This is a genomic window from Streptomyces sp. NPDC058195 (assembly GCF_042883525.1).
In the GTDB taxonomy this organism is placed as follows: domain Bacteria; phylum Actinomycetota; class Actinomycetes; order Streptomycetales; family Streptomycetaceae; genus Streptomyces.
The window spans coordinates 113,388-161,322 of sequence record NZ_JBHVVM010000019.1 but is presented as its reverse complement, the minus strand read 5'-3'; the positions used below and the strand labels follow the sequence as shown (position 1 = coordinate 161,322).

Sequence of the window (47,935 nt, the reverse complement as noted above, 5' to 3'; positions counted from 1 at the left end):
GTGGGAACCTGCCCCGGCCTTGCTGGGACCGCGTTCCGCCGCATAGTTGCAGGCCAGACAACGAGAGTCGTTCATAGCCAGGCTCAGCAGATTGGCCAGGCTTTCGTTGCTCACGACATCTCCCATTCCCAGGGTGTCCGTTGTGTCCCGGGCATAGCTCATCAGGCCAAAGGCCAGGTGACAAGGGTCTGCCCGGAAATGGTTTAGACCTGTGTCCCGTGAGGTGCGTGCATCCGGTGCGTCTCATGTGCCGGGACATGGCCCTGCCGTCCGCGCCGCGTACGACGCGATGCCGTGCGGCATGGGGCGGCGCGACCTGTGTGGTGCGATGCGGGGGCAGGACCACAAGCTCTCACGGACCGGGGACGGCGGTGGTTCAGACGCCGGTGCGTTCGCGTTCGTCCGAACCGGTGGGTCCGCCCGGATCCGCCGGATCCACACGGTCGAAGACCTGGTCGGGATCCAGCCCGCTGCTCGCGCCCTCGGCCAGCAGATACGCCTGCGCCTCGCCGACGTGGAAGTACATCCCGTGCAGCCGGAGCGTTCCCTCGGCGAGCCGTCGCGCCACCGATTCGTGTGCCCGCAAATGGTCCAGCTGCTGGACCACATTGGTGAGGCAGAGCTGCTCCAGCGCATCGGCCGGAAGCCGCCCGGAGATCCGGGCCCAGGCGTGGTGCCGGGACGCCATCCGTTTCAGGCTCGGCAGCCCGTGTCTCAACCACCGCCACAGGGACGTGGGGGGATTGTCCGCGTCGGGTCCTGCACCGAGCAGTGCCTGCATCGCTCCGCAGCCGGAGTGCCCGCAGACGGTGATCGATTCCACCTTCAGCACGTCCACCGCGTACTCGATCGCCGCGCCCACCGAATGGTCGCCCGACTCGGCGTTCGGCAGCGGCACCAGATTGCCGATGTTGCGCACGGTGAACAGATCACCGGGCCCGCTCGCCGTGATCATGCTGGTGACCAGGCGGGAGTCGGCGCAGGTGATGAACAGCTGGGACGGACGCTGGCCCTCGACGGCCAGCCTGGCCAGCTCGGCTCGCACCAGGGGGGCGGTGTTGCGCTGGAACGAACTGAGGCCGCTGATCAGCCGATGGCCATCCGGGCGGCGCGGGGCCCCGGGAGCGGCTCCGGCGTCGGCCCCGGGGCGGAGGCCGGCGGGAAGGCCGACGTCGTCAGGGGCGCTGTCGCGGGAACCGGCGTGGGGGTGGGCATGAGGCGGGGCGTGGGGTGCGGGTGCCGGGCCGGTGTGGTGCTGGAAGCTGGCGAGGGGTGCGCTCTCGGCCGCGGCCGGGTCCGGGGCCGCGCACTGGGCAGGGCCCGGACCCGCGCACGGGTTTGTGCCTGTGCCCGGTGCGGTGCCTGGCGTGGGGGCCGGGGCACGTACGGGGACACCGGGCCCGTCGTGGCAGTGGTGGTTGCGCCACGGTGTCCAGGGGCGGCAGCAGGAGTGCGCCGCGGAGGTGCGCCCCGAGATCCGGCCACCGGACCGGCCGGTGAACACGGCCTTGCCGCCATGGGCGGTCTGGGCGGTGCTCCAGTCATGGATCGCCTCGTACGCCGCGTGGTCCATGAAGAAGCCGTCCAGCTCGACGACGACATCCCCGTCCTGAGGCAGTTGGCCGAGCGTACGGCTGAGCCGGGGCACGGCGAGGAACGTGAGCTGTCCTCGTACGACGACCAGATGCCGGTTGCCCTGATCGGTCACCGTGATCCCGGTCCTGGCCAGCCGGTGCAGCGCGACCGCCACCGCCACCGCGATGCCGATCGTCACCCCCTTGAGTACACCGAAGAGGATCACGCCCGTGATCGTCGCCGCGTACACCAGGAACTCACGGTGCTTATGGACGTTGCGGATGTGGGCGAGGCTCACCATCTGGATGCCGACCATCATCACCAGCGCGGCGAGCGCGGCCAACGGGATCCACTCCAGCACGGTGACCATCAGCCCGGTGGCGAGCAGGACCCAGACGCCGTGCAGCACGGTGGCGGCCCGCGTCTTGGCCCCGGCGCGTACGTTCGCCGAGCTGCGCACCGCGCCACCGGACACGGCCAGCCCGCCCACCAGCCCGGACAGGACGTTGGCGATGCCCTGGGCGCGCAGCTCACGATCGAGATCGGACCGCCGGGCGGGCAGCACGGGCGCGGTGGACTCGGTGGACGTGGCGGGCGAGGACGACGATGAGGACGCGGCCGACAGCTTGTCCACCGCCACGGCCGCGAGCAGCGACTCCAGACTGGCCACCAGCATCATCGTGAACATGGCGGTGGCCAGGGCGAGGACCGGGCCCTGAGGCATCTCCGGCAGGGCGTGCGAGCGCCAGGACGGCAGGTCGACCCGGGCGATGCCGGGGGCGGCGACCGCGGCTACGGCCGTAGCTGTCACCACTGCGGCGAGGGCGGTCGGAGCACGGCGTACGCCCCTGCCGATCCGGCCAGGAATCCGGGGCCACAGCACCAGGACGGCTATGGTCAGCAAACCGATGAGCGGGGCGGCCGGGCCCACCCGGGCCAACTGATCGGGAAGAGCCAGGGTGTTGGCGACGGCCGAGCTCTGCGGGGAGCCGCCGAGCACGATGTGCAACTGGGCCAGGGCGATGGCCACGCCGATGCCGGCGAGGGTGCCGTGGACGATGGCGGGGCTGACGGCGAGGGCGCTGCGCGCCGCCCGTAGCGACCCAAGCAGGACCTGCAGAAGTCCGGCACCGATAGTGATCGCGCAGGTGGTGCGCCAGCCGTAGATCTGGATGAGCTCGGCGGTGACGACTGTCAGGCCGGCGGACGGGCCGCTGACCTGCAGAGGGGTGCCGCCGAGCAGTCCGGCGACGATGCCGCCGATCGCGGCGGAGATGAGACCGGCCTCCAGCGGTGCGCCCATGGCGACGGCGAGGCCGAGCGACATGGGGACGGCGAGCAGGAAGACCGTGATCGATGCGGACAGATCGGAGCCCGCGATACGGAAGCGTCCGCCGCGCGATGGCGGCGGGCTGTGCGGTTGCTTGGCTCCCGAGTCGCGCGGGGGGCGCGAGCAGCGGGACGTGCGGTTACGGCGAGTGGGGACGCAAGCAGACATGTTCCCGTCTCCTCCGGGGCAGCGCGGTCGCGGAATGTGGGACGCGGCCGTGGGTCACGGCATGCAGCGGCGGGATTTCTCAACTCTCGGTAAATAGACCGTAATGGAGAGTAAAGATCTGTGTCCATGCTTGAGTTCAAATATCCGATTCAGCCACCCAATCGGGTGAATAAGCATCTTTTCATTCGGACTGTCGTGCCGATCCTGCGGAACTGTGTGCGAACGTGACCGCGCCGCGTCGGCATTTCGGCGCAAAGTACCTGCAGGGAAGAGGTGGGCTGATGGCAGCCACCATGACGGGAGCCGCCGCGAGGAGAGTCGCTGCGAAGAGGAGTCCCGCGAGGAGCGTTTGCGCGAGGAAGGGGACTGCGAGGAAGGGGACCGCGAAGAAAGGGCCTGCGAGGCGGGCCGTCACCGGGCGCTTCGCGCTGGGCGCCGCGGCCGTCGCGCTGACCGCGGGCGTGGCCGGGTGCTCCTCCGGTGTGGATGCCGGAGCCGGGGCGGGCGGGCCCGGGGCGGCGAAGCTGGCCCCCGGCCCGAAGCAGCCGCTCGCGGGTGCGGAGAAGCAGGCCCCGGACTTCGCGCCCAGCACCGTGCTCCGGCTCATCGGCGACGGTTCCACCGCCTTCACCGGCCGCCAGCCGAGGCAGCCCGTGGCCGTCCGCATGGCGTCCGGTCAGAAACCCCCGCAGTTCGTGGTGTTCTCCTGGGACGGCGCGGGTGAGGACAGCCAGAAGCTCTTCTCGCACTTCCGTGAGGTCGGCAAGAAGTACCACGCGACCATGACGTACTTCCTCAGCGGCGTGTACGTGCTGCCGAAGGACAAGCGGGAGCTGTACGACCCGCCGAAACACAACGCGGGCAGCTCCGACATCGGTTTCAACGACACCGGAGGAATCCGCGACACCCTCACCCAGGTGCGCGGGGCGTGGCAGGACGGAAATGAGATCGGCACGCACTTCAACGGCCACTTCTGCGGCCCCGGAGGTGGCGGCACCTGGTCCGTCGGCCAGTGGAAGAGCGAGATCAGCCAGGCCAAGGCCTTCGTGAAGAACTGGAAGTCCAACGATCCCGGTCTCGCGCGGGAGAAGCCGCTCCCCTTCGACTACGACAAGGAACTCATCGGCGGCCGCACTCCCTGTCTCGAAGGGCGGGAGAACATGGTGGCCGCAGCGCGGACGATGGGCTTCCGCTACGACTCCAGCGGGGTCAACAACCAGGTCTGGCCGCAGAAGAAGGACGGCGTCTGGGACCTCTCGATGCAGCTCGTACCCGTGCCGGGCCGCGCGTTCGAGACCCTGTCGATGGACTACAACTTCATGTTCAATCAGTCAGGCGTGACGCAGGGCGACCCGGGCATGCACGCGTACTGGGGCAACCAGATGCGCGACGGCCTGCTCCGGGCCTTCGACCGCTCGTACGACGGGAACCGCGCCCCGCTGATCATCGGCAACCACTTCGAGTCCTGGAACGGCGGTACCTATATGCGCGCCGTCGAGCAGACCATCGCGACGGTCTGCACCAGGAAAGATGTGCGCTGTGTGTCCTTCCGGCAACTGGCCGACTGGCTGGACGCGCAAGACCCGGCGACGCTGGCGAAGCTCGGCACGCTCGACGTCGGCCAGGCTCCCGAGCGCGGGTGGACCGCGTTCCTCGGCGGTACGGGCGAGGCCGGTCGCTAGAGCGGGGGCCAGGAGCCGGGTCCGCCAGAAGGCACCTCGGGCGGACACCGGCTCCCCGGCGGGACTCAGACAGGCTGAGCGGCGCCGTCCTGCGCGTAGCGCTCGTCGAGGACGAAGGCGGGGTCGACCTGGGCGGCCAGGTCGGCGCCCGTCTTCTCGTTGCCCCAGCTCTCCGCGTTCTTCAGGTGGAAGTGCACCATCTGCCGTGTGTAGCGCCCCCAGTCCCGCTGCTCGTACGAGTCCTCCGCGGCGTTCTGCAGGGCCTGGAGCGCCATCCGGTTCTCCGCCTCCAGCAGTTCGAAGCGGGAAGGGCGGCCCTTCTCCATCGCCCGTACCCAGTCGGAGTGCCCGACGGTGACCAGCAGGTCGTCACCCACCTCGGAGCGCAGGAACTCCAGGTCGTCCTCGCCCTGAACCTTGTTGCCGATGACCTTCAGCGCGACCCCGAAGTCCCGCGCGTACTCCTTGTACTGGCGGTAGACGGAGACGCCCTTGCGGGTCGGTTCGGCGACCAGGAACGTCATGTCGAAGCGGGTGAACATCCCCGAGGCGAAGGAGTCCGAACCGGCGGTCATGTCGACGACCATGTAGTCGTCGGGACCGTCGACGAGATGGTTGAGGCAGAGCTCGACCGCGCCGACCTTGGAGTGGTAGCACGCCACGCCCAGATCCGACTCGGTGAACGGGCCGGTGGCCATCAGCCGGATCTCCCCGTCGTCCAGCCTGACCGTACGCGCGCAGGCGTCGTAGACCGGGTTGTCCTCGCGGACCCGCAGCAGCCGGGAGCCCTCGCCGGGTGGTGTCGTCTTGATCATCGTCTCACTGGAGGCGATACGCGGATTGGCGCCGCGCAGATAGTCCTTGATCAGCGGCAGGTGCGCACCCATAGCGGGCAGCGCGGCGGCCTCCTGGTCGTCGAGGCCGAGCGCGGCCCCGAGGTGCTGGTTGATGTCGGCGTCGACGGCGACGACATGGGCTTCATTGGCGGCGAGATGGCGGATGAAGAGCGAGGACAGCGTCGTCTTGCCGCTGCCGCCCTTCCCTACGAAAGCGATCTTCATGTTCACCTAGGGTAGCCGGGTGATCGCGATCCGCTGTCGCACTTCGTGAAGAAGGCCACTCCCGGGCGGTATCGGCACGGGGGGCGCGTAGCCTCCCTACTTATGAGTACGACTGCCTCTGATCCGCTCGCCGCCCTCGGCGCCCTGCCGGGTGTCGCCGATGCGGTGGACTCCGTACGCAAGGCCGTCGACCGGGTCTACGGTCACCGCGTCATGCGGCGCCGCAGCAATGAGGTCACCGCGGAGGCCGCGTTGCGCGGCGCTCGCGGATCGGCGGCACTCTCGGGCGCCGACTGGAATCTGGAGGAGGTGCGTCGGCGCGCCGACTTCAGCGGTGACGGCGAGGCGCAGGTGATCGGGGCGGCCCTGCGACTGACGGCCGAAGCGGGGCAACTGCTCTCCATCTGGCGGCAGTCGCCGTTGCGGGTGCTCGCGAGGCTGCACCTGGTCGCCGCCGGTGGAGCGGCCCCCGACGACGCGGTCGGCCGCCCGAGGCTGGCGGGCGAGCCCGTGGACGAGCCGCTGATCGAGGCACCGCTGCCGTCGGCCGAGGAAGTGGCCGGTCGGCTGGAGGGGGTGTCCGGGCTGATGCTCGCGGGGACGTCCGCGCCCGCGCTGGTGGTGGCGGCGGTCGTCCACGGTGAGCTGCTGGCCCTGCGCCCCTTCGGCTCGTACAACGGTCTCGTCGCGCGGACCGCTGAGCGGATCGTGCTGATCGGGAGCGGTCTCGATCCCAAGTCGATCTGCCCCGCCGAGGTGGGTCACGCCGAGCAGGGGCGGGCGGCGTACGTCGCGGCGTTCGAGGGCTATCTGTCCGGGACGCCGGACGGGATGGCGGCCTGGATCGCGCACTGCGGACGCTCAGTGGAGCTGGGTGTCAGGGAGTCGACGGCGGTGTGTGAGGCCCTGCAGCGCGGAGCCGCCTGACCGCACGCCGTCTGACCGCACGGCGGCCGGTGGATCGCACGGCCGTTTGACTGCACGGCGGCCGGTGGATCGCTGGGGCGCTGGGCGCGGCCTGGTAAATCCACTGGAGTAACTTCACCGAGGTGTTTCGAAGAATTCTCCAGACACCGATGTGAGACGGTGACGCGGAGCATTGAGCCGAGGGGTCGACGTGACTCCGCGACCGGGTGGAAAAGGTTGCGGCGGTACCGTCCTCGGTACCGCCGCTGGCATGTCTACCCAGTTACCATGCGTCCTCGATATGTGCCCATCAGGTCGGGATGCTTTGCCCGTTCCCTGGTGCGGCTGGCCCGTAATCGACGGGTCGACGTCGCGTGGGTGCTCGGTTTTCATGCTCGGTCCGTGGGGCCGTCTCTGCGTTACAGGTAATCCTCTCGGATGTCCTTGGTCTCGCGGGCCGTTGAGTCATTTGTACTCCAGAGCCGGGATGAGCGGTAGTGGAGGCCCCACTTCTTTACTTTTAGGTTCAATTACGGGCGGGTTGGGTAATTCGGCACCCCGCGTCCCGCCGCCCTGGTGAGTGGCGGGGCGGCGGATCGCGAGGAGGGACGGACACGCGGGCCGACGTGGGCCGGAGCCACGTCCCCCTGTGCGCCGGGGGCGTACGTCAGGCGGAGCCCGCGGCGGCGCGTCGGCGGGAGGTGTACCAGACGAGTCCGGCCGTGACGGCCGCCGCTCCCACCGCTGCCGCCGCGACCAGCGTCGGGCGTGGCGGCAGGGAGAAAGTGGGTAGCCGCTGCTTGAGCCGGACCGGCCTGTTGAACACGAGAATCGGCCACTCGCGCAGAGTCGCCTCGCGCCGCAGCGCGCGATCCGGGTTGACCGCGTGCGGATGGCCCACCGACTCCAGCATCGGTACGTCGGTCGCGGAGTCGCTGTAGGCGTAGCAGCGCGAGAGGTCGTATCCCTCCGACACCGCGAGGGACTTGATCGCCTCGGCCTTGGTGGGGCCGTACGCGTAGTACTCGACTTCGCCGGTGAAGCAGCCGTCGTCTCCGACGACCATGCGGGTCGCGACGACCCGGTCGGCGCCGAGCAGTTCGCCGATCGGCTCGACGACCTCGGCGCCCGAGGTCGACACGATCACCACATCGCGTCCGGCGGTGTGATGTTCTTCGATGAGCGTCGCGGCTTCGTCGTAGATGATGGGGTCGATCAGATCGTGGAGGGTCTCGGCAACGATTTCCTTCACTTGCTGGACGTTCCAGCCCTTGCAGAGCGCGGAGAGATATTCCCGCATCCGCTCCATCTGGTCGTGATCTGCACCCCCGGCAAGGAACACGAACTGTGCGTACGCAGTGCGCAGTACTGCGCGGCGGTTGATCAGCCCGCCTTGGTAGAAGGACTTGCTGAAGGTCAGCGTCGAAGACTTCGCAATGACCGTCTTGTCCAGGTCGAAGAAGGCAGCTGTGCGCGGCAAGAAGCGGTTTTCCACAAGGCAGAGCATAGGGGGACGCCATTCGGCGTAAACCCCGGCGCGTGGGTTTGCTTGAGAAGGCTCTCGGGTACACCATGGAAGTCACGGATCGTTCGCGACCGTGCTAACCCGGTCCGGCTCCTCCCCCCCCGAGTCGGCCGTGGGGACGACCCCCGCTCTCCCCCCCGGCGGGGGTCGTCGCATGTCCGGACGCGTTTCTTCCGTTCGGGATCAAGCATTCCGCCTCCATTTCGACTGCGACGGCCCGCTGGTCGATCCGCCCGTAACCACCCTGCCTCGCTACCGTGCGTAGTGGAAGGGCTGCGCTCCGAGAGTCGCCGGTTTGAGCGACTGAGTTATTCACAACGGCGGAGTTATCCACAGTTTTCAAGCAAGATCCACACGATTTTCCGCATCGCTGCACGGTGATTCCAGCCGCGAAGTCCGCGGGTCGTGGAATCGCCGGACCCGGAACGACCCGGGGCACCGCGAACCACGACGGAGGTGCAGTGGGAAGGGGTGGAGATCGTGGCCGAGACCCTTGCGCGGGATCTTTCGCCTGCCGCCGGAGCGCGGCGGTGCGGACCGTTGATCGTGACCGAGGATGTGGACCTGCTCGACGACCTGCTGCGGCTGTGCGCTGCGGCCGGGGCGGAGCCGGACGTGCTGCCCTCGCCGCCCGAGGACAGGGGCGGCTGGGAGCGGGCCCCGATGGTTCTCGTGGGCGACGACGCCGCCCGGCGATGCCGCGGGGCGGTGCGCAGGCGGGGCGTGATGCTCGTCGGCCGGGGACAGGACGTCCCGGAGGTCTGGCGCCGCGCCGTGGAGATCGGGGCCGAATATGTTCTGCGGCTGCCCGAATCGGAGAGCTGGCTCGTCGACCAGATCGCCAATGCGGCGGAGGGCGTGGGCCGACCGGCACTCACCGTGGGCGTGATCGGTGGCCGGGGCGGCTCGGGCGCCTCCACGCTGGCCTGCGCCCTCGCGGTGACCTCGGCCGGAGCCGGGCGGCGGACCATGCTGATCGACGGCGACCCGCTCGGTGGCGGCATCGACGTGCTGCTCGGCGGCGAACGGGCCGAAGGGATGCGATGGCCGGACTTCGCCCGTTCCAAGGGGCGGGTCGGCGGGGGTGCCCTGGAGGAGTCGCTGCCCGAGCTGCACGGGCTGCGGGTGCTCAGCTGGGGCCGTGACGACGGGGTGGTCATCCCGCCACAGGCGATACAGGCCGTGCTGGCCGCCGCGCGCCGACTCGGCGGGGTCGTGGTGGTCGACCTGCCGCGCCGGTTCGACGAAGCGGTGACCGAGGCGCTCGCGCAACTGGACCTCGGGCTGCTGGTGGTGCCGGGCGAGCTCCGCGCGGTAGCCGCGGCGAGGCGGGTCGCGTCGGCGGCCGGGGCGATCCTCGGTGACCTGCGGGTGGTGTCCCGCGGACCGTACGCGGCGGGCCTCGACGCGCCGTGGACGGCGCGGGCGCTGGGGCTGCCCCTTGCCGGTGAACTGCCGCTCGACACCGGGCTGTTGGCCGCCCAGAACGGCGGCGCGCCGCCCGGCGGCAGCGCGCGCGGTCCGATGGCCAGGTTCTGCGCGGCGTTCTGGGAACGGGCCCTCGCGCCGGAGAGCGTGGCGGGAAGCACCAGCGGCGGCGCGTCATGACCGAGAAACTGCTCGACGCCGTACGGCAGCGGCTCGCACAGAGTGGCGTGGCGCCGACACCCGCTGGGGTCGCGGCCGCGCTGCGCGCCCAGGGGAGGCTGCTCGGTGACGCCGAAGTGCTCGGGGTGGCCGATGAGTTGCGTGGTGAGCTGATCGGGACGGGGGTGCTGGAGCCGCTGCTCGCCGATCCGGCGGTGACGGATGTGCTGGTGTCCGCGCCGGACCGGGTGTGGGTGGACCGGGGCGGTGGTCTCGAACTCACCGGGGTGACCTTTACGGACGCCGCCGCGGTGCGCAGGCTGGCGCAGCGGCTGGCCGCCGTGGCGGGGCGGCGGCTGGACGATGCCCGCCCCTGGGTGGACGCACGGCTGCCGGACGGTACCCGCATGCACGCCGTGCTGCCGCCCGTGTCCGTCGGCTCGACATGTCTGTCGCTGCGGGTCGTACGGCCCAGGGCCTTCTCGCTGGCGGAGCTCATGGCGGCGGGGACGGTTCCGCCAGGCGGTGACCGGGTGCTGCGGGCCCTGGTGGAGGCCAGGGTCTCGTACCTGATCAGCGGTGGTACGGGGGCCGGGAAGACGACCTTGCTGTCCAGTCTGCTGGGGGTGGTCGGGGAGCGGGAGCGGATCGTGCTCGCCGAGGACTCGGCGGAGCTGCGGCCGGACCATCCTCATGTGGTGCGGCTGGAGTCGCGCCCCGCCAACCAGGAAGGGGCGGGCCGGGTGACGCTCCGGGACCTGGTGCGGCAGGCGCTGCGGATGCGGCCCGACCGGCTGGTGGTGGGGGAGGTGCGCGGTGCCGAGGTGACCGAACTCCTGGCCGCGCTCAACACCGGTCACGAGGGCGGCTGCGGAACGGTTCACGCCAACGCCGCCGAGCACGTACCGGCCCGGCTGGAGGCGCTGGGGACGGCGGCGGGGCTGGACCGTACGGCGCTCCACAGCCAGTTGGCCGCGGCGCTGTCGGTGGTGATCCATCTCGCGCGGGACCGGGCGGGGCGGCGCAGGATCGCCGAGGTGCAGGTTCTGGAGCGTGATCAGGCGGGGCTGGTCGTGACCGTGCCCGCGCTGCGCTGGGGCGCCGATGGGTTTGTGCGGGAGCGGGGCTGGGAGCGGCTGCGGTCGCTGATCGGGGGTGCCTGGTGACCGGGGGAGCGCCGATGGGGCTGTCGGTGGGCGTGAGTGGTGTGGTGGCCCTGTGTGCCGGGGTGGCTGCCTGGCTGGTCCTGGCGCGGGACCACGGGCGGCGGGCCGGCGCGCTGTTCGGCCAGGAGACGGCTCGGCCGGTGCGACAGGTGCGCTGGGCGCGGGCCGGGGCGCGGGTGTGGCAGCGGCTGGCGGGGCGGTGGGAATGGCTCTGTCCCGTGGCGGCTTCGGTGGTCGCGGTGCTGGGGCAGTCGGTACTGCCGTTGCCAGCCGGTGTGGCGGCGGTGCCCTTGGTACGGAGATGGCTGCGACGGCGGGCCCGGGGCAGGGAACGGGAGCGCCGGGCGGCCGGGGTGGTGGCGCTGTGCGGTGCCGTTGTGGGCGAGCTGCGGGCCGGGCACGAACCGGGGCAGGCGCTGCTTGTGGCCGTTCGCGACACCGGGGCGCTCGGGGCGGCGGAGGCCGGTGTGTCCGCCGCGGCGCGATTTGGCGGGGATGTGCCTGCGGCGCTCCGGCAAGCGGCGCGCGAGCCGGGGCTGGAAGGGCTCGCAGGGGTGGCGGCCTGCTGGCGGGTGGCGGTGGACGGTGGGGCAGGGCTCGCGGCGGGGCTGGACCGCCTGGAGGGCGCGTTACGGGCCGAGCTGCGCAGTCGGGCGGAGCTGCGGGCCCAGCTGGCGGGGGCCTGGTCGACGGTGGCCGTCCTGGCCCTGCTGCCGGTGCTGGGGCTTGGGCTCGGGGCGGCGCTCGGGGCTGATCCGCTGCGGGTGCTGCTGCACACCCCGGCCGGGCTGGCCTGCCTGGTGACGGGCGGGCTGATGGAGGGCGCCGGGCTCTGCTGGGCCGCCCGGATCGTACGGGCGGGGGAGGCGGCATGAACGTGGCAACCAGCGGCTCGGTTCAGCAACTGACGGCGATGTGCGCGGTGCTGGTGACGGTCACGATGACGGCCCTTGCTCTGGCCGGGCTGCGACGGCAGCGGGTGGTGCGCCGCAGGGGCGAGGCACTGATGGCCGTCGACGGGCGTAAGAAGCCCTGGATTCGGCTCGGCCACGGCCGAACGGTGCCCGGTGCTCGGATTGGGGAGTGGACCGCGCCGCCGGGGGTCGTGGCAGCGGGCTGGGTCCTGGCGGGCGGACTGCTGGGGTATCTGACGGGACTGGCCGGGGCGTACGGAGCCCGGCGGTGGCAACGGACCCGGCGAGGACGCGCATCGGAGTCCGGGCGCGCGGAGTCTTCTGAGACCCGGCGTCAGCTGCCGCTGGTGGCCGACCTGCTGGCGGCCTGCCTGTCTGCCGGGGCCGGGCCCCGGGAGGCGGCCGAGGCGGTGGGCGAGTCGCTGGGCGGTCCGGTCGGTGCCCGCCTGGTGCGGGCGGCCGCGGAGATCCGCCTGGGCGGTGACCCTTCGGAGGCCTGGGGGCGGTTCGGGGCGATACCGGGAGCCGGTCCGCTGGCCCGTTGCCTGGACCGTGCGGGATCGACCGGGGCACCGGCGGCGGAGCCGGTCGCCCGGCTGGCCGAGGCGATGCGGGCGGAACGGGCGAGTGCGGCTGTGGCGCGGGCCCAGCGCGCAGGTGTGGCGGTCACCGCTCCGGTCGGGCTCTGCTTCCTTCCCGCGTTCCTGCTGATCGGGGTGGCGCCGGTGGTGATCGGCCTGGCGACCGGACTACTGCATGCCGGATGACCGAAAAGTATGCGTACAAAAACTTTCAATATGAATCAAGAGTTTCACGGGGGTTTGAAATGGTGCGGCGAATCAAGAGCTGGGTACGGGGCATGGCGCGCCGAGTCCGGTCGGACGACGGAATGACGACATCCGAATACGCGGTGGGGACCATCGCGGCCTGTGCTTTCGCAGCGGTGCTCTACAAGGTGGTCACCAGCCAGCCGGTCATGGCCGCGTTGCAGTCGCTGCTGAAGGACGCGCTCGATGCGAAGTTCTGAGAACGACCGGGGCGCGGTGACGGCGGAGGCGGCCATGGCGGTTCCGGTGCTGGTGGTGTTCTCCCTGACGCTGGTCTGGGCGCTGATGGCCGCCTCCGCCCAGATCCGCTGCGTCGACGCGGCACGGGCCGGGGCGCGGGCGGCGGCTCGTTCCGAGCCGGAGCCACAGGCGCTGGCGGCCGCCCGCTCGGCGGCGCCCGACGGGGCTGACGTCGCGCTGGAGCGGACCGGGGAGCTGTGGCGGGTACGGGTGGCGGCGCCGATGCCGGGGCCGGGCCCGCTGGCCCTGACACTGCACGCGGAGGCGGCCGCGCTGGCCGAGGACACGGTGGGGGCGTCGCCATGACCCTGATGGGCGAACGGGTACGGGCCGCTGTGTGCGAACGGTCGCGTGCCGTCGGTCCGGCCCGGCTCCGTGGGGTCCTGGTCCGGCTCGGTGCAGTGGCCCTGGTCCGTGGGGGCGGGGACGGGAGCGGGGGTGGGGACCGGGGCCTGGCCACGGTGTGGGTGGCGATGACGACGGCCACGTTGTGCGCGGTGTTCGCGGTGGTGCTGGCCCTCGGACAGGTGGTGGTCGTCCGGCACCGGGCGGGTGGTGCGGCGGATCTGGCGGCCCTGGCCGCGGCCGACCGCGCTCTGCGAGGGCCCGAGGAGGCGTGTGCGGCCGCCGGGAAGGTAGCCGCGGCGCAGGGAGCGGCGGTGGTCCGGTGCGTGGTGAGCGGGGAGCTCGCCGATGTGACGGCCCGGGTCGCCTTCGGGCCGTACACACCGGAGGTCAGGTCCCGGGCCGGTCCTCCAGCGGCCGCTCCAGGTGCTCCCGGTCCGGTCTCCTCCGGTCCGGTCTCCTCCGGTCCGGCCTTCCCCGGTCCGGCCTTCCCTGGTTCGGTCTCCTCCGGTCCGGTCCCCCCGGTTCGGCCTTCCCCGGTCAGGTCTCCCCCGGTTCGGCCTTTCCCGGTCTGGTCGGCTCCGGCTCTCCGGGGGTCGCAGGGGCGGACCGCAGCAGCTCGGTGAGGAGGCGTACGGCTCCGCGCTTGTGCAGCGGTTCGTTGCCATTGCCGCACTTGGGGGACTGGACACAGGACGGGCAGCCCGCCTCGCACTCGCAGGAGGCGATCGCCTGACGAGTCGCGGTCAGCCAGTCATGGGCGGTGCGGAAGGCCCGCTCGGCGAATCCGGCACCGCCCGGGTGGCCGTCGTACACGAAGACCGTGGGCAGCAGGGTGTCGGGATGCAGCGGTACGGAGACGCCGCCGATGTCCCACCGGTCGCAGGTGGCGAAGAGCGGCAGCATCCCGATCGACGCGTGCTCCGCGGCGTGCAGGGCACCGCCGAGGATCTCCGGGTTGACGCGGGCGGCGTCGAGCTGGTCCTCGGTGACCGTCCACCAGACGGCGCGGGTACGCAGGGTGCGGGGTGGCAGCTCCAGCTTGGTCTCGCCGAGGACCTCTCCGGTGATCAGCCTGCGCCGGAGGAAGGAGACGACCTGGCTGGTGACCTCCACGGAGCCGTAGCAGAGGCGCCCGTCGCCCCACGGGATCTCGCTGTCGGTCTCCAGGACCGCGATGGAGGTGGTGTCGCGTGCGGTGGTCGAGTACGGCGGGACGGCCTCCTCGACCAGGGCCACCGCGTCCTCCAGGTCGAGCTTGCGGACCAGGTAGGTGCGGCCCTGGTGAAGGTGGACGGCGCCTTCGTGGACGGAGGTGTGCGCGGCCGATTCGTCGACGGTGCCCAGCAGCCGGCCGGTGCCCTCCTCGACGATCTGGACGGGACGGCCGCCCCCGCCGCGGATGTCGGTGAGGTCGGCGGCGCGCTCCCGGCGGGTCCAGTGCCAGCCCGACACCCGCTTCCGCAGCAGCTTCGCGGCCTCCAGCTGCGGCAGCAGCCCGGCCGCGGCCGGGCCGAAGAGCTCCAGGTCGGGTGCGGTGAGCGGAAGCTCCGAGGCGGCGGCGCACAGATGGGGGGCGAGGACGTACGGGTTGTCGGGATCGAGGACGGTCGACTCCACGGGCTGCTGGAACAGCGCCTCGGGGTGGTGCACGAGAAAGGTGTCCAGCGGGTCGTCGCGGGCCACCAGAACGGCCAGAGCGCCCTCGCCAGCTCTCCCTGCGCGGCCCGCCTGCTGCCACAGCGACGCCCTGGTCCCGGGGTAGCCCGCGATGAGGACGGCGTCGAGGCCGGAGACGTCGATCCCGAGTTCGAGGGCGGTGGTGGCGGCCAGGCCGAGCAGCTGCCCGGAGTGCAGGGCGCGCTCCAGGGCCCGGCGCTCCTCGGGGAGGTAACCCCCGCGGTAGGCGGCGACCCGGTCGGGCAGGGAGCGGTCCACCTCGGCGAGGCGCTCCTTCGCGATGACGGAGATCAGCTCGGCGCCGCGCCGGGAGCGTACGAAGGCGACCGAACGGACGCCCTGGACGGTGAGGTCGGTCAGGAGGTCCGCGGTCTCGGCGGTGGCGGTACGCCGGACGGGGGCGCCCTTCTCGCCGTTCAGCTCGGTCAGGGGCGGCTCCCACAGGGCGAAGACCAGCTCACCGCGGGGCGAGGAGTCGTCGGCGACCTCCTGGACCGGCAGCCCGGTGAGACGGCCCGCGGCCACGGAGGGTTCCGCCGAGGTGGCGGAGGCGAGGAGGAAGACGGGATCGGCGCCGTAGCGGGCGCACAGGCGGCGGAGCCTGCGGATCACCTGGGCGACGTGGGAGCCGAAGACACCGCGGTAGGTGTGGCACTCGTCGATGACGACGAAGCGCAGCGCGCGCAGGAAGGACGACCAGCGGGGATGGGAAGGGAGTATGCCGCGGTGCAGCATGTCGGGATTGGTCAGGACGTAATTGGCGTACTGCCGCACCCACTCGCGTTCCTCGACCGGGGTGTCACCGTCGTAGACCGCGGGTCGGACGGCGTTGCCGAGCGGCGCCGCGAGCCGCTTCACGGCCCGCCGCTGATCGGCGGCCAGGGCCTTGGTGGGGGCCAGGTACAGGGCGGTGGCGCCACGGCCGTTCGGGGCCTCGGAGCCGTCGAGCAGGGCGCTGAGGACCGGGGCGAGGTAGGCGAGCGACTTGCCGGAGGCCGTTCCTGTGGCGATCACCACGGATTCGCCGTCCAGCGCGTGCTCGGCGGCAGCCGACTGGTGGGCCCACGGGTGATCGATTCCGGCCTTCGTGATCGCGGCGACGACTTCCGGCCGGATGCGATCGGGCCATGTGGCATGGGTTCCCGTACGCGGGGGCAAGTGCTCCGTATGAGTGATGCGCGCGGCCCGGCCCGCCACGGCGGCGAGCCGGTCGAGGACCATGGCGGGAGAGGGTCTGGGGTCGCTGTTCCCGGGTGGTCGACCGGGGCGGTGATTCTTGGCCATCGACACCGAGTGTGTCACCGGCATGACGGACAATGGTCCCAAGGCGTCGTGCATGGCTGCTGGTAAGTGATTGAATGCCATGGCGGCTGGCGATCCGTTCCCCGGCTCCGCCGGGGAGACCGAGGGGCGACCGCTCGATAGCAAGGTGCTGGAGGATCCGTGGACCTGTCCTTGTCGACTCGCAATGTGTCCGGCCCTGGTGGCGACCGTACGGTCGTCGAGGTCGGTGGCGAGATTGATGTGTATACCGCGCCCAAGCTGCGCGAGCAGTTGGTCGAGTTGGTGAATGACGGCAGCTACCACCTGGTTGTCGACATGGAAGGCGTCGACTTCCTCGACTCCACCGGCCTCGGCGTGCTTGTGGGTGGCCTGAAGCGTGTCCGGGCCCATGAGGGCTCGCTGCGCCTGGTCTGCAACCAGGAGCGCATTCTCAAGATCTTCCGGATCACCGGTCTGACCAAGGTGTTCCCGATTCACACCACGGTCGACGACGCCGTGGCGGCCACCGACTGACCGTCGGGTCCGCAGTGGTGTCACCGGTCGGATGGCGGAGCGTTCGGAGGAACGTCGGCCAGTCGGCCGGTGAGGCGTTCTCCGGTGGCCCGGCCGCCCGGTCTTCGGCCGTGCGCCCTTCAGGCGTCCGGTGTCTGGCGTCCGGTGTCTGGCGTCCGGTGTCTGGCGTCCGGCTTCTGGTTTCCGGTGGCCGTCGTCCGATTCGCTCGTCACTGGATCGTCCGTCGTCGGGACAGTCGCCCCGTCGAGGCGCGGCTGGCGGCCGTGCCGGTGGTGGCTGACCGCCCGCACCGCTCGGTGTGGCCGGTCACCCGTACCGATCGGCGGGCGATGACGCGACCGGCACACCGCCGGTGCCGGAAGATGGAACGCGGAAGAAGGAACGGGGACGCCGGGCCGTGCGCCCGGGGCCCTGGATGCACGCCCGTACGTCTGAGGGGGATCGCATGACCACCGTTGAACTCCGCTTCAGTGCCCAGCCCGAACACGTCAGGACGGCCCGCCTCGTGGCAGCCGCCGTGGCACGCCGGGCCGGGGTCGACGAAGCCGTGCTCGACGAGGTCAGGCTCGCCGTCGGCGAGGCCTGCAGCCGCGCGGTCGGCCTGCACCGCAACCATGGCATCACCGCTCCCGTGTCCGTCGCCCTGATCGAGGAGGAGAAGTCCTTCTCCGTCGAGGTCAGCGACGAGGTGCCGGGGCCGGGCGCGGATTCCGTTTCCGGCGGGCCCGGCAGCGCGAGCGGCACCACGACGGGCCCGGCGGGACTCGACGAGCCGGATCGCGAGAGCGAAGCGGACGGCGAGGACGAGATGGGACTCGCGGTCATCAGCGGTCTCGTCGATGACGTGGAGGTGTGGTCGGGGGCCAAGGGCGGAGTGATCCGTATGAGCTGGCCGAAGACGCCCGAGCCCGTGCTGCCGTAGTCCACCGCGCTCTTCTGGCCCGGTACCGACCTGTGAACCGGTCGTCGGCATGCCGAGCCGGTGCCAACCGGTTGCCGACATGCCGCCCCGGTTGGCAGAGCGCCTCGGCGCTGATGGGGTGCTGATCCGGTTTTTGAGGCCCTGCCGAGCAGGGCCTCTTTCGTTTATGCGTGATCAGTAATCCGCGGAGAACGCTCCTGCCCCATTACTGCATTCAGGTAGATCCCGGGGTGCGATCATTTATCAGCCGGCCGGTGAAGGGTAATGAAATGTACCCGCACGCTGTTTTGACCGGCTCCCGCTCCCTACAATTCGTCCACGTCTTGAGCGCTGAGCTTCAAGGAGGACGTATGGCGGAGTTCTTCAACACCCCACTGGCCGTACTGGCGCAAGAATCCGCATTCTCAGCACCCTCCGGCCGATCCGCATCCATGGCGGCCGTGGTCCTCACCGACAGCAATCGGGCCATCGTGGTCGGCGTCGCGGCCGTCGCCCTTGCCGCGCTGGTGGTCGCCGGGCTGCTGGTGCGCCAGGTGCTGGCGGCCGGCGAGGGGACCGAGCGTATGAAGTCGATCGCGGCCGCCGTCCAGGAGGGCGCGAACGCCTATCTGGCCCGGCAGCTGCGGACGGTCGGCGTCTTCGCCGCGGTGGTTTTCTTCCTGCTTCTGCTGCTTCCGGCAGACAACTGGTCGCAGCGTGCGGGGCGTTCGTTGTTCTTCCTGGTGGGTGCGACTTTCTCGGCGGCCACCGGATACATCGGTATGAGGCTCGCCGTGCGCAGCAATGTCCGTGTGGCGGCTGCTGCGCGTGAGGCGACTCCTGGGGAAGGCGAGCCGGAAAAGGACCTCACCGCTGTTTCGCACCGGGCGATGAAGATCGCATTTCGTACCGGTGGTGTGGTCGGCATGATCACCGTGGGCCTCGGGCTGTTCGGTGCGTCGTGCGTCGTGTTCGTCTACGCCGCCGAGGCTCCGAAGGTGCTGGAGGGCTTCGGCCTCGGCGCCGCGCTGATCGCCATGTTCATGCGAGTCGGTGGCGGCATCTTCACCAAGGCGGCGGATGTCGGCGCCGACCTCGTCGGCAAGGTCGAACAGGGCATCCCGGAGGACGATCCGCGCAACGCGGCCACCATCGCCGACAACGTGGGCGACAACGTCGGCGACTGCGCGGGCATGGCGGCCGACCTCTTCGAGTCGTACGCCGTGACGCTCGTCGCCGCGCTCATCCTCGGCACGGCCGCCTTCGGCGACTCGGGGCTGGCCTTCCCGCTGATCGTTCCGGCGGTCGGGGTGGTCACCGCCATGATCGGGATCTTCGCGGTCGCCCCGCGGCGCGCCGACCGCAGCGGAATGACGGCGATCAACCGCGGCTTCTTCGTCTCCGCGGTGGTCTCGCTGGCACTGGTCGCGGTGAGTGCCTTCCTCTACCTGCCGTCCTCGTACGCGGATCTGGACGGTGTCACCGACCCTGCGATCACCTCGCACGGCGGTGACCCGCGGATCTTCGCCCTGGTCGCCGTCGCCATCGGCATCGTGCTGGCCGCCCTGATCCAGCAGCTGACCGGCTACTTCACCGAGACCGACCGGCGGCCGGTCAGGGACATCGGCAAGTCCTCGCTGACCGGCCCGGCCACCGTGGTCCTCGCCGGTGTCTCCGTCGGGCTGGAGTCCGCCGTCTACACGGCGCTGCTGATCGGCCTGGGGGTGTACGGGGCGTTCCTGCTCGGCGGCACGTCGATCATGCTGGCGCTCTTCGCCGTGGCCCTGGCGGGGACCGGGCTGCTCACCACCGTCGGTGTCATCGTCGCCATGGACACCTTCGGCCCGGTCTCGGACAACGCGCAGGGCATCGCCGAGATGTCCGGCGACGTGACGGGGGCCGGTGCGCAGGTGCTCACCGACCTGGACGCCGTCGGCAACACGACCAAGGCCATCACCAAGGGCATCGCCATCGCCACCGCCGTGCTGGCGGCGTCGGCGCTCTTCGGCTCGTACCGCGACGCGATCGCCACTGCGGTCGACGACGTGGGGGCCAGGGCCGGGGAGATGACGCTCAGCCTGGACATCTCGCAGCCCAACAACCTGGTGGGCCTGATCCTCGGAGCGGCGGTCGTCTTCCTCTTCTCCGGCCTCGCGATCAGCGCGGTGTCGCGGTCGGCGGGGGCCGTGGTCTACGAGGTGCGACGGCAGTTCCGCGAGCACCCCGGGATCATGGACCACACGGAGAAACCGGAGTACGGGCGCGTGGTCGACATCTGCACCAAGGACGCCCTGCGCGAGCTCGCCACGCCCGGGTTGCTGGCTGTCATGGCGCCCATCGCCGTCGGCTTCACACTCGGGGTCGGGGCACTGGGTTCCTATCTCGCGGGTGCCATCGGGACCGGCACGCTGATGGCGGTCTTCCTCGCCAACTCCGGCGGCGCGTGGGACAACGCGAAGAAGCTCGTCGAGGACGGCCACCACGGCGGGAAGGGCAGCGAGGCCCATGCCGCGACCGTCATCGGCGACACGGTGGGCGACCCGTTCAAGGACACGGCGGGCCCGGCGATCAACCCGCTGCTCAAGGTGATGAACCTGGTCGCCCTGCTCATCGCCCCGGCGGTGGTGCAGTTCAGCTACGGGCAGGACGCGAGCGCCGGTGTGCGGGCGGTGGCGGCGGCGGTCGCCGTGGCGGTCATCGTCGGCGCGGTCTACGTCTCCAAGCGGCGCGGGATCGCGGTGGGAGCCGAGGACGCGTAGCAGGGCCGCGGCCACCGGCACCAGGTGATAGGGGCCGGTGGCCGCTCTTCCGCGGCCGCTCTCGCGTGGTCGCCGACCTGCGGCCGGTGTCCGGTCAACGGCCGGGTGGGGCAGGTCTGCTGGGGTTCCGCCCGGATGCCCGGATGCCCGGATGCCCGGACGGCTGGCCGCCCGGATGACTGGACGGGCGGTAGGGCCCGTGGTCCCTCGCTCCGGAGGCCATCGATTCCCCGCCCCGTTCAGGTGGCGGTTCGCACAGGCGTTCCCGCCCTTCGGGGGCTGTGCGGGTGAGGTGTATCTCCTTCGTTTCCCTTGGTGCAAATGGCTGCAAAAGCACATTCATCGGATGTCCGGCATCCGAGGAGAGGGTGCTCGCCGTGTAAGTTCCGGGGCCGAGAGTCTTGGAAGGGACCGATCCGGTGAACAAGAAGCTTGCGGCCGCGCTTTCCTGCGGTGCGGTACTGGTACTGACGCTGTCGGGGTGCAGCGACGACGACAACAGCGCCAAGGTGAACGACTGGTCCAAGAAGGTCTGCGACAAGGTCCAGCCGCAGCTCCAGAAGATCGCGAACGCCAACGCCGCCATCCAGCAGCAGACCGCGGACAACAGCAAGCCCGTCGATGTCCAGAAGACCGACTCGGCCGCCTTCCAGCAGATTTCGCAGGCGTACAAGGCGCTGGGCTCGGCGGTCGACGCCGCCGGTCCGCCGCCGGTCGACGGCGGCGAGACCACGCAGAAGGAGGCCGTGAAGGAGCTCAATGCCTCCTCCGTGGCATACGCGAACCTGCAGAAGAAGGTCGACGCGCTGGACACGAAGGACCAGGCCAAGTTCGCCGACGGTCTCAAGGGCATCGCGAACGAACTCACCAAGATCAGCAGCAGTGGTGACGAGTCGTTGAAGAAGCTCCAGTCCGGCGAGGTAGGTGCCGCGATGGCCAAGCAGGAGGGCTGCCAGAAGCCGAAGGCCTCGGTGCCGTCGAAGGAGACCGGTGCGTCCGAGGGCGCCACCAAGCCGTCGGAGCCCGCCTCGGCCGCGCCCGGCAAGAAGGGGTGACGGACCGGCGGAGGCGCCCGGTGTGACGCGGCGCGCGAGTGGTCCGCAGGGCCCCGCGGGCGGCGGGCCGCTGCCGTTGTCGGCGGGAGCGGACACAATGGGTGGGTGAGTACGACCAGCCTCCCCGCGCCCGACCGTTCGCCCCGGCTCCGCGAAGCCCTGCTCGCCGCCGCCTTCACCGCCGACGGCCTCCTCGACCTGCTGGGCGCGCCCGCCTACGCCGCGCTCGCCCGCAGCGAGACGGTCCCGGCGCTCCGCGCGACCCGGGGCGGCTCCCCGCTCGAGACGCTGGTGCGGCTCTTCCTGCTCCAGCAGCCCGTGCCGTACGAGCGGGCCCGCGCCGCGCTGCCGCTGGCGGAGTGCGCCGAGGACGGCTGGGTGACCCGCGACGGCGACGAGGTGCGGGCCACCGTCGACGTACGGCCCTACGGCGGCCCCGAGGGGCAGGACTGGTACATCGTCTCCGACCTGGGCTGCGCGGTCGGCGGCGCGGGCGGCATCGGTTCGCGTGAGGAGGGCGTGGTCCTGGGCGTCGGCGGGGCGTCCACCACGCTCGCCGGGATCACCGTCCGCAGACCTGTCGCCTCCGCGCTCGACATCGGTACGGGCTCCGGCATCCAGGCGCTGCACGCCGCGCAGCACGCCACCCACGTCACGGCCACCGATCTCAATCCGCGGGCGCTGGAGTTCACCCGGCTGACCCTCGCCCTGTCCGGCGCCGCCCCGGCCGAGCTGCACCAGGGATCGCTGTACGAGCCGGTCGGCGCCGCGACGTACGACCTGATCGTCTCCAACCCGCCGTTCGTCATCTCGCCCGGCGCCCGCCTCACCTACCGTGACGGCGGGATGGGCGGCGACGACCTGTGCCGGACGCTGGTGCAGCAGACGGGTGAGCGGCTGAACGAAGGGGGCTACGCCCACTTCCTCGCCAACTGGCAGCACGTCGAGGGCGAGGAGTGGCAGCACCGGCTGAGCTCCTGGGTGCCGCACGGCTGCGACGCCTGGATCGTGCAGCGCGAGGTGCAGGACGTCACGCAGTACGCGGAGCTGTGGCTGCGCGACAGCGGCGACCACCGCACGGACCCCGCGGAGTACGCCGCGCGGTACGACGCCTGGCTGGACGAGTTCGAGGCCCGCAAGACCAAGGGCGTCGGCTTCGGCTGGATCACACTGCGCAAGTCCGCCGCGGCCGCCGCCGGCCGGCCGTCCGTCGTGATCGAGGAGTGGCCGCACGCGGTGGAACAGCCGCTCGGCCCGGCCGTCGAGGCCCACTTCGCCCGTCAGGACTACCTCCGCGAGCAGGACGACGCGGCGCTCCTGGCCGGGCACTTCGTCCTGGCCGCCGAGGTCGTGCAGGAACAGGTCGGGCTGCCCGGCGCGGAAGACCCGGAGCATGTGGTGCTCCGTCAGAACCGCGGTATGCGGCGCGCGACGAAGGTCGACGCGGTGGGCGCAGGGTTCGCCGGGGTCTGCGACGGGACGCTGCCCGCGGGCCGGATCCTGGACGCGATCGCCCAGCTGATGAACGAGGACCCGGTGCTGTTGCGCGACCGGACGCCGCAGGCGATCCGGCTGCTGGTCGAGGAGGGCTTCCTGGAGCCGGTTCCCGCGGCGGGCTGACCGCCCGGGTGCGCTTCCGGGGCAACGCCCGGGGGGCGCCCGGGGTGGCCTGGGACCGGCCGGGACGCGGCGGAGCGTCGGCCCGGGTGCTTCGAGGGCGTGCCGGGGGAGAACCGGGCGCTTCGGGAGAGTGCCGGGGAAGGACTGTTGAGCGTCGGGGCTCTGCCGGAGCGTGCGCCGGTGCGTGTGGTGCAGGCGCTCCGCTCCCGGCCCGGCGTGCGCCCTCGTACGTGAGGAGGGCCCCCGCGACCAGCGCCTTCGGGTGTCCCGCCGACGACGGACCCCGGCGTCCACGGATTCCGTATAGGACGCACCACACGGAGGCGGTGAAGCCGGGGCGAGACGGGTGGATCCGGCCATTCACCCGGGGTTCGCATCAACGACGCCCGGGGGTGGCAGCCTCCTTCTGGCCGGGACGGGCACCTGCCCCGGCCGGGCCGGGACCGGGAGGCGTACGGACATGGAGAGCGGACCTGCGGTCCTCGCCGGAGCGGCGTTCGCGCTGTTCGGCGCCGCGCTGCTGCTGTGGACGGGAACGCGTGTACTGCACCGCGCGCCGGTGGCGCACGGCGTGAGTCCCGCCGCCTCCGCACTCCTCGCCACCGTGTTCGGCGTACTTTTTCTCGTCCTCGGCGTGTGGTGCTTCACCCGGGTCTGAGCGCGCGGCCGAGGGGGCGTACCAGGCCGGGCCGGACCGGGCCGTGCGGCCGGTGCGGTGGCGGGGAAGCGGCGGAAGGCGGCGGGGAACACGCCCGGCCCGCACCCGGCCCGTCGTCCGTGCCCGCACCGCCGCGACCACCCTCGTAAACCCGCAGGCAGCGACCGTGTACCGGGCGTATAGGGCGGTCCGGGCGGCAGGAATGCCGGAAGTCGGGTTACCGTTCGAGTGGCCGTTGCGGGCTTTTGCCGTTTGACACGGGGGCGGGTTGTACCGTCACACTCCGCAGCGACAGCACCATCGGCAGCGCCGCCGCGCTGCCCGGATGCCCACCGAGCGTCGACCGGAGAGAAGAGCGAAGTTGTCCCCGACCAGCGAGACCGCACAGGGCGGCCGCCGACTCGTCATCGTCGAGTCGCCTGCCAAGGCGAAGACGATCAAGGGCTACCTCGGCCCCGGATACGTCGTCGAGGCGAGCGTCGGGCACATCCGCGACCTCCCGAACGGCGCCGCCGAGGTCCCGGACGAGTACACCGGCGAGGTCCGTCGGCTCGGCGTCGACGTCGAGCACGACTTCCAGCCCGTCTATGTCGTCAACGCGGACAAGAAGGCACAGGTCAGGAAGCTCAAGCAGCTGCTGGCCGAGTCCGACGAACTCTTCCTCGCCACCGATGAGGACCGCGAGGGCGAGGCCATCGCGTGGCACCTCCAGGAAGTTCTGAAGCCCAAGGTCCCGGTGCACCGGATGGTCTTCCACGAGATCACCAAGGACGCGATCCGGGCCGCCGTCGCCAACCCGCGCGAGCTCAACCAGCGCATGGTCGACGCCCAGGAGACCCGCCGCATCCTCGACCGGCTGTACGGCTACGAGGTCTCGCCGGTCCTGTGGAAGAAGGTCATGCCGCGCCTGTCGGCCGGCCGCGTCCAGTCCGTGGCGACGCGGCTCGTCGTCGAGCGGGAGCGCGAGCGCATCGCCTTCCGCTCCGCCGAGTACTGGGACCTCACCGGCACCTTCGCCACCGGCCGCGCCGGTGACGCGTCGGACCCGTCGACGCTCACCGCCCGCCTGAGCACGGTCGACGGCCGCCGCATCGCGCAGGGCCGCGACTTCGGTCCGGACGGACGGCTGAAGTCCGGCTCCGGCCAGGTGCTGCACCTGGACGAGACGAGCGCCCGCGCCCTGGCCGCCGCGCTCGCCGGGTCCTCCTTCGCCGTACGGTCCGTCGAGTCGAAGCCGTACCGCCGCTCCCCGTACGCGCCGTTCCGGACGACGACCCTCCAGCAGGAGGCGAGCCGGAAGCTGGGCTTCGGGGCCAAGGCCACCATGCAGGTCGCGCAGAAGCTGTACGAGAACGGCTTCATCACCTATATGCGTACCGACTCCACGACCCTCTCGGACACCGCGGTCACCGCCGCCCGTGCCCAGGTCACCCAGCTCTACGGCGCCGACTACCTGCCGGAGAAGCCGCGCACGTACGCCGGGAAGGTCAAGAACGCGCAGGAGGCGCACGAGGCGATCCGCCCCTCCGGTGACCGCTTCCGCACCCCCGCCGAGACCGGCCTGAGCGGCGACCAGTTCCGGCTGTACGAGCTGATCTGGAAGCGGACCGTCGCCTCCCAGATGAAGGACGCGGTCGGCAACTCCGTCACCGTCAAGATCGGTGGCCGGGCGAGCGACGGCCGGGACGCCGAGTTCTCCGCGTCCGGCAAGACGATCACCTTCCACGGCTTCATGAAGGCGTACGTCGAGGGCGCCGACGACCCGAACGCCGAGCTGGACGACCGCGAGCGCCGCCTGCCGCAGGTCGCCGAGGGCGACGCGCTGTCCGCCGGGGAGATCACGGCCGACGGCCACGCCACCAAGCCGCCCGCCCGCTACACCGAGGCCTCGCTGGTCAAGGAGCTGGAGGAGCGCGAGATCGGCCGCCCGTCGACGTACGCGTCGATCATCGGCACGATCCTGGACCGCGGCTACGTCTTCAAGAAGGGCACCGCGCTCGTCCCGTCGTTCCTGTCGTTCGCCGTGGTGAACCTGCTGGAGAAGCACTTCGGCCGGCTCGTCGACTACGACTTCACCGCGAAGATGGAGGACGACCTCGACCGGATCGCGCGCGGCGAGGCCCAGTCCGTGCCGTGGCTCAAGCGCTTCTACTTCGGCGCGGGCGACGACCAGGCGGGCGCGGGAGCGGCCTCCGACGCGGGCAACGGCGACGGCGACCACCTCGGCGGTCTGAAGGAGCTGGTCACCGACCTCGGCGCGATCGACGCCCGGGAGATCTCCTCCTTCCCCGTCGGCAACGACATCAAGCTGCGGGTCGGCCGCTACGGGCCGTACATCGAGCGCGGCGAGAAGGACGCGGAGGGCCACCAGCGCGCGGACGTGCCGGAGGACCTGGCACCCGACGAGCTGTCCGTGGAGTACGCGGAGGAGCTGCTGGCCAAGCCCAGCGGCGATTTCGAACTCGGCGCGGACCCGGTCACCGGCCACCAGATCATCGCCAAGGACGGGCGCTACGGCCCGTACGTCACCGAGGTGCTGCCCGAGGGCACGCCGAAGACCGGCAAGAACGCGGTGAAGCCGCGGACCGCCTCGCTCTTCAAGTCCATGTCGCTGGACACGGTGACGCTGGCCGACGCGCTCCGGCTGATGTCGCTGCCGCGGGTCGTCGGCGAGGACGCCGAGGGCGTCGAGATCACCGCGCAGAACGGCCGCTACGGCCCGTACCTGAAGAAGGGCACGGACTCGCGCTCGCTCACCTCCGAGGAGCAGCTCTTCGACATCACCCTCGAAGAGGCGCTCGCGATCTACGCCCAGCCCAAGCAGCGCGGCCGGGCCGCCGCCAAGCCGCCGCTGAAGGAACTGGGCACGGACCCGGTCAGCGGAGCCCCCGTCGTGGTCAAGGACGGCCGCTTCGGCGCGTACGTCACCGATGGCGAGACGAACGCGACGCTGCGCACCGGCGACAGCGTCGAGGAGATCACGCCGGAGCGCGGCTACGAGCTGCTCGCCGAGAAGCGGGCCAAGGGCCCCGCCAAGAAGAAGACGGCGAAGAAGGCCCCGGCCAAGAAGACCGCGGCGACGGCCAAGAAGACGACCGCGAAGAAGACGGCGGCCAAGAAGACCACCGCGGCCGCCAAGAAGACCACGGCGAAGAAGGCCCCGGCCAAGAAGACCGCGGCGAAGAAGACGGCCTCGGCGTCCGTGGAGGACTGACCGGCCGGCCGCGCGGGATCGCGTACCGGAGGGGGCCGGGGTTTCCCGGCCCCCTCCGGCGCGTGTGCGCCCGGCCACGGCGGCGCGCAACGGGCGGCGCGGGCACGCGTGGGTCACGGAACGGGCGGCGCGAGCGGGCGTATGTTCGGACGGGGCCCCCGGGGACCTCACCGCTCCGGATAGGCTGGGCGGATGACGCGAGCCGAGCAGCCAACGGTCGTGAGCCCCACCTCCGACACACTTGCCGCAGACTCACGGGAGCGCGCCGTACGAGCGCTGTTGCGTGTTCCCCCGCTGAAGCGGTTGTGGAGCGCGCAGCTCATCGGCAGTACCGGCGATGCCCTCGCCCTTCTCGTACTGGTGCTGATGTCGCTGCAGGCGGCGGTCCTGGAGGGCTCCTTCGGAACCGGTTACCGGGGTGCGGCGTTCGCCGTCGCCGCGGTCTTCGGTGCCCGGATTCTGGCCACCTTGATCTTCGGAGCCGTACTCCTCGGCCCCCTGACGACCCTCACCACGCCCGGCGGGCCGCTGGACCGGCGGTGGCTGATGATCGGGACGGACGGGCTGCGGCTCGCGCTGCTGGTCGTCGCGCCGCTGTGGATCGACTGGATGCCCGGCAAGGCGCTGATGATGATCCTCATCACCGTCTTCGTCACGGGCGCCGCCGAACGCCTGTGGACGGTCGCCAAGGACGGCGCCGCCCCCGCGCTGCTGCCCGCCCCGCCCATCGAGGGTGCCGTGGTGCGTCCCCTGCCCGACCGTCTGGACGCGCTGCGCCGGCTCTCCATCCGTACCGACTTCGCCGCGATCCCCGCCGCGGCGGTCGTCCTGCTGATCACCACGCTCGTCGGCGAGCTGCTGGGATCGGGCCTGGAGTGGTTCTCGTTCCACCAGGCGGCCCTCGGCTCGTACGTCGCGGCCGGGCTCTTCTCGGCGTCGGTCTCCACCCTGTACTTCCTGGAGCTGCCCGGTACGCAGACCCCGCGCCCGCGCTCCCCGCTGGAGGGCCTGCGCCGCCCGTCGGCCGGAGGCGGACCCGACCGGGGCCGCACCGGGGCCATCCCGCTGATCGTCGGCGCTTCGGCCGCGGTCGCCGGGGCGATCGCCGCGGCCGCCGCCGTCTCCGTGCTGCACGCCGCGGACCTGGGCGGCGGGCCCGCCACCTTCGCCCTGCTGGTCCTGGCCCTGACCGGGGCCACCGGCGTCGGCGTCCGGACCGCGCAGAAGGTGCTGCCCACGCTGTCGCGGCGCCGCCTGTTCGCCCTGGCCACCGCCGTCACCGGGATCGCGCTGCTGGTCATGGGCCTGGTGCCGGACACCGCGACCGTGCTGATGATCGCGGTGCTCGCCGGTTACGCCGCCGGGGTCGCCGCCCACACCGGGCACGCCCTGGCCGACCAGGAGACCGAGGAGTCCCGGCGGGCCCGGACCACCGAGCACCTCCAGGCCGTCGTGCGGGTCCTGATCGCGCTCGGCGCGCTGGCCGGTCCGCTGCTGGCCGCCGCGATCGGCACCCACCGGCTGGGCTCCGGCGACTTCGTCTTCGAGCACGGCGGCGCGGCCTTCGCGCTGATGCTGATCGGCGCGCTGCTGCTGCCGGTCGCCGCGATCGTCCTCGCGAAGACCGACGACCGCTCCGGCGTACCGCTCCGCCGCGACCTGCGTGAGGCGGTGCGCGGCGGCGACCCGGCCGTGGCCCCCGCCGCGACCGGCTTCTTCATCGCGCTGGAGGGCGGTGACGGGGCGGGCAAGTCCACCCAGGCCGAGGCGCTCGCCGACTGGATCCGGGCCAAGGGCCACGAGGTCGTCGTCACCCGCGAGCCGGGCGCCACCCCGGTCGGCAAGCGGCTGCGCTCGATCCTGCTGGACGTCTCGTCGGCCGGGCTGTCCAACCGGGCCGAGGCCCTGCTGTACGCCGCCGACCGCGCCGAGCACATCGACTCGGTCGTCCGTCCGGCGCTGGAGCGCGGCGCGATCGTCATCTCCGACCGCTACATCGACTCGTCCGTCGCCTACCAGGGCGCGGGCCGCGACCTCGCGCCGACCGAGATCGCCCGGATCTCCCGCTGGGCGACCGGCGGGCTGGTACCGCATCTGACGGTGCTGCTGGACGTCGCCCCGGAGACCGCGAGGGAACGGTTCACCGAGGCTCCCGACCGGCTGGAGTCCGAGCCGCCCGAGTTCCACGCCCGGGTGCGGTCCGGCTTCCTGACCCTGGCCGCGGCCGACCCGAACCGCTATCTGGTCGTGGACGCGGGCCAGGAGCCCGAGGCCATCACCACCGTCGTACGCCATCGGCTCGACCAGCTCCTGCCGCTCTCCGAGGCCGAGATCAAGGCCCAGGAGGAGGCGCGCCGGGCTGCCGAGGAGGAGGCCAGGCGCAAGGCCGAGGAAGAGGCGGCCCGCAAGGCCGAGGAGGAGCGGCTGGAGCGCGAGCGGGAGGCCCAGCTCGCCAAGCTCCGCGCCGAGGAGGAGGAGCGCAAGGCCCGCGAGCTGGAGGAGGCCCGCCGCCGCGAGGCCGAACGCCAGGCGGAGGAGGCCCGGCAGCGCGCCGAGGAGGCCCGCCGGGTCGCCGAGGAGGAGCGGGCCAGGCGGGAGGCCGAGGAGGCGGCCCGCGAGGCCGAGCAGGCCCGGCTGCGCCGGAAGGCCGAGGAGGACGCCCGGCTGCGCAAGGAGGCCGAGGCGCTGCGGCTGGAGAAGCAGCGGAAGGCCGAGGAGGCGCTGCTGCGGGCCGAGCAGGCGCGCAGGCAGGCGGAGGCCGAGGCCGCCGAGGCGGCGGAGCGGGCCCGCGCGGAGGCTGCCGCGGCGGCGTCCGTGCCGGAGAACGAGATCACGGTGCCGACGCCGATCATCGACCCGAACGACGTGACGCAGCAGGTACCCGCGCCGGACGGCCCGGACGCGCGCGCCGACGAGGCCGAGACGACGATGATCCCGAAGATCCACGACGGGGCCGGCCGCTCCGGGTGGTCCGACGGGTCGGAAGAGACGACGGTCCTCCCGCCGGTACGGGATGTCCCGGAGGTCCGGGACGCCGATCCGGCGGACCGGGTTCCGCGTGGCATCTTCCGCGACGAGCGCCCGGGGGGATCCGCGGCGGAGAGCGAGAACGAGCGGACCCGGGAGCTGCCGCAGGTCGGCGACGCGCAGCCGGTCCGGGACCAGGGCGGCCGGGGCCGCCGCCCGCGCCCCGACTGGGCCGAGGAGACTCCGCTGGACGATCTGCCGTCGCTGGCGGACGAACTGCTGGGCGAGCGCCGCGACGAGCCGCACGACGACGAGGGGCCGGGCCGCTCGGGCCGGGGCCGTCGTCCGCGCCGCTGACCGGCGAGTGGTGACGGCCGCCGGGCGGGGAGTCTCCTGCCCGGCGGCTGTGCTGCTGGGAGCCTCCTCCCCGGTTGCCGTGTCGCTGGGAACCCCTCTGCCCGGCGGCCGTGCTGCCGGGATTGTCAGACCCGTCCCCCACAATGGGAGCCGGACCGGGCCAACCGGACCGGCACACCGAGACCGCACAGCGCCGAAAGGGCGGTGACCCATGTCCGTCTGGGACGACCTGGTCGGCCAGGACCAGGTGGAGGAGCAGCTCGGCGCCGCCGCTCGGGACGCCGACGCGCTGGTCACCGCCGGGGCCGCGGGGGAGCCGGTCCCGTCCACGTCGAAGATGACCCATGCCTGGCTGTTCACCGGACCGCCCGGCTCCGGCCGGGCCACCGCCGCCCGTGCCTTCGCCGCCGCTCTCCAGTGCACCAGCCCTGACCGCGCCCTGGGCGGCGCCCCCGGCTGCGGCTTCTGCGACGGCTGCCACACCAGCCTCATCGGCACGCACGCCGACGTCGAAGTGGTCCGTACGGACCTGCTCTCCATCGGTGTGAAGGAGACCCGGGAGCTGGTCCGCCGCGCCCAGCTCTCCCCGGCGGTGGGCCGCTGGCAGGTCATCGTCCTGGAGGACGCCGACCGCCTCACCGAGGGCGCGGGGAATGTCCTGCTGAAGGCGGTCGAGGAGCCCGCGCCCCGCACGGTGTGGCTGCTCTGCGCGCCCTCCCTGGAAGACGTGCTGCCCACCATCCGCTCCCGCTGCCGCCACCTCACGCTGCGCACGCCCCCCGTGGACGCGGTCGCCGATGTCCTGGTCCGGCGGGACGGCGTCGAGCCGGAGCGGGCCGCGTTCGCCGCCCGTGCCACGCAGGGCCACATCGACCGGGCCCGTCGCCTCGCGACCGACGAGCGGGCCCGCTCGCGCCGCGCGGCTGTGCTCAGGCTTCCGTTGCGGGTCGAGGACATCGGAGGCTGCCTCAAGGCGGCCCAGGAGCTGATCGACACCGCCACCGATGACGCCAGACAGGTCTCCGAGGAGGTCGACGTCAAGGAGACGGAGGAGATGAAGGCCGCGCTCGGCGCCGCCGCCGGGGGACGGCTGCCGCGCGGCACCGCCGGGGTGATGAAGGAGCTGGAGGACCGGCAGAAGCGCCGCAAGACGCGTACGCAGCGCGACAGCCTCGATCTCGCGCTCACCGACCTGACCGGCTTCTACCGCGATGTGCTGGCCATCCAGCTGGGCTCCCGGATCGCTATCGCCAACACCGATGCCGAGGACGCCCTCGACCGCATCGCCCGCTCCTCCACACCCGAGCGCACCCTGCGCCGGATAGAGGCGGTGATCGCCTGCCGCCGGGCCCTGGACCGCAATGTGGCGCCGCTCCTCGCGGTCGAGGCCATGACGATGGCCCTGCGCGCGGGCTAGGGTCTTTCGTTTGGATCAGGCTGGATCAGGGAGCGGGGGCTGGTGCGTGCAGCTGCAAGGCGGAGGAAGGAGCCGACGCGGAGCGTCGGTGACTGACGACGACGCGGCAGATGTGCGTGCCGGCCCCCGCGAGCCCGGCATGATCCAAACGAGAGGCCCTAGGGGACGTCTGACACGGGCTGCGGCGTCACGCACGCAGGGGCCGGGCATCCCCCTGGGCGGGCCCGGCCCGTGAGGGCCCCTTCACCCGTACGGGGAGCGAATCGGGCGAATGGGTGCGAGGCGGCTACGCTTCCGGGGATGGACCCCAGGCGTTCGTTCCGCATCCTCGCCACCGCGCTGCTCGGCACGGCCGGTCTGCTCGTCTCCGGCTGCACGGATGGCGGTTCGGCGGCCTCCGTGCCGCCCCCGGGCGCCTCGTCCGCGGCGTCCGCCCCGGCGGTCCCCGCCGCACTCGCGTCGTACTACGGACAGCGGCTGAAATGGCGGGACTGCGGCGTCGAGGGGTTCCAGTGCGCCACGATGAAGGCGCCGCTGGACTACGCGAAGCCGGACGGCGGCGACATCGGGCTGGCCGTGTCCCGCAAGGCGGCCACCGGACCCGGCGAGCGGATCGGTTCCCTCCTGGTGAACCCGGGCGGCCCCGGCGGCTCGGCCGTCGAGTACCTCCAGAGCTACGCCGGGATCGGCTACCCCGAACAGGTCCGGGCCCGCTACGACATGGTCGCCGTGGACCCGCGCGGGGTGGCCCGGAGCGAGCCGGTCGTCTGCCTCACCGGTGCGCAGATGGACCGCTACACCCAGGTCGACCAGACCCCGGACGACGCCGCCGAGGTCACCGCGCTGAACAACGCGTACCAGCAGTTCGCGCAGGGCTGCGAGAAGCGCTCCGGCGAGATCCTGCCGCATGTCTCCACCGTCGACACGGCCCGCGACATGGACATCCTGCGGGCCGTGCTCGGCGACGAGGAGCTGCGTTACGTCGGGGCGTCCTACGGCACCTTCCTCGGCGCGACGTACGCCGAGCTCTTCCCCGCCCGGGTCGGCCGGCTGGTCCTCGACGGCGCGATGGACCCCTCGCTGGACGCCGTGGAGCTGAACCGGGACCAGACCGCGGGCTTCGAGACCGCCTTCCAGGCCTTCGCCGCCGACTGCGTGAAGAACGCGGACTGCCCGCTCGGCACCACCTCGACCGCCGACGCCGCCACCCGCATGAAGCGGCTCTTCGCCGATCTGGACGCCCGCCCGGTCGCCACCGGCGACCCCCGCAGGCTCACCGAGTCCCTGGCCACCACGGGGGTCATCGCCGCCATGTACGACGAGTCGGCCTGGCCCCAGCTCCGTGAAGCCGTCGCCGCCGCCCAGAACGGTGACGGCTCCGGCCTGCTCGCCCTGTCGGACAGCTACTACGAGCGCGAGCCGAACGGCTCGTACGCCAACCTCATGTTCGCCAACGCCGCCGTGAACTGCCTGGACCAGCCGCCCGCCTTCGCCGACGCCAAGGCCGCCACCCGGGCCGCCCCGAACTTCGAGAAGGCGTCCCCGGTCTTCGGTGAGTCCTTCACCTGGGCCGCCCTGAACTGCGCCGACTGGCCCGTCCCGGCCACCGGCACCCCCCACCGCATCAAGGCCGAGGGCGCCGCCCCGATCGTCGTGGTCGGCACCACCCGCGACCCGGCCACCCCGTACAAGTGGGCCCGCTCCCTGGCCGGGCAGCTCTCCTCCGGCACCCTCCTCACGTACCAGGGCGACGGCCACACGGCCTACGGCCGCGGCAGCGACTGCATCGACACCGCGATCAACGTCTATCTCCTGGAGGGCACCCCGCCCGCCCGGGACAAGAAGTGCTCCTGACCTGCACAGACGGCCAACACCAGGGCTGGTACGAAGCACCCTCGGAAACTGTGTAGACTTGGCGACGCTGCTGATCGCACCATGGTGCGACAGGGCGCGCCGCCTTAGCTCAGTTGGCCAGAGCAACGCACTCGTAATGCGTAGGTCTCGGGTTCGAATCCCGAAGGCGGCTCGGAATCACCCCAGGACTCACTCGCCGTGACCTGGGGTTTTTTCATGCCCGGGGCACGCCGAGCCGCACGACGGGGATGCTGTGGAAGTGCTTGCGTGAGCGATGCGTGAGCGGAGCGGCTGTCAGCCCTTCTTCGCGGCCTTCCTGGCCTTGGCCTTCTTCTTCCGCTTGGCCTTCGCCTTGGCGGCCTTCTTCGCTTCCTCGGCGGCCTGGCGGACCTGCGCTTCTTGCTCGGCCTTGCGCTGGAGCGGGACCAGCTTGGCGGTGGCCTCGGCGGCGCTCTTGCCGACGTGGGGGAGCACGGTCTGGTAGATGTCGCGCGTGATCCGGGTGTCGCTGTGCCCGAGCGTGTCCGACACGATTTTGATGTCGATGTCAGCGGCCAGCATGAGTGTGGCCGCGCCGTGCCGGAGGTCGTGCAGCCGGATCGGCGGCAGTCCGGAGGCGGCGACGAGCCGCTCGAAGAGGTCGGTGACCTTGCCCGGGTGGACCCAGGAGCCGTCCTCCTGGGTGAAGACGAGCCCAGTGTTCACCCATGCCGATCCCCACTCCGCGCGGTCGGCTTCCTGTTGCTTGCGGTGGCGCTCCAGGACGCCGGCCGTGTCGTCGTCCAGGGCGACGACGCGGAAGCCGCTGTCCGTCTTCGGCTCGGATGCCTCAACCTCCCAGCCGTCCTGGACGAGCTGGCCCGTGACGGTGAGGGAGTGCCGGTCGAGGTTGGTCTCCGACCAGGGCTGCCCGCACGCCTCGCCTCGCCGCAGGCCGCGGAAGGCGATGAGGTGCCACATCGCGTACAGCCGGTCCTCGGCGACGAAGTCGAGGAACGCACCAGTCTGTTCCGGCGTCCAGACCATCACGGGGGACGGCTTCTCACCGGTCTGCTCCCACTTGGCGACCCGCTCGTCCGTCCACACGAGCGCCTTCGGCTTGCGCACCGGGTCGATCTCGACGTGGGCCGCCGGGTTGAACGTGATGATCTGCTGCCCGATCGCGTCGTTCAGGGCCGCGCGGAGCGTCGCCTTGATGTGCTGGCGTGTGGCGGGGCCGGTGACGCGGCGGAAGGGCGGCATCGCGTCGATCGCCGCCTTCATGGCCTTGCGGCGGGCGCGGTTGCCCACACCCTTCCACGGGACGGTCGCCAACTCCTCGACCGCCGCTCGCCGCTGGGCGTTCTGCTCCAGGATCTCGGCGTTGGCGTCGGTGATGGCGGTGAACATGTCGCTCAGGTGGCTGACGCGCAGCCGGTCGAGACGCCGGTGGCCGATGTGCGGCTTGAGATGCACGCGGACGTCGGTCTCGTACCGGCTGATGCCCGACTTCCGGATGCGCTTGCCGGCGAGCCACCGGTCCAGCCACTCGGCCACGGTCAGGCTGCCGATGAGATCCTGGCCGGCCCTGAGCCGGCGCCGGCTCTCCTCCACGTCCGGCAGGGGCAGCTTCTCACCGCTAACCTCGGCCAGCATCGCGGCGATCAGCTGTATGCCCTCGGGGTCGTCGGCCTCGGCGAGCCCCATGAGGGCCCGCACGTGGTCGAGATCGGCCTGGGCGGCCTTGAGGCTGCCGTACCCGCCACGGGCGAAGGAACGCCGGCTGCCGTCCTCGCGGGGCGGCAGCTCCTGACGTATGGAGTATGTGCAGTGATTCCTGCTGTTGCGCTTGGGACAGGAAGCGCCGAGTTCCTTGCCGGTCTTGGGGTCACGGCAGGAACAGCGGCGGTAGGTGGAGCCTTTCAAGCGTCTTCCTCCTGGTCGGGGTCAGGCTGCGGCTCGATGTCTTCGAGCCATGGGGACAGTTCGGGTGGGGTGGCGCCTTCTTCGCGGATGTCGTCGCGGAGGTTGAGGAGCCGTCGCTTCGCTTCTTCGGCCAGCTGGGTGTACTCGTCGGCTTTCCGCTCCGCTTCCTCGCGCTGGGCGGGGTTGGTCGCGGTCTCCACGGCGAAGGCAGCGCTTTTGGCCTCGCGCCGGGCGGCGATGATGGTGCGGGTCAGGCTGGCGTGACGGTTGAACTCGGGGATGAGACCGTCATCGATCCCGAACTCGTCGGCTTCGCCGGTGAACTTCCGCATGGCATCCCAGGTCGGGATGAGCGAGTGGAAGGGGAGTTCCTGGGTCCGCTCGACGTGGCCGAGGGGGAAGATCAGGCAGATCGGATACGTCTCCAGGGCCGCGGCCAGCACCATGACGTCCACCAGGGGCAGGTTCGCCCTTCGGCCGGATTCCAGGTTGGCGATCACATTGCGGGGGATGGGGTGCCCGAGTTCTTCGCAGCGGTCGGCCAGCCGTTGGGCGCTCCACCTCTTCTCCTTCCTGCGGCGTCGGACTTCTCCGGCGACGTTGTTCCTGATGCGGTCGACCCACTCCGGGAAGTCGTCGTCCTCTTCATCATCGAAACCGTGTTGCGTCATGGCGACACATTAACTTCTTCATGGTGGATCTCGTCGGCCTGGAGCCGGACACGACGACCGTGTTCGCCGAGGGCTGTGACGAGAAGGGTGCCGCGTGCGCGACGACACCGCGGGAACCGGCCCGAAGGGTATGAGTCGGGGCGAGTTGCTGGCCCTACCGGCAGCCGTTGACCTGGACACGGGCAACCGGGCGCTGGGTCTCGGGCGGAGCAAGGGCTACGAGCTGGCCAAGCGGGGCGAGTACCCGTGCAAGGTCCTGCGCCTGGGTAAGACGTACCGCGTGGTGACGGCGGACCTGCTCAATCTGCTGGGGTTGGCCGCGTGAGGGCGGAGAAAGGTAGCAGACGGTTCTGCGCTGAGCTGACACAGAATCGCTGGACTGTTGCGGGGCGTGGACGTACGGTCCGTGTTCCCTCGCCCCGCTCGGGAAGCGAGAGAGCCTCCGGCGAGGCAACGCCGGAGGCTCAACGACCCCCGCCCGTAATCCCACGAACGACCCCGCGCGCCGGGCCCGTATGCCTGGCGACGCGAGAAGAGGAGCTGCCCAGTGCAACCCGCGATGCCCGAGCCCTATTCCGAACAGGGCACGACCGCGTGGCCGCCGGTCGCCGTGCCCGGCCAGCCGGGCCGGACCACAGTCGAGGCTGGCCAGGTCGCCGACGATCCGGCACAGACCTCGCCGCCCGCCGAGCGGTGTCCCGAAAATGAACGGCCCGACCTCGGCCCCAAGCGGTGTCCCGAGACGGAACAGCCGGATCCGGAGCCGACGCACGGATCGGAACTGCTGGACGAACTGCGTGAGCAGATATCGAAGTTCGTCATCCTGCCCTCCAAGCAGGCGCTCGACGCAGTCACCTTGTGGGTGGCAGCGACTCATCTGCAGCCCGCGTGGCAGCACGCCCCGCGCCTGGCCGTGGTCGGGCCGGCGAAGCGGTGCGGCAAGTCACGGCTGCTGGACGTGCTGACCGAGACGGTCCACGAGCCGATGCTCACCATCAACACCACGCCGGCGGCGGTCTTCCGCTCCATCACCGAGGAACCGCCCACACTCCTCGTGGACGAGGCGGACACGATCTTCGGCACGCCGAAGCAGGCGGAGAAGAACGAAGAGATGCGCGGCCTGCTGAACGCCGGCCACCAGCGCAACCGCTACGTGACCCGGGTCGTCGGCAACGACCACACGCCCCACCGGTTCGCCACCTTCGCCATGGCGGCCATCGCCGGGATCGGTGATCTACCCGGCACGATCATGGACCGGTCGGTGGTCATCCGCATGCGCCGACGGGCGGAAGGCGAGACCGTCCGGCCGTTCCGGTCACGACGGGACATCCCCGCCCTCCACGGCCTACGCGACCGCATCGCTGCCTGGGCGGGACCCTTGCTGGACGAGGCCGCCGACCTGGAACCGGAGATGCCGGTCGAGGACCGGGCAGCCGACACCTGGGAACCGCTCGTCATCGTCGCCGACCTCGCGGCAGGCAGTTGGCCGCGCCGGGCTCGTACCGCGTGCGAGCAGATGGTTTCCGCCGAGGCCGCGGCCGAGGAGGACCACCCCAGCGGGGCCCGCATCCTGGCCGACATCCGGCGCGTCTTCGTCGCCCAGCGCGAGGTCGACAGCCTCTCCACGGAGGAGCTGATCCACCAGCTGCGCCAGGATCCGGAGAGCCCGTGGGCCGAGTGGGGGCGCAGCGGGCTCAGCCCGCGCGACCTCGGCTCGATGCTCCGGCAGTTCGGCATCAAGCCCGGAAACGTCCGCATGGTCGACGGAACCCAGCGCAAGGGCTACATGCGCAACAAGTTCCTCGACCCCTGGCGCCGCTACTGCCCGACCGTCCATCCGGTCGACGCCGCGCCCACCCTCCTGCAGAGCTGACCCCGCCCCGCCCTCGCTGGTTGCCGTCCTTGCCGTCCCTGCCGTGAACGCGCAGGTCAGAGGGCATACGCGCAAGACGGCAACCGGGCCCAAGACGGCAACACGATCACCGTCGCCCGTGCAGGCCGCCGGGACGTTGCCCGCACCCGTCTCGTGCCGTCCCACGCGTACGCGCCGTATCGCCGCAGGTCACCGGCCATGAGGCCAAGACGGAAGGGCGACCCCGTGCCGTCCCCGCCAGGGCGCGGCCAAGACGGACACCGGCCGGGCCTGCCGTACCGGCCCTGACCTGCGCTTGCAACGGCCAAGACGCCCAAGACGCCCAAGACGCATCACGCCACCACCACAGGAGCATCCAGCTTGACCACCCCTGCCATACCCGCCCACCACGGCACAGCCCACCAGGCGACCGGCTGGGACCGCGCTGCGATCCTGACCCTCGGCGCCGCCGCGTGCGCGCTGTCGTACGACGCACTTCAGCAGATGGCCGTCGCCATCCACATCCGCGGGTTCCTCACCTACCTCTTCCCGCTCGTGATCGACGGGTTCATCGCCTACGGGGTACGAGCCCTCCTCGTCCTGCGCACCGCCCCGTTCCGAGCCCGCCTCTACGTATGGACCCTGTTCGGAACAGCGACCACGGCGAGCATCTGGGCGAACGCCCTGCACGCCCTCCGCCTCAACCAACAGGTCACATCCGACAGCCTGCACCTGGGCGACGCCACCGTGGGCGTCCTCTCCACCATCGCGCCGCTCGCTCTGGCCGGCGCGGTCCACCTCCACATCCTGATCACCCGCGAGACCACCACCGAGGCTCCGGAACAGCCTGCCGGGGATACGGAGGCCAAGCGGCGAGGCGGACGACCGCCGGACGCCTCGCTGGAGGACCTGGTCGGAATAGGCCGCGCCGCTGCCGCCGAGCAGGGCGAGCTGTCCCGAGCGGTTGTACGCACGGCCGTGCAAGCCCAGGGGCTCGGCATGGCCGGCAAGCGACTGACCGAGGTCATGAACATCCTCCGGGCCGAGGCGAAGGCCGCTTCCGAAACCCCCTGACCTTCCGAACCCTCAGCCCGGGTGGGGTGGTCGGAACCCTTCCGACCACCCCGACCACGGCCTCGTCCACACCCCGGGGGCCGCTCCTGTGGATACGCACACATGCCCTCACCGTGCCCCAGCACCCGCTCCCCGTCCCGCGCATCGGAGAACGCCCGTGCCCCGTGAGTCCCACGACGACGCCACTGCCAGCACCGACATGGCGTCCCTCCAGCCGAAGTCGCCTACGTTCATGGACCGTTTGCGGCAGGCGTTCGGACGGACAGCCCCTGGCGGAGCCAGTAGTACCCCGAGTCCGACTCAAGGCCGGTCTTCGGGGATCTCCGCCCCAGGGGTGGCGGAGACGGCCCGACGCCAGGGGGCGTCGGACCAGGAGGTCGGGGCCGAGGGCGGCCCCGACCCAGACGAGCTCCACGCAGTCCAGCAGCAGATCCTCCGCCCCGCACCGGCCACCGAGCCGTCGACCGGTGACCGAGCGGTGCGGAGCTTGCAGCCGGCGATCCGCCGTTTCACCGGCACCAAGCGGACCGTCCGTGTCGGCCCGCTGCGGTTCACCGGCGACGAACACGCCGACCTCCAGGAGGCTGCCGCCGAGCACGGCTACAAGGGGGAATCCGGCTTCGCCGCCGACATCGTCCTCGCGTTCGTATCCGGTCGGTTCGCCGCGAACCTGCCGCTTTCCGAGGACCGCCGCCGCACGCACATGTTCCGCGCCCAGGTGCTGCGCGAGCTCAACCGCATCGGCGTCAACGTCAACCAGATCGCCCGCGCGCTGAACAGCGACCTCACCCCACCCGACATCCGCCACCGTCTCGACGAACTGCACCGCCTGCTGGAACTGATCGCAGAGGCCCTGCGCGAACCGGCCGACATCAAGAAGGACCAGGCCGCGTGATCGCCGCCATCAAACCGGCCGGGTCCAACACCCGCGGCCTGCTCGCCTACCTCTACGGCCCCGGCCGCCACGACGAGCACACCGACCCGCACATCGTCGCCGCCTTCGCCATGCTCGGCATGCCCGACCCCGGCCGCAACCCGGAGGCCACCCTCACCCAGCTCGCCCGCCACCTCGACGAGCCCGTCCACCTTCGGAACAGCGAGTTCGGCAAGAAGGTCACCGACCACGTCTGGCACTGCCCCGTCCGCACCGCCCCCACCGATCGCCACCTCTCCGACACCGAATGGGCCGACATCGCCCAGCGCATCGTCGAAGCCGCCGGCATCGCACCTCCCGGAGACGACCTCGGCTGCCGCTGGATCGCCGTACGCCACGCGGACGATCACATCCACATCCTCGCCACCACGGTCCGCGAAGACGGCCGCCGGCCCAAGCTCCACGACAGCGGCATCCGCGTCGGCGACGCCTGCCGCCAGATCGAGACCGACTACGGCCTGTGCCGATTGAATAAGGGCGACCGCACCGCCGGACGCCGACCCACCCAGGCCGAGATGCACAAGGCCCAGCGCCTCGGCTGGGAGCAGACCAGCCGTGACTGGCTCCAGGACCGCATCCGCGCCGCCATCCCCCACGCGAGCAGCGCCGAGGAACTCCTCGCCTACCTCGAAGCCATGGGCATCGAGGTCAAACCCCGCCGCGGACCGTCCGGAGACCTCCTCGGCTACGCCGTCGGCCGCCCCGGCGACCTCAACAAGGACGGCGAACAGATCTTCCACCCCGGCGGCAAGATCGCCCCCGACCTCACCCTCCCCAAGCTCAAGGCCCGCCTGGAGGCCACAGCGCCGGAGGAACATCCCACCGCCCGCCGAGACCGCCCCACCACCCCCTGGCACCAGGCCGTCGACGCCCTCGACACCCTCCAGGTCGGCATGGGCGACGATGCCCACAGCCAGGCCCAGATCACCGCGCTCGGCGAACTCATCGAAGCCACCGCCCAGAAAGCCCCCGCCCACCTCCACGCCGAACTCCGAGCTGCTTCAAGGGCATTCGCCCGCGCCCAGCGCTCCCGGATCCGCGCCGAGAACCAGGCCGCCACGACCCTGCGCAAGGCGGCCCGGGACCTCGCCCACACCGCCACCGGCCCCGACGGCAGCGCACTGGCGACCCTGCTCGCTGCCCTCGTCTGGGCCACGATCGTCGCCGCCCGCTGGCACGAGGCGAAGAACCACGCCCACCAGACCGAAGCCGCCCGCCAGACCCTCCACCACCTCCAGACCGCCGCCGACTACGCCCTCACGCCCGTCGTCGGCAGCCTCGCCGCCCGCCGGCCGAACGATCAGGCTCGCCGGACCCTGGCCCACGACGTACGGGCCGCCGTCCCCGACCACGCCGATCGCATCCTCACCGACCCCGCCTGGCCGGCCCTCGCCACCGTCCTCGCCGACGCCGAAGCCGGCGGCCACAAACCCCACCAGCTCCTCAAGGAAGCCGCCGCTCAGCGCGAACTCGCCACCGCCCGCCAACCCGCCCGCGTCCTGATCACCCGCATCCAGCACACCATCCGCAACCCCGCCCCCAACCCCCGCGCCGAAGCCGCCCGCAGCCGCTCCACCATGGCGCCCGCACCCAGCGCACACCAGGCCCGCAACCCCCAACCCGCCACGGCATCCATCACCCCCGCCGAGCAACGCCACCGACGCCGCTGACAGCCAGAAGGAGCCCTATGACAGCCACCCGGCAGCCATCCACCTACACCACCGAAGCGCACCCGCAGAGTGCCGACCCCACAGCAGCCGACAGCAAGGAGCCCGCCCTGAAGATCCACCCCACCGCCGACATCTTCCCGATGCTCGACGAGGACGAACTGCTCGACCTCGCTGAGTCGATCAAGAGCGAGGGCCTTCGCAAGGCCGTCGTCCTCGACTCTGACGGTGTCCTCCTCGACGGTCCTAACCGTCTCACCGCCTGCGAGATCGCCGGCGTCGAGCCGCGCTTCACCACCTACACCGGTGACAACCCCCGAGCGTTCATCCTCTCCAGCAACGTCTACCGTCGACACCTCAGCAAGGGCCAGCAGGCCATGATCACCGCCATGGCCTGTTCCGTTTCGGGACACTCCCTGCGCGACCTGGCCAAGACCCACAGCCTCAGCCGCACCCGCCTCTCCGCCGCCAACGTCGTCCTCGCCTATTCCCCCGACCTAGCCGAACAGGTCCGCGTCGGCGCCTTCCCGCTCGACGCCGCCTACGACATCGCCCGTGAGCACAAGGCGAAGGCCGCCGCATTCCAGGAGAAGCGCGACCGCCTCAGTGAGCAGGCCCCCGACCTCTCCCAGCTCGTCACCGGAGGCCACCTCACCCTCGGCGAAGCCATCGCCACGCTGGAGGAACGGCAGGAGGACAACCGCATCCGGAAGCAGATCGCCGACACCGACGAGCTCCATCTCGCAGACGGCCACACGACCCCACTCCTGGCCCAGCTCGCCGAGCAGGGAGACATCACCTGGCACCAGGCCCACCAGCGTGCCGAAGAGTTCCTGGCCCACAGGCAGGACGCCATCCACCACGCACGGCAGGCCCTGGAACGGATCGCGGAGAACTGGGGCGTCGTCCAGGACCTCTCCGCCCGCCCGAACACCGCCTACGTCCAAGAGGTCACCGCCGGCCTCAGCTCAGCAGCGCGCGCTCTCATCACCAATCTGAACGCCAGCAGCAGACACGCCGAGCACCCCTACGGGGCCAACACCGAAACGGGTTGGCCCCGCAGCCGCTGACTTTCCTGCACCGAGTGATCAGTCGGCGCTGTGGTCGAGGACGCCAGCTCCTCAAGGAGGCCGGCGTCCCCGGCGCGCACCGGCCCCACCACCGCCGATAGAGGGAGAAGCGTCGCCTGTCTGTGCTGTCGGCCACGGTCAATGGAGATCCCCTGATGCACGCCGATGCGGCTCGAACGCGAAGGTCAGGTGTGCGTCCGACATCTCCAACTCGATGTCCATCAAAGGCGTTCACGCCTACGCTGGGCCTGCTGTGTCCGAAGGGTCTGAACCCATCCGGGCGTTCAGGCTTCTCAGCGCGAAGGGAACGCTTTGCCCACTTCCCCTACTGAGAAGGGCCGGTGTCGGCTCTGTGGCGGCGCCATACGGATAGATCGGCGTACCGGGAAGGTCCTCGCCCATCCTCGCGCCGACCGGCGAGTAGGGCAGTGCCCGGAATCGGCGAAGCAGCGCTATCAGCCTGGGGCGCCCCAGACGCCCCTCTACAGGGTCGGCCCCTCCGACAGCTCGCCTTCCGCGCCGCGACGCCCTCGCAGCACGATCCGGGAAGTGCCCGTGCCGAGACCGTCGTGGATCCCGCTGTGGGGTGACATCGACGCTCCCGTTGTCACTCTTCCCGCCAAGGGACGGACCGGCTACTGGATCCCCAAGCACGGCTGGCAGAAGCACGAGCAGTTCGTGCACGACTACGTTCATGGGCGAGCCAGGCCGGAGTGGGAACGGGACAACGACTCCTGGGCTGTGGCCACGGACCACTTCATCGAACTTGCCGGCACCCTTGTCCAGCGGCACGGCCGCATCCTGCTGGGCAGGGAGTTCAACCGCTCCGAGAAGTGCAACCCTCGCTGTATGAGTGCGCTCGGCCACGTATGCACCTGCTCGTGCCGGGCGCGCAATCACGGCGGTGGCCGATGGATGAGGGGCTGGCGCATCGCAGACGAAACCACTCTGGTGGTCGGCGGGCGCTCGTGGAGCTGGACCATGTTGGAGAAGATCCCGTCAGAGGCGTCTCGCCTTTGATCAGCCGCCCAACGGGGGACGCAACGCTCCTGTGCGCGTGATCCCCGGCCCGGAGACCCTTCAGGCGGGCAGGGCCGTGTCGAGGTAGTCCTGCACCGGCTCGAACACTCCGTACGGCACGTACTGCGGGATCTCGCCGTGGGCGACCCAGGCGAGCTCGGCCACCTCCTCGGCGTCCGCGACATGAGCGGTGCCGCCCACCACCTCGCAGACCGTGTACGACATGAGTCGACCCGTCTGCGGGTGGATCCGCTCGCCGAGCAGCTTCACAGCGGCCACGGTTAGCCCGGTCTCCTCCTGCGTCTCGCGAACTGCCGCCTCTTCACGGCCTTCACCGGGCTCGACCTTGCCGGCCGGGAACTGCCAGGACAGCTGCCCCTCGCTCACCCGGCGGCGCACCAGGAGGACGCGTCCCTCGTGAACGATTACGGCTGCCGCTATGCCCGGCTGCTTCTCCGAGTGCTGCTGAATCACGTCTACTCCTCCGAGGCGGCCACGAGGGGCGGAACGACAGTACCGAGAGGGATGAAACAGGACGCCCTGTCACTGAGAACTGCCCAGGGACCGCCGTTCTGGCGCTGGCATCATTGGCGCCAAGTCTCGGCAGAGTGAAACCCGCCCTGGTCACAGGGCTCATGCCGTGGGGGACGGCCAGGCACTTCCGTGACCAGGGCGGGGGCTTAGCGGCGAAGAAACCTGCTTTGGCCTCGGTGCTGGCCAGAACGCCGTTCAGATGGTGCACCGGATCCAGCGGTCTGGCTCGGGTGTGGAGCGTGAGCCGGCTGGTCATCGAGGAGGATCGATCGCCAGACCCGCTCCTGGAGCTCCTGGATGCAGGGGCCGCAGGCGTACATCGCTGCCTGGGCACCGGCGACGCTCGCGGGGCCGATCCAGAGGACGCGGGTCCATCGCTGTCCGCAGTAGAGCCAGCAGAGGCCGTCGACCCACTCGTTGCCGTCGTCGGTTGCGGCTGGCGCGGGCAGTCCGCCGCGGGCGAATTCGGCGATTCCAGGGATCACCCTGTTCGGCAAGGCGAGTTCTGTGAGCATCGCTTCTCGCCTGAGGTCACCGGCCTCGGACCGCTTCGGAGGAAACCTCCTGCTTGTCGGAATCGGCGAAGAGGAGCGTGGGCTCGGCGAGGATGTCGCGGCCGGCCTCGGTCTTGTAGATCTCGTCGACGCTGCCGAAGCGGGCTTCGGTGTAATCGAGGTCGAGCAGGTCGGCGGCCTGGCGGACGGACGCCTCGTCCGGGCCTTCGATCTCGACGAACGTGGGGAGGTCCGGCCAGGTGTCGAAGTCGAAGGCGACCTCGCCCAGGCGCCACTCCTCGCGGTAGTTCTCCTGGTAGCGGACCTCGTTGAGGCCGAGGCGACGGAGGATGTCGGCCATGGCGTGGAGGTCGGTGACCTCGGTCTCGATCTCCGTGGTGCCGTCGATGGTCGTCGCGTCGGTGACCTGCTTGAGAGTGAGGGTGGAGCGAGTCCCCTCGTCCCGCAGCCGGAGCCACGCGCCTCCGTCGAGGGCGTCGTTCTCGAAGATCTTGCGGGTGAGGAGGGTGCGGGGGAACGCCTGTGTGGCGCCCAGGGCGGTGAGCTTGTCCTGGAGGGCGGTGACGTCGACGTTGAGGAACTTGGCCTCGTACTCGTGCTTCATAGTCGTCTTCCTCGTTGGGTGCGATTACCTGGAGGTGCGGGCCGCGATGAGCAGACCCATGCGGTGCGTGTGGTCGTGGGGCTGGCCGAGGTGCGGGCGCTCGATGAACTGGTTCGTGCGCACCGTGAGCAGGACGTCCCAGCCGGGGGCGAGGTGGCGGGTGAGTCTCTCGGGCGAGGTGTAGTGCTCGATGAACTGGTGGCGCTCTTCGACGGGCATCATGAACTCCGCGCCAAACAAGCCCCCTTCGCGAACGAGGGCCTGCATGCGGCGGACGAAGTCGCCGAGAGGGCTGTGGTGGTTGGCACTGTAGTGCCACGAACAGCTCGTCCAGACTGCGTCGCAGTGACCCTCGGGGAGCTCGGCCGTGAGGAAGTCCTCGCCGATGACCTGGACCCGGTCGTGGAGTTCCTCGGCCTTGAGGCGGTCGATGAGGCCGGGGGCCTGGGCGTGGGTGTCACCCGGAAGGCTGACCTCGCCTCCGTGGAGAGCGAAGGGGTCGCGCTCGATGGCGATGACGCGGTAGCCGGCGGCGGCGAGGGGCAGCACGAACTTGCCGTCGCTCGCGCCCACGACCGCGACCGTGGCGTCAGGAGACGTGCGCTCCTTCAGGGCGGCGAGGAACTGGGGGAAGAACGTGAGGGTGTGCTCCCACAGGCTCTGCGTCTGCACGGTGATGTCCTTCCTGGGTGGTGGTGAGGATCGTCTGGACGATCTGCTCCGGGGCACGGCTCGTGGTGTCGATTCGATGCATCGGGAACTGGGCGTAGGCGGTCGAGATCCGGTCCGAGGCTTCCTCGCTCAGGGCGTCCCACCGGGAGGTGGGCTTGGTCCGTTGGGCGAGGCGCCGTTGCCGTTCGTCCTCCGTGCAGAGCAGGTGGTACGTGGTGGGCTGGGGCAGGTCGGGCGGGAGGGTGACGCCGAGGCGGGCCCCGAAGGCATGGTGGTTCGCGAGGCACCGGGCGAAGTAGCTCTCGACGACGACCGGGGTGCCGGCGGCGAGGTGCTCTCGGACCTCCTCGGCAGCCGTGAACAGGGCCGAGAGGTAGAAGCACAGGCGGGCCTCGACGCTCTCCCGCAGATCCACCTGGCGCCGCAGCGACTGGTAGAAGAGCGGCACGGTGGGGACCAGGACGGCGCCCCTGACCGCCGCAAGCAGTGGCGCGACGGTGGACTTCCCGCTTCCCCGTAACCCCTCGAGCGCCTCGAAGGACGGCCGGTCAGGCACGGGCGTACACCACGTCCGGGACGGTGAGGGTGAGCTCGTCGGTGGCGGAGGGCCGGTGGACGATGTGGTTAGCGGTCTTCTCGTACCAGAAGGCGTGCGAGTCCTTGCCCACGGCCTTGCAGGACATGGTGAGCGCGCCGCGCGGGTCGGCCTCGATCCGTTCGATCTCGCGAGGGCCGCCAGTCGGCGCGCAGATCTCCGGAGCCCCGCCCTCGGCGAGGTCTTCGTCGAGGATCACCTCGATGGAGAGCCCGGCCGCACGGAGGTCCTCGCGGAGGCGGGTGTACGCGGTCGGGTCGTCGACCAGGAGCTCGGGGTGATGGGCGGCGTTGCCGACCGGGCGGAGGCAGTGCAGCTTGAGCTGCCGGGCGCCGAACCTCTGCATGACCCGCGCCAGGGGCAGTACCTCGTCGATGTTCCGCGAGGTCACGGTCATCGTCGCGGCCGTCATGACGCCGAGGTCCCGAGCGAGGTTCAGCGTGCTGAGCGCGGCGTGATAGCTGCCCTGCCTGCGGATGTCGTCGTTGGTGCCGGCGACGCCCTCCAACGAGACCCGCAGCAGGTCCACGTAGGGAGCGATCTCGGTGAGGCGGCGCTCGATCCGGTAGCCGTTGGTGCAGATCTCTACCTGCATCCCCAGCTCCTGCCGGGTGTAGCGGACGACCTGCGGGAGCTCCTTGTAGAGGAAGGGCTCGCCTCCGAGCAGGGTCACCGCCTCGGTGCCGTACTCCTCGCGCATGAGCCGGATGAGTCCGACCGCCTCCTCGGCGGTGAAGGCGTCGGCCTGCTTGAGGCGCTCTCCGTGGAAGCAGTGCAGGCAGGAGAAGTTGCAGCGGTACAGCAGCTGCAAGTACAGCATCCGGATCCTGCGGATTCCGGTGACGTCGCGGATCACGCGGGCCTCCTAGGTCAGTTGACTGGCGGGGAGGATCCGATCGTGGCCGTCCAGGCGTGGACGGCGTCACCGCGTAGGCGGACGGTCCGAGGACGTCCTGGGACGTTTTCAGTGCCTGGCGATGCCCTCAAAGTGGCTCATCAGCCCTGTGGTGTCCGAAAGGTCACGCAGCACGACTGCCGCGCCGGCTGCGGCCAGTTCCTCCTGGCTGTGAATGCCTGAGGCGACGGCGACGATGTGAGAGCCCGTGGAGAGGGCGGCTTCGACGTCCCGCGGCGTGTCCCCCACGAGTACGACGGGGACGTCCTGCTCCGCTCCATAGGCGCGGCGGATTCGCTCTCGCGCCACCGCCACGAGATC

At 71.1% G+C, this 47,935-nt stretch carries 38 protein-coding genes and 1 tRNA gene (1 of these 39 running past the window's edge); 27 read left to right on the top strand and 12 right to left on the bottom strand.

Annotated features, from left to right (window positions below; translation table 11 throughout):
- Positions 1–376: 376 nt before the first annotated feature.
- Positions 377–3,073, bottom strand: a complete 2,697-nt coding sequence (locus tag ACFVWY_RS23650; protein WP_389875741.1) for a SulP family inorganic anion transporter — start codon at positions 3,071–3,073, stop codon at positions 377–379.
- Between the two features lie 482 nt (positions 3,074–3,555).
- On the opposite strand from ACFVWY_RS23650, the gene ACFVWY_RS23645 reads away from it, so the two are divergent.
- Entirely contained in the window at positions 3,556–4,755 is a 1,200-nt protein-coding gene (locus ACFVWY_RS23645; protein WP_389875738.1) for a hypothetical protein, read from the top strand.
- Positions 4,756–4,820: 65 nt separating this feature from the next.
- Here ACFVWY_RS23645 and ACFVWY_RS23640 read toward each other — a convergent pair whose 3' ends face one another.
- Entirely contained in the window at positions 4,821–5,816 is a 996-nt protein-coding gene (locus ACFVWY_RS23640; RefSeq protein WP_389875735.1) for an ATP-binding protein, read from the bottom strand.
- A gap of 102 nt (positions 5,817–5,918) precedes the next feature.
- Between ACFVWY_RS23640 and ACFVWY_RS23635 the strand changes: the two genes are divergently transcribed.
- Positions 5,919–6,743: an oxidoreductase gene (locus tag ACFVWY_RS23635; RefSeq protein ID WP_389875732.1), complete on the top strand. Its 825-nt coding sequence runs from the start codon at positions 5,919–5,921 to the stop codon at positions 6,741–6,743.
- A 646-nt stretch (positions 6,744–7,389) separates the two neighbouring features.
- On the opposite strand, the gene ACFVWY_RS23630 is transcribed toward ACFVWY_RS23635, so the two are convergent.
- The gene (locus tag ACFVWY_RS23630; RefSeq protein ID WP_389875729.1) at positions 7,390–8,229 is read right to left on the bottom strand and encodes an HAD family hydrolase; all 840 of its coding nucleotides are present in this window, start codon (positions 8,227–8,229) and stop codon (positions 7,390–7,392) included.
- A gap of 564 nt (positions 8,230–8,793) precedes the next feature.
- On the opposite strand from ACFVWY_RS23630, the gene ssd reads away from it, so the two are divergent.
- Genes ssd through ACFVWY_RS23595 form a run of 7 tightly spaced genes read left to right on the top strand, consistent with a single transcriptional unit; the run spans position 8,794 to position 13,952 of the window.
- Complete coding sequence (gene ssd, locus ACFVWY_RS23625; protein WP_389875727.1) at positions 8,794–9,855, top strand: septum site-determining protein Ssd; 1,062 nt, start codon at positions 8,794–8,796, stop codon at positions 9,853–9,855.
- Positions 9,852–11,000, top strand: a complete 1,149-nt coding sequence (locus ACFVWY_RS23620; protein WP_389875725.1) for a TadA family conjugal transfer-associated ATPase — start codon at positions 9,852–9,854, stop codon at positions 10,998–11,000. Before ssd ends, ACFVWY_RS23620 begins: the two co-directional genes overlap by 4 nt.
- Positions 11,001–11,014: 14 nt before the next feature.
- Positions 11,015–11,875: a type II secretion system F family protein gene (locus ACFVWY_RS23615; protein WP_389875722.1), complete on the top strand. Its 861-nt coding sequence runs from the start codon at positions 11,015–11,017 to the stop codon at positions 11,873–11,875.
- Positions 11,872–12,681 carry a type II secretion system F family protein gene (locus tag ACFVWY_RS23610; protein WP_389875719.1) on the top strand — a complete coding sequence of 270 codons (810 nt, stop codon included), beginning with the start codon at positions 11,872–11,874 and terminating at the stop codon, positions 12,679–12,681. The genes ACFVWY_RS23615 and ACFVWY_RS23610 overlap by 4 nt, the downstream gene beginning before the upstream one ends.
- Positions 12,682–12,740: 59 nt before the next feature.
- Entirely contained in the window at positions 12,741–12,941 is a 201-nt protein-coding gene (locus tag ACFVWY_RS23605) for a DUF4244 domain-containing protein (protein ID WP_389875764.1), read from the top strand.
- Positions 12,928–13,287, top strand: coding sequence for a TadE family type IV pilus minor pilin (locus ACFVWY_RS23600; RefSeq protein WP_389875716.1), 360 nt, complete (start codon positions 12,928–12,930; stop codon positions 13,285–13,287). The genes ACFVWY_RS23605 and ACFVWY_RS23600 overlap by 14 nt, the downstream gene beginning before the upstream one ends.
- Positions 13,284–13,952, top strand: coding sequence for an Rv3654c family TadE-like protein (locus tag ACFVWY_RS23595; protein WP_389875713.1), 669 nt, complete (start codon positions 13,284–13,286; stop codon positions 13,950–13,952). Before ACFVWY_RS23600 ends, ACFVWY_RS23595 begins: the two co-directional genes overlap by 4 nt.
- On the opposite strand, the gene ACFVWY_RS23590 is transcribed toward ACFVWY_RS23595, so the two are convergent.
- Positions 13,867–16,371, bottom strand: coding sequence for a DEAD/DEAH box helicase (locus tag ACFVWY_RS23590; RefSeq protein ID WP_389875711.1), 2,505 nt, complete (start codon positions 16,369–16,371; stop codon positions 13,867–13,869). The genes ACFVWY_RS23595 and ACFVWY_RS23590 overlap by 86 nt on opposite strands.
- 78 nt (positions 16,372–16,449) lie before the next feature.
- On the opposite strand from ACFVWY_RS23590, the gene ACFVWY_RS23585 reads away from it, so the two are divergent.
- The 11 genes from ACFVWY_RS23585 to ACFVWY_RS23535 all read left to right on the top strand — a co-directional run bounded on the left by ACFVWY_RS23585 (position 16,450) and on the right by ACFVWY_RS23535 (position 33,778).
- Positions 16,450–16,803, top strand: coding sequence for an STAS domain-containing protein (locus tag ACFVWY_RS23585; RefSeq protein ID WP_328318827.1), 354 nt, complete (start codon positions 16,450–16,452; stop codon positions 16,801–16,803).
- A 446-nt stretch (positions 16,804–17,249) separates the two neighbouring features.
- Positions 17,250–17,726, top strand: coding sequence for an ATP-binding protein (locus ACFVWY_RS23580; RefSeq protein WP_389875708.1), 477 nt, complete (start codon positions 17,250–17,252; stop codon positions 17,724–17,726).
- Between the two features lie 350 nt (positions 17,727–18,076).
- Positions 18,077–20,464 carry a sodium-translocating pyrophosphatase gene (locus ACFVWY_RS23575; protein ID WP_389875705.1) on the top strand — a complete coding sequence of 796 codons (2,388 nt, stop codon included), beginning with the start codon at positions 18,077–18,079 and terminating at the stop codon, positions 20,462–20,464.
- A gap of 419 nt (positions 20,465–20,883) precedes the next feature.
- Complete coding sequence (locus ACFVWY_RS23570) at positions 20,884–21,519, top strand: small secreted protein (protein ID WP_389875702.1); 636 nt, start codon at positions 20,884–20,886, stop codon at positions 21,517–21,519.
- A 105-nt stretch (positions 21,520–21,624) separates the two neighbouring features.
- Complete coding sequence (locus tag ACFVWY_RS23565; RefSeq protein WP_389875699.1) at positions 21,625–23,139, top strand: methyltransferase; 1,515 nt, start codon at positions 21,625–21,627, stop codon at positions 23,137–23,139.
- A 460-nt stretch (positions 23,140–23,599) separates the two neighbouring features.
- On the top strand, positions 23,600–23,797 hold the full coding sequence (locus tag ACFVWY_RS23560) for a hypothetical protein (protein WP_389875696.1): 198 nt from the start codon (positions 23,600–23,602) through the stop codon (positions 23,795–23,797).
- Between the two features lie 361 nt (positions 23,798–24,158).
- Positions 24,159–27,011, top strand: a complete 2,853-nt coding sequence (gene topA / locus ACFVWY_RS23555) for a type I DNA topoisomerase (protein ID WP_389875693.1) — start codon at positions 24,159–24,161, stop codon at positions 27,009–27,011.
- 192 nt (positions 27,012–27,203) lie between these two features.
- Positions 27,204–30,335, top strand: coding sequence for a dTMP kinase (gene tmk / locus ACFVWY_RS23550; RefSeq protein WP_389875690.1), 3,132 nt, complete (start codon positions 27,204–27,206; stop codon positions 30,333–30,335).
- Positions 30,336–30,546: 211 nt separating this feature from the next.
- Positions 30,547–31,752 carry a DNA polymerase III subunit delta' gene (locus tag ACFVWY_RS23545; protein WP_389875687.1) on the top strand — a complete coding sequence of 402 codons (1,206 nt, stop codon included), beginning with the start codon at positions 30,547–30,549 and terminating at the stop codon, positions 31,750–31,752.
- A 300-nt stretch (positions 31,753–32,052) separates the two neighbouring features.
- Positions 32,053–33,606: an alpha/beta hydrolase gene (locus ACFVWY_RS23540; protein ID WP_389875684.1), complete on the top strand. Its 1,554-nt coding sequence runs from the start codon at positions 32,053–32,055 to the stop codon at positions 33,604–33,606.
- 98 nt (positions 33,607–33,704) lie between these two features.
- Positions 33,705–33,778: transfer RNA gene (locus tag ACFVWY_RS23535), tRNA-Thr, on the top strand.
- 122 nt (positions 33,779–33,900) lie between these two features.
- On the opposite strand, the gene ACFVWY_RS23530 is transcribed toward ACFVWY_RS23535, so the two are convergent.
- Positions 33,901–35,511, bottom strand: a complete 1,611-nt coding sequence (locus tag ACFVWY_RS23530) for a tyrosine-type recombinase/integrase (protein ID WP_389875682.1) — start codon at positions 35,509–35,511, stop codon at positions 33,901–33,903.
- Positions 35,508–36,182: a transcriptional regulator gene (locus tag ACFVWY_RS23525; protein ID WP_389875679.1), complete on the bottom strand. Its 675-nt coding sequence runs from the start codon at positions 36,180–36,182 to the stop codon at positions 35,508–35,510. Before ACFVWY_RS23525 ends, ACFVWY_RS23530 begins: the two co-directional genes overlap by 4 nt.
- 130 nt (positions 36,183–36,312) lie before the next feature.
- Here ACFVWY_RS23525 and ACFVWY_RS23520 point away from each other — a divergent pair, with 130 nt between their 5' ends.
- From ACFVWY_RS23520 to ACFVWY_RS23490, 7 genes are all read left to right on the top strand, one after another.
- Positions 36,313–36,507, top strand: coding sequence for a hypothetical protein (locus ACFVWY_RS23520; RefSeq protein ID WP_389875761.1), 195 nt, complete (start codon positions 36,313–36,315; stop codon positions 36,505–36,507).
- A gap of 222 nt (positions 36,508–36,729) precedes the next feature.
- Entirely contained in the window at positions 36,730–38,055 is a 1,326-nt protein-coding gene (locus ACFVWY_RS23515) for a DUF3631 domain-containing protein (protein ID WP_389875677.1), read from the top strand.
- 360 nt (positions 38,056–38,415) lie between these two features.
- Positions 38,416–39,108 (top strand): DUF2637 domain-containing protein, encoded by a 693-nt coding sequence (locus ACFVWY_RS23510; RefSeq protein ID WP_389875675.1) that lies wholly within the window; start codon positions 38,416–38,418, stop codon positions 39,106–39,108.
- A gap of 334 nt (positions 39,109–39,442) precedes the next feature.
- Positions 39,443–40,003 carry a MobC family plasmid mobilization relaxosome protein gene (locus tag ACFVWY_RS23505; protein WP_389875673.1) on the top strand — a complete coding sequence of 187 codons (561 nt, stop codon included), beginning with the start codon at positions 39,443–39,445 and terminating at the stop codon, positions 40,001–40,003.
- Positions 40,000–41,712: a relaxase/mobilization nuclease domain-containing protein gene (locus ACFVWY_RS23500; RefSeq protein WP_389875670.1), complete on the top strand. Its 1,713-nt coding sequence runs from the start codon at positions 40,000–40,002 to the stop codon at positions 41,710–41,712. Before ACFVWY_RS23505 ends, ACFVWY_RS23500 begins: the two co-directional genes overlap by 4 nt.
- A gap of 17 nt (positions 41,713–41,729) precedes the next feature.
- The gene (locus ACFVWY_RS23495; protein ID WP_389875667.1) at positions 41,730–42,779 is read left to right on the top strand and encodes a plasmid replication/partition related protein; all 1,050 of its coding nucleotides are present in this window, start codon (positions 41,730–41,732) and stop codon (positions 42,777–42,779) included.
- Between the two features lie 549 nt (positions 42,780–43,328).
- On the top strand, positions 43,329–43,799 hold the full coding sequence (locus ACFVWY_RS23490) for a hypothetical protein (RefSeq protein ID WP_157848173.1): 471 nt from the start codon (positions 43,329–43,331) through the stop codon (positions 43,797–43,799).
- 60 nt (positions 43,800–43,859) lie between these two features.
- Here ACFVWY_RS23490 and ACFVWY_RS23485 read toward each other — a convergent pair whose 3' ends face one another.
- The 6 genes from ACFVWY_RS23485 to ACFVWY_RS23460 form a co-directional block, all read right to left on the bottom strand.
- Complete coding sequence (locus ACFVWY_RS23485; protein WP_389875664.1) at positions 43,860–44,273, bottom strand: NUDIX hydrolase; 414 nt, start codon at positions 44,271–44,273, stop codon at positions 43,860–43,862.
- A 591-nt stretch (positions 44,274–44,864) separates the two neighbouring features.
- Positions 44,865–45,452: a class IV adenylate cyclase gene (locus ACFVWY_RS23480; RefSeq protein ID WP_389875662.1), complete on the bottom strand. Its 588-nt coding sequence runs from the start codon at positions 45,450–45,452 to the stop codon at positions 44,865–44,867.
- A gap of 24 nt (positions 45,453–45,476) precedes the next feature.
- On the bottom strand, positions 45,477–46,124 hold the full coding sequence (locus tag ACFVWY_RS23475; protein ID WP_389875659.1) for a class I SAM-dependent methyltransferase: 648 nt from the start codon (positions 46,122–46,124) through the stop codon (positions 45,477–45,479).
- Positions 46,042–46,680: a hypothetical protein gene (locus ACFVWY_RS23470; RefSeq protein ID WP_389875656.1), complete on the bottom strand. Its 639-nt coding sequence runs from the start codon at positions 46,678–46,680 to the stop codon at positions 46,042–46,044. The genes ACFVWY_RS23475 and ACFVWY_RS23470 overlap by 83 nt, the downstream gene beginning before the upstream one ends.
- Positions 46,673–47,575 (bottom strand): radical SAM protein, encoded by a 903-nt coding sequence (locus ACFVWY_RS23465; protein WP_389875653.1) that lies wholly within the window; start codon positions 47,573–47,575, stop codon positions 46,673–46,675. Before ACFVWY_RS23465 ends, ACFVWY_RS23470 begins: the two co-directional genes overlap by 8 nt.
- A 108-nt stretch (positions 47,576–47,683) precedes the next feature.
- A protein-coding gene (locus ACFVWY_RS23460; protein ID WP_389875650.1) for a haloacid dehalogenase-like hydrolase crosses the window boundary here: on the bottom strand, positions 47,684–47,935 show its end. Its footprint extends 441 nt past the window's final position; 252 of the gene's 693 nt are visible here — the last part of the coding sequence; its start codon lies beyond the right edge, outside the window — the gene reads right to left on this strand; its stop codon occupies positions 47,684–47,686.

What these genes read in the sequence shown, in the direction of transcription:
- ACFVWY_RS23650 (WP_389875741.1), bottom strand. Translation starts at nt 3,073, where the DNA reads ATGTCTGCTTGCGTCCCCACTCGCCGTAACCGCACGTCCCGCTGCTCG.
- ACFVWY_RS23640 (WP_389875735.1), bottom strand. Translation starts at nt 5,816, where the DNA reads ATGAAGATCGCTTTCGTAGGGAAGGGCGGCAGCGGCAAGACGACGCTG.
- ACFVWY_RS23635 (WP_389875732.1), top strand. Translation starts at nt 5,919, where the DNA reads ATGAGTACGACTGCCTCTGATCCGCTCGCCGCCCTCGGCGCCCTGCCG.
- ACFVWY_RS23630 (WP_389875729.1), bottom strand. Translation starts at nt 8,229, where the DNA reads ATGCTCTGCCTTGTGGAAAACCGCTTCTTGCCGCGCACAGCTGCCTTC.
- ACFVWY_RS23620 (WP_389875725.1), top strand. Translation starts at nt 9,852, where the DNA reads ATGACCGAGAAACTGCTCGACGCCGTACGGCAGCGGCTCGCACAGAGT.
- ACFVWY_RS23615 (WP_389875722.1), top strand. Translation starts at nt 11,015, where the DNA reads ATGGGGCTGTCGGTGGGCGTGAGTGGTGTGGTGGCCCTGTGTGCCGGG.
- ACFVWY_RS23610 (WP_389875719.1), top strand. Translation starts at nt 11,872, where the DNA reads ATGAACGTGGCAACCAGCGGCTCGGTTCAGCAACTGACGGCGATGTGC.
- ACFVWY_RS23605 (WP_389875764.1), top strand. Translation starts at nt 12,741, where the DNA reads ATGGTGCGGCGAATCAAGAGCTGGGTACGGGGCATGGCGCGCCGAGTC.
- ACFVWY_RS23600 (WP_389875716.1), top strand. Translation starts at nt 12,928, where the DNA reads ATGCGAAGTTCTGAGAACGACCGGGGCGCGGTGACGGCGGAGGCGGCC.
- ACFVWY_RS23595 (WP_389875713.1), top strand. Translation starts at nt 13,284, where the DNA reads ATGACCCTGATGGGCGAACGGGTACGGGCCGCTGTGTGCGAACGGTCG.
- ACFVWY_RS23590 (WP_389875711.1), bottom strand. Translation starts at nt 16,371, where the DNA reads ATGGCATTCAATCACTTACCAGCAGCCATGCACGACGCCTTGGGACCA.
- ACFVWY_RS23580 (WP_389875708.1), top strand. Translation starts at nt 17,250, where the DNA reads ATGACCACCGTTGAACTCCGCTTCAGTGCCCAGCCCGAACACGTCAGG.
- ACFVWY_RS23575 (WP_389875705.1), top strand. Translation starts at nt 18,077, where the DNA reads ATGGCGGAGTTCTTCAACACCCCACTGGCCGTACTGGCGCAAGAATCC.
- ACFVWY_RS23560 (WP_389875696.1), top strand. Translation starts at nt 23,600, where the DNA reads ATGGAGAGCGGACCTGCGGTCCTCGCCGGAGCGGCGTTCGCGCTGTTC.
- tmk (WP_389875690.1), top strand. Translation starts at nt 27,204, where the DNA reads ATGACGCGAGCCGAGCAGCCAACGGTCGTGAGCCCCACCTCCGACACA.
- ACFVWY_RS23545 (WP_389875687.1), top strand. Translation starts at nt 30,547, where the DNA reads ATGTCCGTCTGGGACGACCTGGTCGGCCAGGACCAGGTGGAGGAGCAG.
- ACFVWY_RS23540 (WP_389875684.1), top strand. Translation starts at nt 32,053, where the DNA reads ATGGACCCCAGGCGTTCGTTCCGCATCCTCGCCACCGCGCTGCTCGGC.
- ACFVWY_RS23525 (WP_389875679.1), bottom strand. Translation starts at nt 36,182, where the DNA reads ATGACGCAACACGGTTTCGATGATGAAGAGGACGACGACTTCCCGGAG.
- ACFVWY_RS23520 (WP_389875761.1), top strand. Translation starts at nt 36,313, where the DNA reads ATGAGTCGGGGCGAGTTGCTGGCCCTACCGGCAGCCGTTGACCTGGAC.
- ACFVWY_RS23495 (WP_389875667.1), top strand. Translation starts at nt 41,730, where the DNA reads ATGACAGCCACCCGGCAGCCATCCACCTACACCACCGAAGCGCACCCG.
- ACFVWY_RS23480 (WP_389875662.1), bottom strand. Translation starts at nt 45,452, where the DNA reads ATGAAGCACGAGTACGAGGCCAAGTTCCTCAACGTCGACGTCACCGCC.